Source organism: Protofrankia sp. Cr2 (assembly GCF_963555885.1).
In the GTDB taxonomy this organism is placed as follows: Bacteria; Actinomycetota; Actinomycetes; order Frankiales; family Frankiaceae; genus Protofrankia.
In genome coordinates, this window is record NZ_CAUVXG010000009.1 from 31888 (window position 1) to 72895 (window position 41008).

Below are 41008 nucleotides of genomic sequence, written 5' to 3' on the forward strand. Positions count from 1 at the left end.
GGGGCATCGGACAGTGAACCGGGGGATTGCCGGGTGGTCTACGCCGGCGGCATCCTCCCGCGCGTCTGGTATCGGGCGGTCGTACCGGGCGTCGGTGATGGAACGGGCGCGCCCGAACGCTGCGCGACGCTACCGGTACTCCTATTCGGGTGACCGGTCCGTGTCGTTGATTCGGGGAACCGCCTGGCGGGCACGGCTCTGGACGCCGGCCGGACGCAACTTCTGGGAGGCGGCGCGCGTCGGACGGGACGACAGGGGAGGGGCAATGGATCACAGCCAAGCAGCACTACTCTCTGTATTCGAGTGTTCTACGAATGGTTGTGGTCGTCCGATTGACACTGGCTATTTTAATGATCGACAGGTCGTTTGTCGGTATGGCTGGGTACGGTCCGGCTGTGAATGAGGGGACGTCACTCAAGAGGTGTCGGTCGATGATGTGGGCGCACCCGGTACCGCGCATATTCGGATCACGTGGACCGTTGCTGTCGAGCGTCATCGCGACGGTGCTTGTCGGGACCGCGGTCCTGTCGTGTTCTCCTCGGGCTGCGGACAAGCCGGTGACCGGCGCACCGGCACCGGCGACGCCGACCGCGGCGGCACCGCTGGTCGTCATCACTCCCGCGGACGGTGCCGAGGGCGTGCCGGTCACCGGCACCGTAGTTGTACACAGCAATGCTCCGCTACAGTCTGTGACCGCAATCCGGAACGCCAGCAAGTCCCAGGAAACCGCCGCGGGAGTTCTGCGGGGGCAGCTTTCCGCGGACGCCATGACCTGGACGTCCAGTGACGGGCTGTTCGCCGACACGCGGTACCAGGTGACCGCGCAGACCTCAGCGGCCCCGGGTATATCGGGCACAACGGTCGCCGGCGCGATTTTCACCACGGTGAATCCGGCGAATTCCCTCAAGGTCTCGTGGGGACCGGTCAACGGGCAGACCGTCGGGATAGGTACGCCGATCACGCTGACTTTCAGCGCGCCGGTCGCAGACCGTGCCGCCGTGCAGCGACGCCTCATGGTCACCGCGAATCCACCGGTCAACGGTGCCTGGAACTGGGCCTCGAACACGGTCGTGCGCTGGCGCCCGCAACAGTATTGGAAGGCGGGTACCCGCGTTCACGTCGAGGCGAACCTCGCGGGCTTCGACGCCGGTGGCAACCGTTTCGGGGTGAAGGACCGGGCCATGGATTTCATCATCGGGCCGGCTCAGGTCAGTTATGTCGATGCGGCGACCCACACCATGAAGGTGTACCGGGACGGCGTCCTGCAACGGAGCCTTCCGGTAAGTCTCGGCAGGCCGACGCTGCCGACCATGAACGGTCCACACAATGTCATCGGCACTGCGGCGACGGTCATTATGGACTCCGCGACCGTCGGAATTCCCAAGGGCGATCCGGACTACTACTACGAGACCGTGCAGTGGAACGTGCAGTTCACCAGCGGTGGCGAGTATGTGCACTCGGCGCCGTGGTCGGTAGCGTCCCAGGGGGAGGACAACGTCTCGCACGGCTGCATCAACGCCTCCCCGGCGGACGCTGAGTGGTTCTATCGGTTCAGCCGGTTGGGTGACATCGTCGACGTGCGGAACTCCGGCCGTCCACCGGACACTTCGCAGTTGGGCAATGAGTGGTCGATCTCCTGGGAGCGGTGGAGCGCGGGCAGTGCCCTGCCGCTCACCGATACGCAAAGTGCCGGGCAGACGCAGGCCGATCGTGCCGCCGGCGTCGGGGCCAGCCCGCCGGCGGTCCGCTCCTGATACCCATCGATGCCACCGGTGGCGGCGCCCCGCCGATGATGCACTGGTAACACCGTCGGTAACCGGGACGCGATGATCTCCTGGGATGGTTGAGGACGGTTGTCCAGACCACTCATCCCGGGAGGTTCGCGCGAACAGCACCCGATCCGATCCCGGCGGTACCACGCCGTCGGGGTCAGCCGGCGCCCCGGCGTCCCGCCAACGCTGGCTGCGCCGGTTGACCGGGCACGTCCTGCGGTACCGGCGCAACGTCGTCTTGGCGTTCGGCGCTGCGGTGTTCGGTACCGCCATCGCCGCGGTCACGCCGTTGATCGAACGCGCGGTGATCGACAATGTCGTGGTGGCGCGTCGGCAACCGCTCGCGCCCTACGTCATCGCGCTGCTCGCAGCCGGGGTGCTGCGGTTTGCCGCCGGGTTCGTCCGTCGCTATGTCGGCGGACGCCTGGCCCTCGACGTTCAGTACGATCTGCGGGACGCGGTGTTCGCCGCGCTCGCGCGTCTGGACGGAGTCCGCCAGGACAGGCTCCGGACCGGCCAGATCGTCAGCCGGGCCGGCTCTGATGTCACCGTCGTCCAGGGCCTGCTGGCATTTCTGCCGCTGATGAGCGGGAATCTCCTGCTTTTCGTGCTCGCCATCATGATCATGATGGTGCTCTCCCCGCTGCTGACACTGCTCGCGCTCGCGGTCGGGCCGCTAGTTATGATCATCGGGATGCGGGCCCGGCGGACCGTCTTTCCGGCGACCTGGGTGGCCCAGCAGCAGGCCGGCGAGGTCGCCGCAGTGGTGGAGGAAACCACCGCGGGTGTGCGGGTGGTCAAGGGTTTCGGGCAGGAGGAGCGGGAGCTGGCCAGGCTGGCCGCGGCTGCCCGCACCCTGTTCTCGCTGCGGATGCGCGCGGTCCGTTTCACCAGCCGGTACACCAGCGCGCTGGCGGCGATGCCGGCTCTCGGGCAGGTCGGGGTGCTGGCGCTGGGCGGCTGGCTGGCGTTGCGGGGCCGTATCAGCCTCGGCACCTTCCTGGCATTCAGTACCTATCTCGGCGAGCTGGTCGCACCGACCCGGATGCTGGCCGGCCTGCTGACCGTCGGCCAGCAGGCCCGAGCCAGCGCGATCCGTGTCTTCGAGGTCATCGACACTCACCCCGTCATCACCGAACGGTCGCAGGCACAGCGGCTCGCTCGGGCTCGGGGAAGTATCGAGCTCGACAACGTCACATTCGGCTACCGCCGGGATCGCCCGGTGCTCGACGGGGTGAGCCTGCGGCTCGAACCGGGCGAGACCCTTGCACTCGTCGGCGCGTCCGGTTCGGGCAAGTCGACGGTGGCCGCGTTGCTGTCCCGCAGCTACGACCCGGACACCGGCACAGTGCGCCTGGACGGCCACGACATCCGGGCGCTGACCCTGAGATCCTTGCGGGCGCAGATCGCGATGGTATTCGAAGACAGCTTTCTGTTCTCCGACTCGGTTCGTGCCAACATCAGCTACGGACGTCCGGACGCGGATGACGCCTCGATTGTGGCCGCGGCCCGGGCAGCCCGGGCGGACGGCTTTATCCGCGATCTCACCGACGGCTACGACACGGTCGTCGGTGAGCAGGGGCTCACGCTCTCCGGCGGGCAGCGCCAGCGGATCGCGCTGGCCCGCGCCCTGCTGATCGACGCGCCCATCCTGGTCCTGGACGACGCGACGTCCGCGGTCGACGTCCGGGTCGAGGCCGAGATCCATGCCGCGTTGCGAGAGATCATGCGTGGCAGGACCACGCTTCTGATCGCCCACCGTCGATCCACTCTGCAGTTGGCCGATCGCATTGCGGTGCTCGACGCCGGGCGCCTGGTCGACGTCGGCACCGACGAGGAACTCTCGGCTCGTTGCGCGCCCTACACCGTGCTGGTGGGCGGCCAGGTTCGCGGCCCGGCGGCGACTGCACCTGCGCCCCGGCAGGCACCCGTCGCCATGTCTCCGCCGGCGCCGGCTGGCGGGCGCGGTGGCGCCATGTGGTCCGCTCCGCTCGGGCGGTGGTCGCCCGCGATATCGACCGGCGGCCGGCGCCGCGGTGTCGGGGCCGCGGCCGGGGCCGGGGACGCACCCGCCACCCCTGAGCTGCTCGCGCGCGTCGAGGCGCTGCCGCCGGCGACCGAGCCGGTCGGTGTGCGCACAGCTGACGCCGCTGTCGGTGACTCTGCGTTCTCGTTGCGTCATCTTCTGGGTGGGGCGCACGCACTGCTCGCCCTGGGTCTACTGCTCGTGGTGGTGGACGCGGGGGCGGGTCTCGCCCTGCCAGCCCTGGTGCGGCACGGGGTGGACGCGGGCGTGTCGCGGACCGCGGGAGCAGTACTGATCATGACGTCCGCGGTGGCGCTCGCCGTCGTGCTCACGGCCTGGGTCGCGCAGGTCTTCCAGATTCAGGTGACCGGACGGTTGGGTGAGCGTCTGCTGTTCATCCTGCGGGTGAAGACATTCGCCCAGCTGCAACGCCTCGGCCTGGACTACTACGAACGTGAGCTCTCGGGTCGGATCATGACCCGGATGACCACGGACGTCGACGCACTGTCGACGTTTCTACAGACCGGACTGACGACCGCCGTGGTCAGCGTGCTGTCGTTCGTCGGTGTGGGGTTGGCGTTGGTGGTCCTCAACGCCCGGCTGGCCCTGGTCGTGCTGCCGATGGTGCCGGTCGGCGTCGTCATCACGATGCTTTTCCGGACACGGGCGTCGGCGGCTTACGTCGAGTCACGAGAGCGGGTCAGCGCGGTCAACGCCGCGTTGCAGGAGAACCTCGCCGGCATCCGGGTCGTACAGGCATTCCGCCGCGAGGAGCGCAACCTGGCTGACTTCCGTGGTCTCGCACAGCGTTACCGGGAGTCACGGCTACGGGCGCAGCGCCTCATCGCGATGTATTTCCCGTTCATGGAGTTCTGCTCGGAGCTGGCGGCCGCGCTCGTTCTCGGCGCCGGCGCCGGGCTCGTCGCGTCCGGGTCGCTGACCACCGGCGGGCTCATCGCCTACCTGCTCTACATCGGCCTGTTCTTCTCCCCGATCCAGCAGCTGTCGCAGGTGTTCGACGGCTACCAGCAGGCCAAGGTGGGTCTGCGTCGGTTGTCGGATCTGCTGCGCACACCCACCTCCACCCCGGCCTGGCCCGATCCGGTACCGGTCGGTCGGCTTGCGGGCGGGATCGAGTTGGACGGTGTGCGGTTCCAGTACGCCGGCGCCGAGCGTCCCGCGCTGGACGGGGTGAACCTTCGGGTGGCCGCCGGGGAGACCGTCGCACTGGTGGGCGAGACCGGAGCCGGCAAATCGACGGTCGTCAAGCTGGTCGCGCGTTACTACGACGCCACCGGGGGTGTGGTCCGCATCGACGGTACCGACGTGACGCGGCTCGACCTGGTCGGCTACCGCCATCGGCTGGGAGTCGTCCCGCAGGAGCCGTTCCTGTTCGCCGGGACGGTCCGCGACACGATCGCCTACGCCCGCCCGGCGGCCACCGACGCCGAGGTGGAGGCTGCGGCACGTGCCGTCGGGGCGCATGCAATGATCACTTGTTTGCCCGGTGGTTATCTGAATCCGGTCGGCGAGCGCGGCCGGGGCCTGTCCGCCGGGCAGCGCCAGCTGCTCGCGCTCGCCCGGGCCGAGCTCGCCGACCCTGACATCCTGCTTCTCGACGAGGCAACCGCCTCGCTGGACCTGGCCAGCGAGGCTGCGGTCACCGAGGCGACCGACCGGGTCGCGCGGCGACGGACCACCCTCGTGGTGGCCCATCGGCTGACCACTGCTGCTCGCGCGGACCGGGTGGTGGTGATGGACGCCGGCCGGATCGTCGAGCAGGGTCCGCATGCTCAGTTGATACGCGCCGACGGTAGGTACGCGCGGATGTGGGCGCAGTTCAGCGGCGAGAGTGCACCAGCAGGTCACCTGCTATGATTCGAACGTAGGTTCGATATGTTATCCAGGTGTCTCGATGATGGCCTTGATATTGATGGTCTTGATACTGGTGGTCTTGATACTGGTGGTTTTGACACCGGCGGGCATGACAACGAGAGGCATGACTATGTCGTCCACAACGTCGACTATGTAACTGTGGTCCACAGATTCACCCGAGATGAGGTGTCGGCCGAACAGCAGGGATGGTCCGATTTCGTTGACCAGCGGCCATGGAGCACCACAGCGGACATCGCCGCGCGCGATGGCTCGTTCGGCGATGGTCATCTGGACGGCCCGGCGCTGGTGAAGGAGGACTGTGCGCAGGGCTACGGCGAGATCGGGATGTCGGGTGAGCTCGCCGACAAGGGTCGCGGTCACCGCACCCTGGCGTCCGCGAAGTACGTTGGCGAATTCATGCAGCAGCAGGAGCTGGTCTTCGCGAAAACTTCCAGTGTCCGGGTCGGTGACGGAGCAGTGCTCGAGACGCCACACTGTGTCGATTACCAGGTCGAGCTTGCAGGACCACCGGCGGTAGAGCGTGGCCTTGCCCGCCCGTGCCCGTGCCGCTACAAGATCCATTGTCAACGTGCCGTAGCCGTATTCGGCGAGCAGTTCGACCACGGCGGTGTGGATCGCGTCCGCCAGGACCTCGCCGCGTCGCCGTGGGATGGCCGGTGTATGCGGCGACCGGCGGCGGCCACCGGCCGCAGGGGTGAAACCCGTTGCAGGAAGGGGGAGGGATGTTGATTCACAGTCGATGGATGTGGTCGCGGACGTCGGCTGAGCCGCGGAGGACATCACCGCGGACGCCGTGGCGGACAGCGTCACGGACATCCTGGCCGACGGCGTGGCGGCGAATGTCGACTCCTCGCCGCCAGCGGGTATGGGACGTGCCGCATCGGGCGGCACGCCGACTATCGGGTGCGTCATCGCTACCCCCGGGAACGATCCGTTGTCGGTACTGCAGCTGGTGACGCAAAGGTACTTGACTGAACACGTTGAGCGAAAGGTGGGGTGTCTGGGTAGGCAGGAGAAGGTCGAAAACAGGCACACCGGGGGGCTCAGGTCGAATCCGGGGAGGTCACGGGTGATCCGCTTGCGCCGCAGGTCGGACGGACTGCCGGTGTTGTGGATAGAAGCCGTTATGATCATCGGCTTCTACTACACCTACACGGCTACTCGCGCGGTGGCGGACGGATCCGAGCGGGATGCGCTCGCGGTCGGGTGGGATCTCCTACGCATCCAGGCGGACCTCCATCTCAACGTCGAGGGTGGGCTGAACCACTGGCTCCAGGGCATCCCCGTGCTCGCGGTGGCGAGCTGTTACTACTATGCGACCCTGCACTTCATCGTGACGCCCGCCATCCTCGTGTGGCTCTACCGCAAACGTCCCGGCCACTACCTGCGGGCTCGCTGGACGATTCTGTGCGCGACCGTGATCAGCCTTGTCGGGTTCATCCTCCTGCCGACAGCCCCCCCACGGCTGTTGCCCGGTGCTGGGTTCGTCGACACCATGGCGTCGTTCCACGACTGGGGTTGGTGGGGTGGCGGCACCAGCGCGGCGCCCCGGGGGCTGGCAGGTCTTGCCAACCAGTTCGCGGCCATGCCATCCCTGCACTGCGCGTGGGCGCTGTGGTCCGGCTGGTGCGTCGCCAGGTTCGCCCGCCGCCGTTGGGTCAGGACGCTCGCCGTCATCTACCCGGGCACAACGGCATTCGTGGTGATGGCCACCGCCAACCACTACGTGCTCGATGTCGTCGCCGGGTGGATGGTGCTCGGGCTCGGAGCCTTGCTGGCAGCGGTCGTGATCCGCGTGGCGCACCGGCGAGGGTGTCGTGACGGCCTCGTGGACCCGGTCGACCAGCGTGTCGAGCCCCAGCGTGTCGAGTCCGAGCGTGTCGAGCCCCAGGCCCGGCCGGCCGCGATCGTCGGTGCGGCCGCGGCGCACCCGCCCGCATCGACCGACGTCCACCGGATACGGCATGGACCGACCCGGTGTATGTGACAGGCGTCCCGATGTGCGACAGTTGACCCGCGGCGGGGTTGTTCGCCGTACTTTTCTGGTCCGTTGGGTCGCCCGAAGGCATCGTGGTGGCGCGTCCTGACGGTATGCCAGCAGATTCCGCGCGGAGACCATTTCGATGTCCTTGGCCCAACTGGCTGCGGTGCGGCGGCCTCGTCCCGTCGTGTTCGCGGTGTCTCTTGTCGTCGCCTGGCTGCTGCTCGCGCTGCTTGCGTTCGGCCTGCGGCGTGGGCCGATCGAAAACGAGCTGTCCAGGCGGGCGGCCTCGGCGGTCCGCTCCAGCGGCCAAGCCGGAGCGGATGTGACCTTCGACGGCCGGGATGCGACCGTGCATGGGACGTTCCCCAGCGTTGCAGCTGCCGAATCGGCCCGCCAGGCCGTCGCGCACATGTCCGGCGCGCGGTCAGCCACGCTGGCCGGTGATGTTCGGATCGTGCCGGTGCCGGTGCCGGGTGTCGTTGCGAAGCCGTTGGTGATTGTCGTCGACGGCGGATCGCTTACCGTCACCGCTACGGTACCTGACCGTGATGCACGGGAGCGGCTTCTCGGTGCGGCAGCCGCAGCGAGTTCCGGCACGTTGACAGGGCAGGTCGCGGTTGACCCCGAGGCGGCCGCACCACCGGTGCGGGCACTCGGGGACCTGGTCCGATCGCTGACCGCGGTGACGGGCGAACATCAGGCGACGATCATCGGCTCTACGGTGGTCGTCGAGGGAACGGTGGTCGATGCCGACGAGCGCGCGAGGCTGGGCTCCGCGGTGCTCGCCGCGGCGCGCACCGCACAGCCGGCGATCTCCCTGGACAACCGGCTGACCGTACGACCGGCAGCCCCAGCTCCCGCCCCGCCGGGCGACGCCGTGGTCGATCGCACCGCCCCGGCCGATCGTCTTCCCGGCGCCGTGGCCTCGGGCCGGGTCACCTTCGCGACCGACAGCGCGGAGCTCACCGACGTCGATCGTGCCCATCTCGACCAGATCGCGGCGGTGCTGCGTGACGGTACCCGCAGAGTTCTGGTGGCTGGTCACACCGACGCACAGGGTTCCCTGCCGATCAACGAGGCCCTGTCGCTGGCACGGGCATACTCCGCGGCCTCCTATCTGGCGAGTCACGGAGTGCCGGAGGGGCAGCTGCGGACTGCCGGGTTCGCCGCCGATTATCCGGTGGCGACCAATGACACCGACGCCGGCCGCGCCGCCAACCGCAGGGTGGAGATCTCCTCACTCGCTCCTTAGAGCGACCACTAAGCGTTGGGACTGGGTTCATCACCGGTTTGTGTGCCTGCCGTCCAGTTCAGCCATGGGCAGATTAACGTCGCATCCGCTCACAGGGGGACCGGCGACGAACGGACCGTCGTCGGGATCGAAGCGGAGGAAGCGTGCGCGACACCGATGACATCGGATCCAACCCAACGGACAATCCCGCTCTGTCGGACCTGATAGCTGCCCGTTTCAGCCGGCGGGCGGCACTTGGCGGCGGCCTTGCCGCGGCCACGGTGGGTTTCCTCGGCGGCGGCGTGCTTACTGCCGCCGCGGCCGAGGCGGGTTCGGCGGGTTCTGACCGGGACAAGGGCAAGCCACATCAGCTACTGGGCTTCGCCGAGGTGCCCACGAGCACGGCTGACACAGTTGTGGTGCCGGAGGGTTACACCTACGACGTCCTGATTCCGTGGGGCACGCCGTTGCTGAGCTCCGGACCGGCATGGAAGAAGGATGGCTCCAATACTGCTGCCGAGCAGGCCCAGCAGGTGGGAATGCATCACGACGGTATGCATTTCTTCCCGCAGGGCGGTGGTTGGGACGGCCCCCGCCGTGGGTTGCTCGTGGTGAACCACGAGTATATCGACCAGGTCCTGCTCAATCCGGACGGGGCGACGCCGATGACCGCTGAGAAGGTGGCCAAAGCTCTTGCTGCCCACGGCGTCACCGTCATCCAGATCCGGTTGGAGAACGGCAAGTGGAGCCCGGTCGACTCGCGCTACAACCGCCGGATCACCGGTGCCACTCCGGTGGCCTTCTCCGGGCCGGTCTCACTGAAGCATCCCGAGCTGACGTCGAACAACCCGCCACTGGGCACGTTGAACAACTGCGCCCACGGAGTCACGCCGTGGGGTACCTACCTCGCGTGTGAGGAGAACTGGAACGGTTACTTCGGTACCGATGACGCGTCATGGACGCCGACGGTACTGGAGAGCCGGTACGGGGTCACCCGCGCCGGCTTTGGTTACAACTGGCACAAGGCTGACGCCCGTTTCGACCTCGCGGTCAACCGCAAGGAGCTGAACCGGTTCGGCTGGGTCGTCGAGATCGACCCGTTCAACCCACGCTCGACACCGGTCAAGCGCACCGCGCTCGGCCGTATCAAGCACGAGGGCGCGACCGTCACCGAGCACAACGGACGGGTCGTTGTCTACACCGGTGACGACGAGAATCGGGAATATCTCTACAAGTTCGTCGGTACCTCGTCATGGAAGCGGTTGCTTTCCCAGGGCAAGAGCCCGCTCGACCACGGTACGCTCTACGTTGCCCAGTTCAACGGGGACGGCTCCGGTACGTGGCTGCCGGTGGTATGGGGCAGCGGCCCCCTCACCACCGCGGGCGGCTGGGCGGATCAGGCCGACGTCCTCATCCGGGCTCGCCAGGCAGCCGACGCCCTCGGTGCGACGAAGCTGGACCGTCCGGAGTGGGTCGCGGTGCACCCGCACACCAAGGATGTCTTCGTCACGCTGACGAACGGCAGCGCCGGCCCCACCCCGGTCAACCCCCGGGCCACCAACATCTACGGCCATATCCTTCGCTTCCGCGAGACGGGCCACGACAACACCGCGACGACGTTCTCCTGGGATATCTTCGCGTTCGCCGGTGACCCGGCCTACCAGCCCGAGGGGCAGTTCGTGCCCGAGACGCAGCCGCTGTTCGGTTCGCCTGACGGGCTCTGGGTCGACCCCGACGGTCGTCTGTGGATCGAGACGGACATCTCCAACAGCTCGCAGAACCTCGCGTCCCGCAAGTACGACCGGATCGGCAACAACGCACTGCTCGCCGCCGATCCGTCGACCGGTGAGATCCGCCGGTTCCTCACCGGCCCCCGCGGCTGTGAGATCACCGGCCTCATCACCACGCCCGACCAGGAGACGATGTTCGTCAACATCCAACACCCGGGTGAGGCGACGACCGCGTGGGGGTCGCCGACGGTTGACAATCCGCGTGCTGTGAGTAACTGGCCGGAGTTCGACCCGACCGGTCGCCCTCGGGCCGCGACCGTCGTCATCCGCAAGATCGACGGTGGCAAGATCGGCACGTGACCCGGTGGGCGCGATTGACGCCTGATCTCGCCCGCAGTCTCTGGTAGCCGGTTTCTGACAGTGGCCCCGACGTCGACGACGCCGGGGCCACTGTCAGCGTTGGAGCTTCCCCTGGGTGAACTCGCTGTTCGGAATGGGGTCGTTACGGTTGGTGGTATCGCAACGTGGTATGTACAGCGAGTGGCTGACACGAGCATGGGGCTGCACGAGCAGTCCGGGATGCTGCATCCGGCGCCGATCGGCTCCGGGCGCGGTGACGGGTCGTTGGGCATCGGCAGCTTGCGGGGCGTGACCGGGTGAATCATCTGCTGCGTGACCACGCTCCGCTCACCGAGGCGTCCTGGTCGATGATCGACCGGGAGGCGCGGGCGAGGCTCACCACGAACCTTGCCGCCCGCAAGCTGGTCGATTTCTCCGGCCCGCACGGCTGGGACACGTCGGCGACCACGCTGGGGCGGGTCACGACCCTTGCCACGACGCCGGTAGAAGGCGTCGTGGCCCGGCTACGGCGGGTACTGCCCCTGGTTGAACTGCGGACGTCCTTCACGCTGGAATGCGGGGAGCTGGCCGATGTCGACCGGGGCGCCGACGATGTGGACCTCGGTGCGCTCGACCTCGAGTCCGGCCAGGATCTTTCGGTCGGGTATGCCGGCCGTACCCTGGACACGATCCACCTCTACGTCGAGGAGAGCGTCAGCTTCCGGGTCACCGAGCCGGATGCGGCAGTGGTGTTGCGGGCACTGTGATCCGGGTGACGGCGAGGCGGTACGTCGACCTGCTTGTTTTTGATCTTTCTGTGTGAGACTCTCCTGTCTGGGCACTATTAGGGAAGCTTTAGCTAAGTAGCGAGGGCTGAGTAGCGAGCGTTCCCGTTGATCATTCCAGCTGTGTGGAACCTCCGCTGGGTGACGCGGTGAACAGCTCCTGAATGGGCGTGGTGAGGTGCGGTGCTGGTCTGTTCATGTTTTGCTGTAAACGATCGGACGTTGCGCGGCGTGATCGAGTCGGGCGCTCGCGACACGGGTGATGTGGGTGACCTCTGCGCCGCAGGTACCGGGTGTGGTGGCTGCCTCGACGAGATCGAGGAGTTGCTGACCGATCATCGCCGTGTCCGTCCGGTCGTCCCGTCGGGCTGACACAGCGGAGGTTTCAAGTGAGGGGCGACCCGGAAATCGTCGAACTGCTCAATCGCGTCCTCACCAATGAGTTGACAGCCGTCAATCAGTACTTCCTGCACTCGCGGATGCAGCTCAACTGGGGCTACCACCGGTTGGGCACGCACACCTATGACGAGTCGATCGATGAGATGCGCCACGCTGACACCTTGGTGCGCCGGGTGCTCTACCTCGGCGGGCTCCCGAATCTCCAGCGGCTGAACACGTTGCGCGTCGGTGAGACCGTCGTCGAGCAACTGAACTCCGACCGGACCCACGAGATCGAGGCATGCGGCCTGCTGCGCGAGGGGATCGTCCTGACCCGTTCCCGTGACGATGTCGGCTCGGCCGTCCTCCTGGAGGGAATCCTCGTCTCCGAGGAGGAGCACATCGACTGGCTGGACGCCCAGATCGAGCTACTCGCCCAGGTCGGGGAGGCGCACTACCTCTCGCAGCAGATCCACGACTGACCGGTGGTGGGCGCTGGGGCGCTACCTGTGCTCAGGACAGCATGCTGCGGACGGCTTCGGCTGTTGTGCGCCGTAGTCTCCGGGCCGCTTCGGCCCGGCCGACCAACGCCGGCACCCCCACCGTCTCGGCGGTGCCGGCGAGGGTGGCCATCGGGTGGACGGTGAAGACGGCGGTGAAGCCGGCATCCCGCCAGACACCCGGGTCGAGGTCTACCCGTCCGCAGACCGCGATGACCGCGACACCGGCCGCCTGGGCCCGGCTCGCGACGACCGCTGGAGCCTTGCCCCGCAGGGTCGACGCGTCCAACGCGCCCTCGCCGGTGATCATAAGGCGGGCGCCGTCCAAGGCTGCGTCGAAGTCGACGAGATCGAGGAGCAGCTCTGCGCCCGGCCGTACCTGCGCGCCGAAGAAGGCCATTGCGCCGAATCCGAGACCGCCGGCTGCGCCTGCGCCCGCGGTGAGCATCGCATCCCTTGCCGGGATGCCCGCGACATCCCCAGGCTGCGCGTCGAGTCGGTTGGCGAGTGTGCGCAGCCCCTCTTCGAGGACGGCGACGTCGGCTGGTCCCGCGCCCTTCTGCGGGCCGAAGACCGCCGCCGCACCGTGCGGCCCGAGCAGCGGACTGTCAACGTCAGCCGCGAGGGTGATCTCGGCGTGGGCGAGCCGTGGATCCAGACCGCTGACATCGATCGTATGAAGATCACATAGGGCGGCGCCACCGGGCGGCAGGGGCCGGCCTGCCCGGTCCAGGAATCTGACACCCAGCGCGGAGGCCATCCCGGCGCCCCCGTCGGTCGTCGCGCTTCCGCCCGCTCCGAGCAGTAGCCGTCGGGCTCCGGCGTCCAGTGCGGCGCGCACCAGCTCACCGGTACCGACAGTGGACGCCACCAGCGGCGCGAGCCGTCCCCGTGGCATGAGCCGCAGGCCGGATGCCTCCGCCATCTCCAGCACCGCGGCATCGTCTCGAATCGCGAACGCTGCGCGCACCGCGGTTCCCAGCGGCCCGGACACGGTGGCCTCATGACGGGTGAAGCCCGCGGCAAGAGCCGCGGCCACGGTTCCGTCGCCGCCGTCGGCCACCGGCCGCATGACGATGTCCGCGTGCTGGTAGGTGTCACCGACCCCGTCAGCCATGGCGTGTGCCGCCTCGTTCGCGGTCAGCGTGCCTTTGAAAGCGTTGGGCGCGACGACGATTCGAGTGGACGTGGGCATGCCCGCATAATCCCGTTACGACGTGCGGCCGGTGCATCCGGCACAGCTGAACCTATCGCTGAACCGACAGCGGGTCCCATCGGTGGGTCCCATCGGTGGGTCCCACAGGTGGACGGACCTCGACCGGAGTGGCTGTGAAACCCCACTGGACGGGCCATGGCGAGGCGGGTGCCATCACCGGATGCGGCTGTGAATATTCACCGGACACGCCCTAACGTTCTGTGCTCACCCGACTGCCGCTACACTCAGCCTTCGATCGGGAAGTAGCGTGATGAGCCGGGATGTGCACGGGGCTGACATGCGCGAGGAGGTCCGTTGGTCGCGAGCGTGGTCGGCTTGGTGGCTGACGTAGTGTCCGCCGGACTGCTGGTGGTGACGTCCGACAGTCGTGTGGTCTGGGCTAACCGGGCACTGTTCGCCCTTGTGACGGGCGGTGCGATGGTGCATGAGGAGAGTGCGACACCGGATCCGACCGGCCTCGGCGTGTTCGTGCGTACCAACACCGGTTTCGACGACATGGTTGCCGCCCGACTAGCCGTCGCTGAGGCCGGACTGCCGTTGGCGGGACTCGTCCCGGACGGGGAGCCGCGCGAAGCCAGGTGGCACGCGCCCGACGGCACCACCCGGTGGCTGGAGATCCGTTGCCGCGCGCTGGCCGACGGCGACGCGGGCCGGGACTGGACGGCCGGTACCGGGGGCTACGTTCTCTATGAGATCGTCGACAATACCGTGCGTCACAATGAAGAGGATCTCGCACAGCTGCGCCAACGGTGGCTCCGTCGTGTCGAGACGATCGCCCGGACGGGCATCTGGGAGTGGGACCTGGTCACCAACGAGGTGGAGTGGTCCGACGAGCTTCTTGCGATGTTCGGCTACCCCACGGATACCTATCTCGACTACGACACTTATCGGTCGCTGATGCACCCGGACGATGTACCGCGGATCGAAGCGGCTCTGGAGCAGGCGATCGCCGAGGTCAGTCCATTTGAATTCACTCACCGTATGTACCTGGCCGACCGAGTTACCGAGTGTGTGCTCGAATGCCACGGCGATGTCCTCACCGATCACGCAGGCACACCAATCCGGATCATGGGTACGGCCCATGACGTCACCGAACTGATCCGGCTACGCCGGGATCTCGTCCACCTCACGACGCACGACCCGCTCACCGGGCTGTGCAACCGCCAGGCGATGACGAAGCTCCTGTCCGAACGCATCGCAGGCGTCGAACGCATCGAGGGCATCCCTGGCATCGACACCGCGTCGAACGGGACGGCGCCGGCCGGGACGGCGTCGAACAGGACTGCGTCGAACGGGACGGCGTCGGCCGGGACGGCGTCGAACAGGACTGCGTCGAACGGGACGGCGTCGGCCGGGACGGCGTCGAACAGGACTGCGCCGGCCGGGACCCTGCTGCTCGTCGACGTGGACGATTTCAAGGACATCAACGACATGCGCGGCCATGCCGTCGGCGACGCGGTGATGGGGGCTCTCGCCCAGCTGCTGGCCAAGACCCTGCCCGGTGCGGTTCTCGGGCGGCTCGGCGGCGACGAGTTCGCCGTTGTCCTGGAGTCCGACAACGGCCCGGACGGACTCGGCGTCGCCAACGCCCTGTGCGAGAAGGTCGCCCGGCATACGATCATCGTCGATGGCGTGCCAAGTCGTATCACCGTCAGTATCGGCGTTGTTTCGCTGCCATCCGCGGCCGACAGCGACATGGCACTGGCTCGGGCGCACCTTGCGTTGGGCGAAGCCAAGGAAGCCGGACGCGGCTGTGCGCGGCTGTTCACCCCGGAGCGTTATGAACACGTTGCCCGGCGGGTCTCGGTGGTACAACGGGTGCGCGACGCGCTTGACGGGGGTCTGATGGCGTTGGACGCGCAGCCCGTCGTGGACCTGTCATCCCGCCAGGTACAGGGATACGAGCTGCTGGTGCGACTTCGTGACGGTCGGCAACCGGACCTGGCACCGGCCGAATTCATGGGCGCACTCGCCCACAGCGATCTCATGCTGAGCCTGGACCGCTGGGTGCTGGCGCAGGCGGTGGCGGCGCTCGCCTCCGCCACTGCTCGCCGGGAGCGGCTTCGCCTGCACATGAACATCTCCAGCCAGTCCGTCGCGGACCCCGAATTCGGGCAGTTCGTCCTCTCGGCGCTGCGTGCGGCCCGGGTCGATCCATCTCAGCTCGGCCTGGAGATCCCCGAGATCGTCGCGGTGACCAGCCTGGACGCGGCACGGCGTCTCGCTGAGACCCTCACCGACGCGGGATGCCGGTTCACCCTGGATGACTTCGGCGCGGGCGTGGGCTCGTTCGTCTACCTGCGCAACCTGCCATTCACCAATGTGAAGATCGACGGCGATTTCCTGCGCCACGTGGATACGTCACCGGCCGACACCGTCCTGGTGGACGCCGTGGTGCGGGTTGCGCGCTGCCTGGGTATGTACACCATTGCCGAGAACGTCGATCGTGAACCGCTGGCGCTGGCACTTCGTGATCTTGGAGTGGACTATGCGCAGGGGTTCCTCACCGGCCGCCCCCGTCCGCTGACGGACCTGCTTGCCGAAGGGTCGGACGTGGATCCCGAGACGCGCGAAGTCAGCCTCAACGGTTTTCTCGGTTAGAGCGACCGGCAATAGGGGTGTGGATGAAGGAGCGGGGCTGGGGCGCGTAGATCGCGAGGCGGAGGAGGGAGGCACCGGAGGTTGTGGGTGTCGACCGACGACAACGATGCGAGGTGCGTGCCCCAGCCCCGCGACGCCGCGTCCCCTATTGCCGGTCGCTCTTAGGGCGTGCCTGATGGATGTTGGTCGATGCGGACGATGATCCATCAGGCACGCCCTAGAGCGTCCGGTAACGATCGTCTGGAGCCGGTTTCAGATCAGTAGTGCAGCGGTGAACAGTCCTGCCACGGCCGCGAGCGCGGCGACGTCTGCGCGTCGGGGCCTCGCAGGCTGGTGCGAGACCGCGCCGAAGCCGCCCCGGGCGGTGATCGCGTCGGTCATCTCCGCGGCCCGTCGTAGGCACGTGACTATCGCGGTGCACAGCAGCTCGGTCGCGCATCGCGCGTGGCGGGCCAACGCCGCCGGCCGGCGCGGCCAGGCCGATCCTTCGACCGTACGTAGTCGGCGAACTGCGAGCAGTGTACGAATCTCGTCAACCAGTAGAGGCAGGCAGCGGATAGCCAGCGCCACCGTCGCCACCCATTCGTCGACTGGCAGCCGCAGCCTGCGTAGCGGCGTCATCAGCCGGTCCAAGGCGGGCGCGACATCCGACAGCGGCGTCGTCCACCCGAGCAGCGCGGCCGTGGCGAACATGGTCATGGAGACCGACGTCAGGCGCAGCCATTCCATGAGACCGCCGAGTGACAACTGCACTCCCGCGACCGCCATGAACGGTGCCTCGCGTGACTGCATGGTGAGCGCGGCGCCGATCAGGAGGCCGTACCAGAACCAACGGGGCAGCCTCGGTGCCGCGCCCGGCGGGATCCGGGCGACCACCAGGCACACCCCGACGAATCCCGCGACCAGACCGATTACCGGCCACGACGGTCGCAGTGCGATGAGTATTCCGAGCGCGGCCATCATGATCAATTTTGTGCCCGCCCAGAGCCGGTGCACCGGGCTGGTGCCGGGGATGTAGCGCAGGAGGTTGGGTTCGGTTCGGCGGGCACGCGCAGCCGAACGCCGCCGGGTCAACCGATGCGGGTGCCGGGACGTGGCGGGCACGGGGACGTCGGGCTCCGATGGCTCCGATGGGGATGGGGATGGGGATGGGGATGGCGATGGGGATGGCGGTTGCCCCTGGGATGCAGCCACGGTGACCGGAGCCGGCGCCGGCGCCGGAGCCGGAGCCGATAGCGGCAGCGGTGGGACGTGGGGACCTGCGGTGCCGATGATCCCCGAGCGCTGCGCACGAGCGGTGAGCGGTGCGCGGCGAGGCTGGGGGAGCGTGTGGGAACCGATGCGGGCGGTGGCCGCAGGGCCGGCTGTCGGTACGCACCGTGGCCGATCACCGTGGAAGGGGCCGTCGTGGACCACCCGTCCGGCGTCCAGGACGAGCATCCGGTCTATCACCTCGGCCAGACCTTCGAAGTCGTGGGATACCACGACCAGCGTCAGCCCGGTGCGGATGCGAAGGTCCGCGAGCACCCTGATGAGGGTGTGTCTCGACGGGGTGTCGAGCCCCGCCAGCGGTTCGTCGAGGATCATCAGGCGGGGTCGGCGGGCGATGAGTCCGGCGAGCGCGGCGCGGCGCATCTGCCCGCCGGAGAGGTTCTCCACCCGTCGGTCCCGAAACAGCGCAGGGTCCAGGCCGACCGCGGCCAGCGCATCGTCGGCGGCGGCGGCGCTCACCCCGGCTGCGGCGCGTACGTCAGCACCCACGGTAGGCGCCAGCAGCTGAAGCCGGGAGTGTTGAACGGCCAGTCCGATCTCGCCGGGGCATGCGGTCAGCGGGCGACCGGACATGCGGGCGTCGCCTTCCGACGGACTGAGCAGACCGGCGAGGACGGCCGCGAGCGTCGATTTTCCCGATCCGTTGCGACCACCGATTATGATCGATTCGCCGCTGTCGAGCTGGAAGGATACGTCGGTCAGCGCTCGGTGTGCCCATGGTGATCGGGATGAGTAAACCTGCCCGACACCGTCGAGACACACCAGCGGGGACGTCCCGGCGGTCACGATCGCACCCGGCGGGCCTGCCGGTCGGCGCGGGTTCGGGCACGGATCGGCCGGTGCACAGCGCAGCGGGCTGTGTCGCGAGCCGTCCGCCGGTGTCATTCGGCCGCTGTCGAGCATGATGCGACGATGTGCCCGCATCGCCTCGGCACGGCGGTGGGTCACGTGCACGACCGCGACCCCCTCCTCGTCGGGAAGGCGTGCCAGCAGTTCGGTGAGCTGCTGGCGGCCGTCAGCATCCACCATGGCGGTGGACTCGTCGGAGACGAGCAGACTCGGTGCCCGCGCGAGTGCGGCGGCGACCGCCAGCCGTTGCAGCTGTCCGCCCGACAACGTCGCGGTTTCGTGGTCCGCGAGCTGGGCGAGCCCGACCTTTGCCAGCAGCGCCTCGACATCGACCGCCTGGCCACCGTCGGCCAGGCCCCACACGATGTCGTCGCGGACACGCACACCCAGCACCTGTGACTCCGGCCGCTGGAAAATCATGGACGTGCCGCCGGGTCGGCCCAGCGCGCAGTCACCGGGCCGCAGTACCCGTCCGCTGGTAGGGCTCCAGCCACCGATGATGCGGGCGAGGGTGGACTTCCCGGATCCGTTGGCGCCCAGGATCGCCACGAACTCGGCCGGCCAGATGGTGAGTGACACGTCGTGGACGGCGTCCCGTGACGCGCCGGGATAACGGTAGGCCACCGATTCCAGCCGGAGGGGAAGGGGCCGGGTCTGCGGACAGGGCTGTGCATGAGGGTGTGCCTGCCAGCGGTCTGGCCGCTGTGAACGGGCGTGCGGATCCGGCTGCCCTGGCGCAGACCGCCGTCCGGCGGGGAACCACGCCGGGGGGTTGGGATGATCGGTCCGCGCCGATGGCGCGCCGGCGGCGAGGTGGCGCAGCACCGGACGGGTCAGCACAGCGGTGGCGAGCACGTTCACCGCCGTGTTCGCCAGCAGCGCGGTCGGTAGGAGCGCCCACCAGTGCGTCGCGCCCCAGTGGACGACCGAGTCGGCAGCCGCCAGGCCGGGGTTGTCCGGCGCCATCCCGAGCCGCGCGATGCTGGTCCGGGCACCGTCCCAGCTGTTGACGATCTCGGCGAGGACCAGTGTGCGCAGCTCGGTGAGAACGCCGAACATCGCGTCCATGACCAGTGCGACCGGCACCCACAGCACACCGACGCTCGCAGCCGCCGTGCGTAGGAGACCCCACCTTCGACGGTGGGCCGTGCCCAGCAGCGTTCCGGTCATCATGCAGGAGGTGATGGTGATGGCGAACCCGGTGCCGCCGATGAGGACGGCGACGGCGATGGCGGCGACGATCGCCGCGATCCCCGCCCGCAGCCGCCAGCGCGCAGCCAGCACCGCAGCCGGAACCGCCGCCGGAACCGTGAGCAACCAGCCGAGCGGAAGGAAACGTGCCACCAGACAGATCGCGATCACCAGGTCGACGAGAACCGCGGCCTCGACGATCTCCAATGCGCGCAGGCGACGACCGGCCACGACCGCGGCGGGTATCTCCGTCCGTTTCGCTACCGTCACTCGCCACTCCCAGTCGCCGCCACACCGGACATCCAACTGTCGCATGGCCGCGGCACGGTGTCTGAGCCACCCACACCGATCACATCCCGGCGCCCGAGGGCAGCGCCGGTGCAACGGTCCGGTCCGGTCAACTCAGCTCAGCGGGCGGAAGGACGCGGGCTGGATGGCGGGCGGCTCGCTGGTGTACGCGGCGAGTGTGCGGGCCAGGTCAGTCGGGTCGACACCGATGGCATGCATGTTGCGGGCGAGGTCGGCCATGACCGACAGCGCGTGGTACAGCAGCACTTCAGCGATTCCGGACGGCTGGCAGATCGCCAGCCGGAATGCGTGCGCGGCGTCGGCGTCCCCGGTCAGCGCGGCCAGCGCGCCGATGCGGACCCGTTGGCTGAGCGATTCCCAGACACCCTCGCAGTGCGGTGCCTCGGCGCTGCGCCAGACCCCGCGGTAGGTCAACGACCGGATGACCGTGTGTGGCTGTTCACCGGTTCGCAGATGCAGCGTCACCGCCCACATCGCCAACAGCCAGCTCAGTGACCGCAGGAGTCTCGCGGGGTCGGCTGTGAGCCGTCCCGCCAGTGCTTCCTCGGCCTCTCCTCGTGTGGATGTCTCCGCCCAGGCCTGGACTAGGCGTTCGGATTCCACGATGTCGGCGATATCCAACTCGGGCGTACACGGTCGCGCGACCGCGGCGGCCCGGTGGGACGCGGTGTCGACCAGTGCGAGTGCGCCGGCATCGTGCAGTGTCTGCCAGGCAAGTCCTGCTTGCGGCATGCCCGCTACGGTAATGGCCTGTTCGTCGTCTGAGTCCCGCTATTGCGCAGATCACTGACCTTCTCCGCCACATCGGCCCGTTCGCCGGTTGCGGCTCCGGAGGGTGTCTGCGGCGTGTGGACTGTGCGTCATGCGTTGAGTTGTGATTCCAGTGTGAATGTGTGCCTGGAAACGACCACGCTGTGCAAACAGCCACGTTGTGCAAACAACCACGTTGTGCAAACGACCATGCTGCGCATATGACCACGCTGTGCATACGTCAGCCGTCCCTCGCGGCGAGCACTGCTGATGGCGCACGATGGGTGCCGTGACTCGAGGAACCTTGCGTGTCTACCTCGGTGCCGCGCCAGGTGTCGGTAAGACCTACGCGGCTCTGGACGAGGCGCACCGGCGCCACGATCGGGGAACCGACGTGGTCGTCGGTTTCGTGGAGACCCACGGCCGGCCGAAGACGGCGGCGTTGCTGGCAGGGCTGGAGGTCGTCCCGCGAAAGGAGATCTCCTACCGGGACGCGGTGTTCACCGAGATGGATGTCGACGCTGTCCTTGCCCGCAGGCCCGCGGTCGCCCTCGTCGACGAGCTCGCCCACACCAACGTCCCCGGCGGTCGCAACGCCAAGCGCTGGCAGGACGTCCACGAGCTCCTTGACGCTGGTATAGACGTCATCTCGAACGTGAACATCCAGCACATGGATTCACTCAACGATGTGGTTGAGACGATCACCGGCGTGGCCCAGCGGGAGACCGTGCCCGATGACGTCGTCCGAGATGCAGACCAGGTGGAGCTGGTCGACATGGCCCCGGAGGCGCTGCGCCGTCGGATGGCGCACGGCAACATCTACGCTCCGGAGAAGATCGACGCCGCACTGTCGAACTATTTCCGGGTCGGCAATCTGACCGCGTTACGTGAGATAGCATTGCTGTGGGTAGCTGACAAGGTGGACGAGCAGCTCGACCGGTACCGGGCCGAACATGGCATAGCCGGGACCTGGGAAACCCGTGAACGTGTGGTCGTCGCTCTTACCGGCGGGCCCGAGGGGGACACCCTGATCCGCCGAGCCGCCCGGATCGCAGACCGCAGCAAGGGTTCTGATCTGCTCGCCATCCACGTCGCCCGATCGGACGGTCTGACCGGCGCGAACCCGCAGGCACTGGCCCGGCAGCGGGCGCTGGTGGAGAGCCTGGGAGGTACCTACCACCAGGTGATCGGCGAGGATGTCCCCACCGCGCTGCTCGACTTCGCCCGCGCGGAGAACGCGACCCAGTTGGTGCTCGGTGCCAGCCGACGCGGCCGACTCGCCCAGATGTTCAGCCCCGGTATCGGGGTCACCACGACCAAGTTGTCCGGGTCGATCGACGTCCACATGGTCACCCATGAGGAGATCGGGAGGGCATGGCGGTTGCCACGGCTCGCGCACGGCCTGACGCCGCGGCGCCGGCTGGTGGCGACCGCGTTGGCGGTGGGCATCCTGCCACTGCTCACCGTGGTCCTGGCGAACTCACGTGGGTCGCTCAACCTCACGACCGACGCTCTGGCCTACCTACTGGCGGCGGTGATCGTCGCGCTGGTCGGCGGGTTCTGGCCCGCTCTGCTCGCCGCCGTCGCGAGTTCTCTGTTGCTGAATTACTACTTCACGGCGCCCGTGCATCGCTGGACAATCGCCGAACGTAACAACACTTTCGCGCTGGTCGCGTTCGTGCTCGTCGGGATCATGGTTAGCCGGGTTGTGGACCTCGCCGCACGCCGGTACGCCCAAGCGGCGCGGGCCTCCGCCGAGGCTGCGACCCTGTCCGTACTCGCCGGCAGCGTCCTGCGCGGCGAGCATGCATTGCCGGCGCTCCTCGAACGGGTGCGGGAGACGTTCGGGATGACAGCCGCCACCCTCCTGGAACGCTCCGAGCAGCATTCCGGTGCCGGCCGTGACAGCGGGAGTGCCCGCGAGTGGCGGGTCGTCCACAGCATCGGGACTGACCCGTGCACCCGCCCCGATGACGGTGACGTCGACGTTCCCGTCGGAGACAATCTTGCTCTGGTGCTGCGTGGACGGCCACTGCCCGCCGCGGATCGCCGGATACTGGCCGCGTTCGCGGCCCAGGCCGCACTCGCGCTGGAACAGCGCCGCCTCACCGAAGCCGCGGCCGAGGCCGGCCCGCTGGCTGAAGCCGACCGGGTACGAACAGCCCTTCTCACCGCGGTTAGTCACGATCTGCGCACACCACTGGCCTCGGCCAAAGCCGCCATCTCCGGGCTGCGCGGGCGGGACATCAGCTGGACCGAGGACGAACAGGCGGAGCTGCTCGCTACCGCCGATGAGTCCATGGACAAGCTCACCCGGCTTGTCGACAATCTCCTTGACATGAGCCGGCTGCAGGCCGGCGCGCTCAGTGTCTTCCCTCGGTCGATCGGCCTCGACGACGTCATCCCACACGCCCTCGACGAACTCGGCCCGCCCGCTCGCAGCGTTGCGGTCCAGGTGCCCGACGACCTGCCCGACATCCATGCCGACGCCGCGCTCCTTGAGCGGGTGCTGGTCAACCTCGTCTCCAACGCGCTACGCCACTCCCCCGAGGGGACCCATCCGGTCATCACCGCGAGCGCTCTCGCCGATCGGGTCGAGATTCGCGTCATCGACCGCGGGCCGGGCATCCCAGCGGAGAACCGTGACCAGGTCTTCCAACCCTTCCAGCGTCTCGGTGACCGGGACAACACGACAGGCGTGGGCCTGGGCCTCGCGCTGTCTCGTGGCCTGACCGAGGCCATGGGTGGTTCGCTGGCCACGGACGACACCCCCGGCGGCGGGCTCACGATGGTCGTGTCGCTGCCCGCCGCATGGTCTGTCCAGCAGCCGGTTCCCGCTGTCACCTCCGGCGGCTGAGCGCCGAGCGGCCAGGCTCTGCACCGCGTGCGCGGGTGTGCGCGCGTGCGTCCCTGCGGAAGGGTAGGTGGAAAAAGTTGCTATAGTGGCCGTTTCTACCTACGCCCGGCCGTCGGCGGCACGAGGCTTAGGTAGTTTTGGTCGCTATGGCGGTATTTTCTACCTATGCCTCGGGTCAGGACGGTGAGCTCACCGGGAAGCCGAGATCAGTGGCGGCGGCGGCCAGTTCCCGGTCGTAGGTCACAAAGTCGGTCAACTCGCTGCGGAACGGGTCCGCACTGGCCAGGTGGATGGCGTCAAGCGAACCCAACCTCGCAACGCGGTAGGCAACAGCGCGGGCGAGTACGGCGCTGGTGACATCCACGAGATACACGCCTCGCAGCGCCTGGCCCATGAAATAGGGCACCCGCTGGTGGTCGGCACCCGCGCGTAACAAGGTACGGGTGATCTCCAGCTGGGTCAGTCCGCTGGTGACCAGTTCGGTCCCTTCTGCAAGCAACCCACGCCAGGTCCGCAGCGCCGCGGTCTCCCTCTCCTGCTTGATGAACTTCAGCAGGGCGCAGGCGTCGAAATAGATCAACGACTGCGCTCCCGGTCCCGGTCCGTGATGAGAATCTCGGCCAGGCTCTCGACGGCTGGCACCAGATCGGGGATCACATCCGGAATGCCCCGCTCGGCGGGGGCACTGGCGTCTCCGGTGGCGACCATCCGCTGGAGAGCGCCCGGCTGCTCCACCTCGGGCACCATCCGTAGGACCGGCTTGCCGCGGTCCGTGACAACAAGCGAGACTCCGGAGCGCACCCGGGCCACCGCCTTGGAAGGGTTCTGATTGAGTTCTCGTAGCCCGATGGTTTCCACGTGTCGAATGTACCTACTTTATGTAGATACATCAAGTGCCGCGAAGATCTTCATCGTGGCGTGGTCAGGGCTGGAAGCGGTAGCCCATACCGGGTTCGGTGATGAAATGGCGGGGGCGCGCGGGGATCGGCTCAAGTTTGCGGCGTAGCCGTCCCATGTACTCGCGCAGGTAGTGGCTTTGTTCTTTGGGGGAGGGTCCGCCAGTGCGGGGGAGCAGTTGCCGATAGGTGATCAGCTTCTCGGGGTTGCGGAGTAGGACGTCGAGCAGGTGCCATTCGGTGGGGGTGAGCCGGATGGTCACCGGACCTGCGTCTTCGGGCGTGTCGGCGTCCTCGGCATTGCCGGTGTTCGCGGCATTGCCGGTGTTCGCGGCATGGTCGGCGGCCTCGCGGACGCTGACCATGCCGGGCCGACGGGTGATCTGTCGGGCACCCAGGTCGATGATGTAGGCGCCGATCGTTGTCGTGGGTGCCTCCGTGGTCGTCGGAGTACGGCGGGCCACCGCGCGCAGCCGGGCGAGGAGTTCATCGATGCGGAAGGGCTTGGTGACGTAGTCGTCGGCGCCGGCGTCGAGTGCGTCGATCTTGTCCGCGCTGCCTGCGCGCCCGGACAACACGATGATCGGCGTGCTGCTCCATCCGCGCAGGGCGTGGATGACCTCGGTTCCGTCGATGTCGGGCAGGCCCAGGTCGAGCAGGACGATGTCGGGCCGGCCTGTCTGCGCGGTGGCGAGAGCCTGGCGTCCCGTGACGGCGGTGATGACGTCATATCCGCGGGCGTGCAGGGTGATGCGCAGTGCGCGCAGGATCTGAGTGTCATCGTCGACGATCAGGATGCGCGTCATACCTCATTGTCCGAACGTTCCGACAGCGTGGTGTGGGGCGGCGCGGCGGGCGGTGACAGGGCCCGGCCCAGCCTGACTGTCAGCGGGCGGGCAGCGTGTCCAGGGCGAGGTTGAGCTCGACGACGTTCACGGTCGGCTCGCCGAGGAAGCCCAGCGCCCGGTGGGTGACATGGTCGTCGACGAGCGTGCGGACGACCGCCGGGTCGAGCCCGCGGGCCTTGGCGACCCTGGCCACCTGCAGGTCGGCGTAGGCGGGGGAGATGCCCGGGTCCAGACCGCTACCGGAGGCTGTCACGGCGTCGGGCGGCACCGGGTTGCCCGCCGCCTTACCCGGGCCGGGCACGAGAACCCGTTTTCCCGCGGAGTAGTCGTCACCGTATGTCGCGCATTCGACCGCAACCCCTTCGTAGGTGGCGATGAACGGCGCGGCCGGACACTGCTCGTTCACACTGACGACTTTGGTGATCGGTCCCGCATGGCCGGGGTCACGGTAGAACACCGACAGGACCGCGCCGACACCTCCGGCCGTGCAGTAGGGACGCCGGCCGTCGACGCCTTCGAGGTCGCCGACGGCCTTGCTGCGACTGCATACCTGGGTGAGCAGGCTCTGCTTGCTCTCGTCGTCCGTGGTGGCCGGGTCGTTCAGGGTGTCGGTGACGCTTTCCGGACCGAGGTTGGACGCGGAGGTCGCGGTGGGGTCATAGCCATCGCCGGCCGCGGACGGACGGGACTGGAAGTACCTCGGGATCGGGTTGCCGTCGGAGTCGGTGAAGCGTTGGCCGATCAGCGACGAACCGACGACATGACCGTCCACAGCTTTGATCATCGAGCCGTCCGCCCGGTGCTTGAGGCCCGGCAGCTGGGCGATCGCGGTGATCGCCAATGGATAGGCGATGCCAGTGATCACTGTGAGTACCAGAAGTACGCGCACGGCTGCGAACAGGTGCCGGAGTGAGCCGGGCATGCGTGACGAGGCCATTGTGATCACCGAATTCCGGGGATGAACTGGATGACCAGGTCGATCAGTTTGATCCCGAGGAACGGGATGACCAGGCCGCCCAGTCCGTAGATGCAGAGGTTGCGACGCAGCATCGTCGCGGCGTTGCCCGGCGTGTAACGCACACCACGCAGGGCGAGCGGGATCAGCGCAATTATGATCAACGCGTTGAAGATGACCGCGGACAGGATCGCGGACTCCGGGCTGTGCAGCCGCATGATGTTCAGCGTGTCCAGCCCCGGGTACACCGCCGCGAACATCGCCGGGATGATCGCGAAGTACTTGGCCACGTCGTTGGCGATCGAGAAGGTGGTGAGTGCTCCGCGGGTGATGAGCAACTGCTTGCCGATCTCGACTATTTCGATGAGCTTCGTCGGGTTACTGTCGAGATCGACCATGTTCCCGGCTTCCTTGGCCGCGGACGTGCCCGTGTTCATGGCAACGCCGACGTCGGCCTGGGCGAGGGCGGGAGCGTCGTTGGTGCCGTCCCCGGTCATCGCGACGAGCTTGCCGCCCTCCTGTTCCCGTTTGATCAGTGCGAGCTTGTCCTCGGGTGTGGCTTCGGCCAGGAAGTCATCCACCCCTGCCTCGTCGGCGATCGCCTTCGCGGTCAGCGGATTGTCGCCAGTGATCATGATGGTGCGGATGCCCATGCTGCGCATCTCGTCGAAGCGTTCCCGCATGCCGGACTTGACGACATCCTTGAGCTGGATCACGCCGAGGACCCGAGCCGTCGGGCCGGAGCCGGCGTCCCCGGCCGAGCTGCCGGTCACCTCACCGACGACCAGCGGCGTCCCACCGGACGCGGCGATGCCGTCGACAACCTGGCCCGTGCCGTCGGGCACCGGCCCCCCATGGTCGCGGATCCACGTCAGCACCGCCGTTGCCGCGCCCTTGCGGATCTGGCGCCCACCGCCGGCATCCGGTCCGTCACCCGTGAGATCGACACCGGACATCCTGGTCTGCGCGGTGAAAGGAACGAACGTGGCGGTGGACAGCTCACCCGGGGTGCGTTCGCGCAGACCGTAGGTGCTCTTGGCGAAGACCACGATGGAGCGGCCCTCGGGGGTCTCGTCGGCGAGCGAGGACAGCTGCGCGGCATCGGCGAGCACCTGCTCATCCACCTCTCCGACCGGGATGAAGGCACGCGCCTCACGGTTGCCCAAAGTGATTGTTCCGGTTTTGTCCAGTAGCAGCGTGTTGACGTCGCCGGCCGCCTCGACGGCTCGGCCACTCATGGCGAGCACGTTGCGTTGCACAAGTCGGTCCATGCCCGCGATGCCGATCGCCGAGAGCAGAGCGCCGATCGTCGTCGGGATCAGACAGACCACCAGCGACACCAGCACGATGCCGGTGACGCCGTTCGCGTTCAGGGCGGCGCTGTCAGGGATTCCCGGCTGTTGGGCCTTTGAGAAGATCGCCAACGGTTGCAGGGTCGCGACCGCGAGCAGGAAGATGATGGTCAAAGATGCCAACAGGATGTTCAGCGCGATCTCGTTCGGCGTCTTCTGCCGGTGCGCCCCCTCGACAAGAGAGATCATCCGGTCGATGAAACTCTCGCCGGGCCGTTGTGTGATCTCTACGATGATCTGGTCGGACAGCACTCGGGTACCACCGGTCACCGCGGACCGGTCGCCGCCGGATTCACGGATCACCGGCGCGGACTCGCCGGTGATGGCGGACTCGTCGACGCTCGCGATGCCGTCGATGACGTCGCCGTCACCGGGGATGAACTCGCCCGCTTCCACCACCACCCGATCGCCCTTGACCAGGCTCGGCGCGGGGACCCGCTCGATGCGCGCCGAGCCCACGTCCATGCCGGTCTTCCAGCCGATCAGCCGGCGGGCAACCGTGTCGGTCTTGGCCTTGCGCAGCGCGTCAGCCTGCGCCTTTCCTCGGCCTTCGGCAACCGCTTCGGCCAGGTTCGCGAACAGCGCGGTCAGCCACAACCAGATGACGATCAGCCAGGCGAACGTGCTGGGGTCGCGGATCGCCAGCACCGTGGTGAACACGGCGCCGATCTCGACGATGAACATGACCGGGTTACGCCACAGGGTGGTCGGGTTCAGCTTCCTGATGGCGTCCGGAGCCGAGCGCCAGAGCATCCTGGGGTCGAGCAGGCCACCCTGGACCCGCCGGGCCGGTCGCGCAGAGTCCGGATCATGCGCCGGAGCCGCGGAGTTTCTACTCACAGTGGTCGTGGGCATTAGTGGAGACCTTCCGCGAACGGTCCGAGCGCAATAGCCGGGAAGTAGGTCAGCGCGACAACAATGATCGCCACGCCCGTCACCAGGCCGACGAACAACGGCCGGTGAGTGGGCAGCGTGCCGGCCGACGCGGGAACGGGTTTCTGTCGGGCCAGGCTGCCCGCGAGACCGAGCGCGAACACCATCGGCAGAAATCGGGCCGCGAGCATGGATATACCCAGCGCCGTGTTCCACCACGTCGTGTTCACCGAGATGCCCGCGAATGCGGACCCGTTGTTGTTGCCCGCGGACGTCGCCGCGTACAGCACCTCGGACAATCCGTGCGCGCCGGAGTTCAGCATAGCTGCCCGCTCGCCGGGCAGGGCCATTGCCAGTGCCGTGACGACCAGTACGAACGTCGGCGTCGTCAGAATGTAGAGAGAGGCGAACTTCATCTCCCGGCCGGAGATTTTCTTGCCGAGGTACTCGGGCGTTCGCCCGATCATCAGACCACCGACGAACACGGCGAGTACGGCGAGAATGAGCATGCCGTACAGGCCCGATCCGGTGCCGCCCGGGGCGATCTCCCCGAGCATCATGTTCAACAACAGGACCGCGCCGCCGAGGCTCGTGTAGGAGTCGTGAAAGGAATTCACCGCGCCGGTCGAGGTCAGCGTCGTCGCGGCTGCGAAGGTCGCCGAGCCGAGTATGCCGAAACGCGCCTCGGTGCCCTCTGTCGACGCGCCCACAGCGGTCGGCACAGTGCCGTGATGGGCCATCTGCAGACCGTTCACCAGGAATATGCCGATCAGCGCGAGCACGACCATGACGGAGACGATTGCGAGGCCCTGGCGGGTGTCACCGACCATCTTTCCGAAGGTCCGCGGCAGCGAGAAACCGATCGACAGCAGCAGGTAGATCTCCAGCCAGTTGGTCCAGTTCGTCGGGTTCTCGAACGGGTGGGCGGAGTTTGCGTTGTAGAAGCCGCCGCCGTTCGTCCCGAACTCCTTGATGATTTCCTGGCTCGCGACCGGGCCACCGGTCACCGACTGGTTGCCACCGGCGATGGTCGTCACCGTCTGGACGTGGTGGAAGTTCTGGACGACCCCACCCGCGATCAGTACGACTGCGCCGATCACACAGATCGGGAGCAGGATGCGGACAACGGTGCGAATGAGGTCCACCCAGAAGTTGCCGAGCTGGTCGGTGCGGCTGCGGGCGAAGCCGCGGACCAGCGCGATCGCCACCGCGATGCCGACGGCGGCGCTGGTGAAGTTCTGTACCGCGAGCCCGGACATCTGTACGAGATAACCGAGCGTCGACTCACCCGAGTACGACTGCCAGTTGGTGTTCGTGACGAAGCTGACTGCCGTGTTGAATGCCTGCCCCTGGTCCATCCCGGCGAATCCGAGACTGAGCAGCAGATGGCCCTGTAGTCGGAGAAATGCGTACAGGAACAACACGGAAACAAAGGAGAAGACGAGCACACTGCGCAGATAGGTGCTCCATCGCTGCTCCGCGTCGGGATCGACACCGACCGCCCGGTAGATCACTTTTTCGACCTGCAGATGATGCCCGGTCGTATAAACCCGGGCCATGTAGTCGCCAAACGGTCGGTAGGTCAGACCCAGCGCGATGGCGAGAGTGGCGACGAAGATAATCCCCGCCGTCGTGGTGTTCATTGCGCAACCCCTTGCGGCCTCTGGTTGCACCGGGAGATCCATGATGAACCTGCGGTGCGTCGCATTCGGTCAGGTTAGAACTTCTCTGGAAACAGAAGGGCGATGACAAGGAAGATCGTGAGTGCGACGGCCAGGATCAGACCGGTCAGGTTCTCGGCGGTCACAGTTTCTCCACCCCTCGTACGACCAGCCCCAGCACGGTGAATATCGCGACGGTGAGGACGACGAACATCAGGTCACGCACAGCAGATCCTTCCAGCGCGGCAGGGGCCCGGAGACCTCAAGGGAACCGAGTATCGGCCCGGCGGGAGTCGGGGACCAGCGGCTTTGACGCCCTGATGACGCCTGGTCCGGAAAGTTCTACGGCCGTCGGCGGGTCGTCGAACTTTCCGGACCAGGGAGTCGATGCCGGTCGGCGCGGTCAACGGCGGCGTGCAAGTCTGCCTGAGACGCCGAACGGCTCCGAGCGCGGGACGTCGCGAGCCGCGCGCGTCCTGTCGCCGGAGCCGTTGAAAAAGGGCGGAAAAGGGAAAGTCGGAGCAGTCGGAGCAGTCGGTCAGCGCCGGCGTCAGTGCGCCGGTCGCATCAGTCCCTCCTGCGCGACGGAGACGACGAGCCGGCCGTCGGTTGTGTAGATCTCACCGCGAGCGAATCCACGTTCTGCGGACGCAGACGGACTGTCCTGGATGTAGAGGAGCCATTCATCCGCGCGGAACGGGCGATGGAACCACATCGCATGGTCCAGGCTCGCCAATGAGATTCGCGGCCCTGCCGGCGTCCGGTGCGGGAGCACGGTCGTCGTGATCAGGTGGAGGTCGGACGCGTACGCGACCGCACAGGCGTGGTAGAGCGGGTCGTCGGGTAGCGCTCCCCGGGCGCGGAACCATCGCCGCTGGTGGGGAGCGTGGGGATCCCCGAGATAGGAGATGACGGGCGGCTCTGTGGAGCCGTCCTGGGCGCCCGTCGCGATAGGCAGGACATCCAGGTAGCGCAGGAAGAACGGCTCGACACCCCCACTGTCGGAGAAGATCTCGTCGGGTGGCGTAGCGGTGTCCTCGGGCGGTGCTGTCGGGGGCATCGGCGATTGGTGCTCGAAGCCCTCCGTCCTATGGTGGAACGACGCGGACATGTTGAAGATGGCCTTGCCGTGCTGGATGGCGACCACGCGCCGGGTCGTGAAGGAACGCCCGTCACGAATCGGGTCGACCTCATAGATGATCGGCGCCGTGGGATCACCCGGTAGCAGGAAGTAGGCGTGCAGCGAGTGCACCGGGCGATCGGCGGCGACGGTCCGACCAGCGGCGATCAGCGCCTGTGCCGCGACATGGCCGCCAAACACCCTGGTCGGCGCGGTGTGCCAGGACCAGCCGCGGAAGATGTTGGTTTCGATGCGGTCGAGGGTGAGGACCTCGGCCAGGGAGTCGGTCTCGGCGCGGGTCACCTGATCGACGTTACCTACCTGCCGTGGCAACTCCCCCCAACAGGTCGAGGACTGTGGCCTGGTCGTGTCCGACGAAGGGGTTTGTCGCCAGGAGGTGACGCCGCCACAGGTCCTCGGCCGCGGCTGATTCGCCGGCTTCGATCAGGGCCACCAGTTCTCGGTGCGGGCGGCGGTCTGCCGCACCGAGAGCACCAAGCGCACCAGGCATGGTAGGTGCGGCCGGTGTGCTCTCGGGGACCGATCCGCTACCGTGCGCGAGGCTGATGATATGGCGCAGCATGCCGGCAAGCACGATCAGGGTCTGGTTGCCGGCGAGCTCGACCAACAGGCCGCGGAAGTCCGTGTCGGCGGCCAGTAGCTGACCGTGGTCGTCGTTGGCGGCCTCGACCGAAGCGAGGGCCGCCCGGAGCTCGGTGAGATCGTCATCTGTGTGGCGCTCGGCGACCTGGCGGACACAGGGCGGCTCGATGAAGGCCCTGGCCTGGTGGATGTCGGCGAGGGTCGTGCCGCGGTGTTCCAGGACCAGCGCCGCGTAGCGGGCGGCCACGTCACCGTTGGGTGTGTGGACGCGGGCCCCGCCATGGGCGCCGCGGCGCACGCTGATCAGCGCTTCGGACTCCAGAACCCGGAACGCCTCGCGCAGCGTAGGGCGTGAGACACCGAACTGTTCCATCAACACGGCTTCCGGGGGAAGAGCATCGCCTTCGACCAGTTCGCCTCGCACTATCTGACGCCGCAGGTGCGCGGCGACCAGCTCGGCGGTCTTGGGGACGCGTACCTGCCGGCCGATGCGGCCCTCGCCGATCGTCGCTGCGCCCGTGCCGGCGGCCTGCGCCGGCTTTGCCCGCTCGGAGATGTCGACCGGTCCGGTCGTTGCGATGTCGGTTGCGTTCAGTAACGCCATGACGGTCGGCCCCCCAGAGACATCCAGCTGCAGGCGGACGGGGCAAGCTCCCGTGGTCGCACGTCAGCACCCTTCATTCGGAAGATCATCTTGCCGGCGCTGGCGATGTCACCAGAAGTGCCGGTGAGGTTGCATTGTGACATCACAAGGGGGTGATGTGTACGAGGGGTGGTGGGTTGACCGCGAAGTGGCGAGATTTTGTGGCTGATTGTCATAGATGTATACTGATAGTGACCATGAGGGCGCCTTGCCTTAGGCTGTTTCCGGCGGCACTGGCTAGGGCTTGTCCGGTCTCCCGCCGCAGTGCGGCGTTCCCGTTGACATTCGTGTCTGACCGCGCGGGTTCACTGGTCGGATCGGCCGTCCTGGTTGTGCGGGGAAACCGTTACAGGCAGCAGACCTGCGCAGCAACGTCCGAAAGCCTGTCCGGTATCAACGATCGGACAGACTTTGACGTGCTTCTGTAGCCAAATGGCCGTAGCGTCGTCGTCCATGAGCGACGACCGAATCGCGACTGTCGGCGTCGAGGAGGAGTTTCACATCCTCGATCTTGCGTCCCGCCAACTCGTACCGCGGGCCGACGCGATCCTTGACCGCCTTCCGGCCGACCGCTTCGCCGCAGAGCTGTTGAAGTCCGTGGTGGAAACCAACAGCCGTCCCTGCACCGATCTTCTCGACCTGCGAGCCGACCTGGTGGACCTGCGGCGTGAACTCGCGGCGGTCGCTGAACCGCTCGGGCTCGGTCCAGCGGCCGCGGGAACCGTTCCGCTGGTCGATCCGGATGTACTGGAGATCAGCCGCGACCCGCGTTATGAACAGATGCTCGCCGAGTACCAGCTGCTGGCCCGGGAACAGCTGATCTGCGGTGCCCAGGTGCACGTGGACGTCGCCGACCGCGACCTCGCCATGGCGGTGGTCGCGTGGGTCGCGCCGTGGCTGCCGATGTTGCTGGCGCTGTCTGCGAGTTCCCCCTACTGGAAGGGTGTCGACAGCGGGTACGCGAGCGTCCGCACCTTGGTCTGGCAGCGGTGGCCGACCGCCGGTGTCGCCGGTTCGTTCAGCACCGCGGCCGAATACGATCAACTGGTCGCGGATCTGATCAAATCCGGGGTGATCAGCGATCCGGGCATGGTCTACTTCGATGTCCGCCCATCGGCGCACCTACCCACGGTCGAACTGCGCATCTGCGACGCATGTCCGGACGTCGATAACGTCATCCTCATCGCCGGTCTGTTCCGCGCGCTCGTCCGCCGGGCCACTGTGGCGATCGGGATCGGTGTGCCGGCACCACCGCCACGGACCGAACTGTTGCGGGCGGCCACCTGGCGGGCGGCTCGGTCCGGGATCGAGGGTGACCTCGTCGATGTGGCCGGTGCGGGCCCGGTACCGGCGGACGACCTCCTGCGCCGACTGATGGACGAGGTCCGAGCCGAGCTTGAGCACGCCGGTGACTGGGAGTTGGTGACCGACCTCGCCCAGCAGGCGATCGGACGTGGCGGCGCTGCGGCCCGGCAGCGGCGGGCCTTCGCCCGGCGTGAGCGGTTGGCCGACGTCGCCGACCTCATTCTGGCCGAGACGCGTGACGCTCCGCTTGCCCTGCCGGCGTCTGCGTCGGCATCTCCTTCTGCGTCGGCCTCTGCCCCTGGGTCGGCGCCTCCTTCTGCGTCGGCCTCTGCCCCTGGGTCGGCGAGCACGCTCGTCGGTACACCACGGTCCACCCCCGCGGGCGAGCCGAGCCTGCTTCACGGGTACCGCCCCGACGGTTTCGACGAAGTGGTCGACTCCGGTGGCGCGGTCCGTGCCCCGTACCGGACCGTGATGCGGACCCTGGACCGTCTCGGGCCGGCGGTGCTGGCCGAACGCGCCGAGGCGCGGGGCGTCGAGCAGGTCCTGCGCGGGGTGGTGTTCCGGGTGACCGGCGAGGACGCTGCGCGACCGTTTCCCTTCGATCTGGTGCCACGTATCGTCGAGGCCGCGGACTGGTCGCAGCTGCGGACGGGTCTGGCGCAGCGTGTCAGGGCGCTCGAGGCATTCCTGCACGACGCCTATGGCGAGCAGGCGGTCGTCGGCGACGGTGTCGTCCCGGCCTGGGCGGTGCGTGACGCGCCCGGTATGCGGGCCGCCGGATTCGCCGTGCCCGCCGATGCCGTGCGGGCCAGCGTCACCGGCATCGACCTGGTGCGTGACGCCGACGGGAACTGGTTCGTCCTTGAGGACAACCTGCGGGTTCCCTCCGGAGTGGCCTATGCGATCGAAGGGCGGCGGCTGACCTGCTCGGTGTTGCCCGATCTGGTCCCGCCCGGTGGGATCGCCGGGCTCGATGGTGTGCCTGCCCTGCTGCACGAGGCCCTCGTCGCGGCCGCTCCCACCCGGGCGACGGGGGAGCCGACGATCGCGGTGCTCACCGACGGGGCGGACAACTCGGCCCACTTCGAGCACGCCCTGTTGGCAGAGGAGATGGGGGTGGCGCTCGTCGAACCGGGCGACCTCGTCGTCGAGGACGGCCCGTCGGGCAGCGTGGTCCACCGTCTCGACCGGGGTCGACCTCGCCGGGTCGACGTCCTGTACCGGCGTTTTGACGAGGACGAGCTGGCCACCGCCGTGGCCGCCGACGGTCTGCCGCTCGGGCCGACCCTGATCAGGGCGGTTCGAGCCGGAACGCTCAGCCTGGCGAATGCGCCCGGTAACGGTGTCGCCGACGACAAGGTGCTCTACGCCTATGTACCACTTCTGATCAAGTACTACCTGGGTGAACAGCCCGTACTCGACGATGTCAGGACTTACGTCTGCGGCGATCCCGAGCAGTGCGCGTACGTGCTTGATCATCTGGACGAGTTGGTGATCAAACCGGCGGACGGGTACGGCGGGGATGGCGTGCTGATCGGTCCGCGGGCGGACACCGCGGAGCTCGCGACCGCCCGTCGACGCATCCTGGCTGACCCGCGTCGCTGGATCGGCCAGGAGCTGGTGCGGCTGTCGACCCATCCGACCTGGCACGACGGTCGTCTCCAGCCGTGCTCGGTCGACCTGCGCGCTTTCGTCTACCTGGGTGCGGAGGCGATGGTCATACCGGCGGCGCTGACCCGGGTCGCACCGGTCGGCAGCCTGATCGTCAACTCCTCCCGCGGCGGTGGTTCCAAGGACACCTGGCTACCGCGGTAGGGCCTCGCAAGAGGACCCCGGGGTAGAGCTTCGGGAGCGCCTTCCTGCTCGCAACGGTGGCGTCATCTGCTGGAAACGCCGGGCACAGATGGTGGTAGCCACGCCGTCGAGGAAGCCGATGAAGCGACCGACAGGGAGCGAACATGTGCGGTCTGAGCGGGGAGCTGCGGTTTGACGGCGCCGCGGCCGATGTGGACGCGGTGGCCAGGATGGCCGACCGGATGCGCCCGCGCGGCCCGGACGGCAGCGGCGTGTGGGCGTCTGGACCGGTCGCGTTCGGTCACCGTCGCCTGAAGATCATTGATCTCTCGGAGCGCGGTGCGCAGCCGATGGTCGACAGCGACCTCGGCCTCACGACAGTCTTCAACGGCTGCATCTACAACTACCGCGAACTACGTGACGAGCTGATCGCCGCGGGCTACCGTTTCTTCTCGGCATCGGACACTGAGGTGATCGGTAAGGCATACCATCGGTGGGGCACCCGGTGCGTCGACCACTTCGCCGGGATGTTCGCCTTCGCCATCCATGAGCGTGACACCGGCCGCGTCGTCCTCGGCCGTGACCGTCTGGGCATCAAGCCGCTGTACGTCACGGCGAACGCGACGCGCGTCCGCTTCGCCTCGACGTTGCCCGCGCTGCTCGCCGGCGGCGGGATAAGCGGCGACATCGATCGGGTTGCGTTGCACCACTATCTGTCGTTCCATTCGGTCGTGCCGGCGCCGCGCACGATCCTCGCAGCCGTGCGCAAACTGCCGGCGGCCACGGTGAGGATCATCGACGCGGACGGTTCAACCACCGACGAGCGCTACTGGCAGCCGGGTTTCGCCCGTGACCCGGCGTATGAGGGTTGGTCGGCGCTGGACTGGCGGGACGCGATCGGTGAGCGGCTACGCACCGCGGTGCGCAGGCGCATGGTCGCCGACGTCGGCGTCGGTGTGCTCCTGTCCGGGGGGCTTGACTCCAGCCTCATCGTGGCCCTGCTGGCCGAGGCCGGGCAGCGCGATCTCGCGACGTTCAGTGTCGGCTTCGAGGCGGCCGGCGGCGAGTCCGGTGACGAGTTCGCGTACTCCGACGTCATTGCGAACCATTTCGGCACCGACCATCACCAGATTCGGGTCGCCGGTGACCGGCTGCTGCCCGCGATCGAGGCGACCATCGACTCGATGAGCGAGCCGATGGTCAGCCACGACTGCGTCGCCTTCCACCTGCTGTCGCAGGAGGTCGCCTGCCACCTGAAGGTCGTGCAGTCCGGGCAGGGTGCGGACGAGGTATTCGCCGGTTACTCCTGGTACCCGCCGCTGGCCCGGGTCGGACGCGACGATGCGGTCAAGGACTACCTGCGGGTGTTCGCGGACCGGTCGCACAGCGCGATCGAGACCATGGTCGAGCCGGACTACCTGCTTGACGCCGATGTCAGCGCGGCGTTCGTCGCCTCCCACTTCGCCGAGCCCGGTGCGTCCAGCGCGCTGGACGCGGCGCTGCGCATCGACTCGATGGTCATGCTGGTGGAAGATCCCGTCAAGCGGGTTGACAATATGACCATGGCTGCCGGTCTGGAGGCGCGTACCCCGTTCCTTGATCACGAGCTCGTCGAGCTCGCGGCGGCCTGTCCGCCCGAGCTGAAGCTCGCGTCGGGCGGCAAGGGAGTGCTCAAGGCTATCGGCCGTCCGATCATGCCGGCTGCGGTCATCGACCGGCCCAAGGGCTATTTCCCGGTCCCGGCGATCCGGCATCTGTCCGGCTCCTACCTGGACCGGGTGCGCGAGTCGCTCACCGATCCGGTCGCCAAGGCCCGGGGCCTGTTCCGAACAGAATGGGTCGAGGCCATGTTGGCCGCGCCGAACGACAACCGGACCACTCTCGGCGCGAACGCGTTGTGGCAGGCGGCTCTATTGGAGATGTGGCTGCAGACCCAGGGGGTGGCATGACGCTTGAATGGTTCCCGGCCGAGCCACGGCACGTCGGCGTGGTCAGCCCAGGTCCTGGCGCCGGCCCTGGTGACCTGGTGGATGACTGGGTGGCAGCGGCGAGCTGTTCGTCACCGAGTCTGGGACCCGCGGGTGCGGTCGCCTATGTCAGTGATCGTGACGGCAGCCCGCGGCTGTGGGTGCGTGACGCCACCGGTGCCGGGCGGCCGCTGGACACCGGCGCCGGTCAGGTCCGCTCGGTGGCCTGGTCACCCGACGGCGCGTGGATGGCATTCGTGGTGGCGCCCGGAGGCGGCGAGCACACCGAGGTGCGGGTCGTCCGCCCGGACGGCAGCGGCTTGCGGCGCCTCGCCGGCGGTTGGCATCCCGGTGCCCATCCCCACTCGTCCACCGGCTCGGATGCGGGCGCGGCGAGCGCAGCAGGGCTCGGCCGCTGGACCCCGGATGGTACCGCGCTTGCGATCTGCGAGTCCGTCCGGTCAGGTCTGACCCACGTCCTGCTCGTCGACCCCGCAACCGGGCGGCGCGAGCACCTGGCTGTGGGCCAGGCGCTGGCCGTCTGTGACATCGTCGGCGACGCCGTGGCCGGATACCAGCTGTTGCTTCGAGATGGTCCGCGGGGGGCTCGCCGGCTCATCCTCGTCGACTGCGGTACCGGACGCGTCCAGCCGCTGCTTGCCGGAGCCGGCACGGTCGGGCTCGGCCGCTTCGGCCCGCCGCCTGCGCCCGCGCCCGCGCCTGCGCCCGGGACGATCGTCTACCTGCTCTCGGACGCCGGCCGCGAGCGTGTTGCGCTGGTCGCGGTGACCCTGGGAGACGACGGGAGACTGCTGGCCACGGAGGTGGTGGCGGCCCGCGATGACGCTGACCTGGAACGGTTCGCACTGCTTGCGACCGGCATGCCGGCCGGGCTTGCGGGCCTCAGGCCGGCTGGCGGCGCACCCGGCCTCGGCTGGGGAGCGCCCGCCGCGGTGCTGGCATGGAACGTCGACGGACGGACGGTTCTCGACCTGGTTGACCTCGGTTCGGGCAACCGCCTGGCGCTCCCACCGCTGCCGCGCGACGTCGTGGGCAGCCTGCTCGTCCGCGATGGTGGCCGCGGGCTGCTCCTGGCCCTGGTCGGCTCGACCGTCCCAGGTGAGCTGTGGACCTACGACTTCGTGTCGCCCGACGTTGTGTCACCCCAGCCCGGTTATCAGTGTCTGGTCTCCGATGCACCGACAGCGTTCCCGGCGCCGGCGCTCGCTTCCGTCGCCGATCTGGACCTGACCGCGGACCTCGACGGCAAGCCGGGCACCGGGGCGGGCAGTGGGGCGGGCACCGAGGCGTTGCCGCCCGTTCCTCCCCGCCCACGGACCCGGCTGGTCCGTCCGGTGCTGCACCGGCTGCGCGCACATGACGGGCTGACGCTGTCCGGTTGGCTGTACCGGCCGCACGGTGAGCCCGGCCCATGCCCGACCCTGCTGTTCTTCCACGGTGGGCCCGAAGCGCAGGAACGTCCCACATTCGCGCCGCTGTTCCAGGCTCTGGTCACCCGCGGCATTGCCGTGTTCGCCCCGAACGTGCGAGGTTCGGCGGGCTACGGCCGGTCGTTCGCAGGCGCCGACGACCACGCCCGCCGTTTCGACGGGATCGCCGACGTCGCTTCATGCGTGCGGTATCTGGTTGACGCGGGTCTTGCCGACGGCGGGCGGGTCGGTGTCGCCGGGCGCTCCTACGGGGGTTACCTGACGCTGGCCGCACTGGTCACCTACCCGGAGCTGTTCGCCGTCGGGGTCGACATCTGCGGGATGGTGGACTTCGCCACGTTCTTCTCCCACACCGAACCGTGGATCGCAGGTCCCGCGGTGACCAAGTACGGTGACCCGGTGCGGGACGCCGCCCTGTTGCGGGACCTGTCTCCGCTGCACCGGATGGATCGCCTGGCCGCGCCCCTGCTGGTCGTCCACGGCGAAAACGACACCAACGTCCCGGTGTTCGAGGCCGAGCAGACCGTCGCCGCGGCGACGGTGCGGGGAGTGGACTGCCGGTACCTGCTCTTCGAGGGCGAGGGTCACGAGATCATGGGCCTTGCCAACCGTATGGTGTTCGTCCGGGAGACCGTCGAATGGGTGAGCGGCTACCTGCTGGCATCCGATCCGGCGCAGCCACGGGTCGACGGGTCGTCGGTTCCCCGGCAGTCGCATGCCTCGCCGGCATCCGGCCCGCAGCTGTCGGACCGGCAGCTGCGGGACCAGGGTCAGACAGTGACCCCGATGGGGATGGAGATACCCAGGCCACCACGGGTGTCCGCACCGTAGCGCGCCTTCTCCCGGGCGATGTCAAGCGGCTGGATGCTGGTTTTGGCCGCGAGTGCGGCGTCGTCGAGCAGGTGCGCGGGGATCAGCCAGACGACCTCGAACTCCAGACCGTCCGGGTCGTGTGCGTACAGGCTCTTGGTCGTGCCGTGGTCGGACGCGCCGACCAGCGCCCCGGCCTCGGCGAGCCGGCGCGCGGTCGTCTCAAGCTCGGTGAGGGTGCCGACCTCCCACGCGATGTGGTACATGCCGACGGTTGAGCGCCCCGCCTGTGAGGCGCCGGCGGCCGCGCCGATCTGGAACATGCCGATGTCGTGGTCGTTGGTGGAGTCCGGCGCGCGCAGGAACGCGGCCTGGCCGGGTACCGCCAGCACGGTCTGGAAGTCGAGGACGTCGGTGTAGAAGGCGGCCGTGCGTGCGACGTCGCGTACATAGAGGACGACGTGGTTGAGGCGGTGGATACCCATGGTCATCTCCTTGCGGCCGCTTTGACGCCAGCCATTTCAGCGCCTGCCTATTTCTGTTGAGCCTTCAACTATCTCCACGGTACCTCGAGTCGAAGGCGGCGATCCGGGTCCTGTGGTGACCCACCCTGCATGCCCGCAGGCGTAGGTAAAAAAGGGTGCTATCACGACGAAAACCACCTAACGCCTGGGTGTCCGCGGGCCGTCCAGTAGGTGGAAATCGTCACTATCACGACGGAAGCTACCTACCGTCACCGGGCGGCGGTCACTGGAAAACGCAGCGGGAGTACGGCAGTGTGGGCGGGGTGGGACGGGTGACGGTGCGCAGACGGGTCCTGCGGATTTCCGTCGACGGCGAGCGCGCGGCGCGGCCCGACAGCCTGGCCGGTGAGGAACCGCTGGAGCTGCGGGTCGGTGGTAAGCCGTTGGCCGTCACCATGCGAACACCCGGGCAAGATATCGATCTTGTTCTGGGTTTTCTGGTCGGCGAGGGGATCATTGGCGGTGGGTCGGACGTCGTAGCGATACGTTACTGCTCCAGGGCTGGTAGTGACGCCAT

The 41008-nt window shown here is 67.9% G+C and carries 28 protein-coding genes; 14 read left to right on the forward strand and 14 right to left on the reverse strand.

Annotation, left to right across the window (positions count from 1 at the left end):
• The first annotated feature begins 431 nt into the window (after window positions 1-431).
• Together U9978_RS06910 and U9978_RS06915 are read left to right on the forward strand one after the other, a co-directional pair.
• Entirely contained in the window at window positions 432-1754 is a 1323-nt protein-coding gene (locus tag U9978_RS06910; protein WP_416210874.1) for an Ig-like domain-containing protein, read from the forward strand.
• Between the two features lie 85 nt (window positions 1755-1839).
• Window positions 1840-5676 (forward strand): ABC transporter ATP-binding protein, encoded by a 3837-nt coding sequence (locus tag U9978_RS06915; protein ID WP_322760215.1) that lies wholly within the window; start codon window positions 1840-1842, stop codon window positions 5674-5676.
• Between the two features lie 21 nt (window positions 5677-5697).
• On the opposite strand, the gene U9978_RS06920 is transcribed toward U9978_RS06915, so the two are convergent.
• The gene (locus U9978_RS06920; RefSeq protein WP_322760216.1) at window positions 5698-6606 is read right to left on the reverse strand and encodes a TetR/AcrR family transcriptional regulator; all 909 of its coding nucleotides are present in this window, start codon (window positions 6604-6606) and stop codon (window positions 5698-5700) included.
• A gap of 157 nt (window positions 6607-6763) precedes the next feature.
• Here U9978_RS06920 and U9978_RS06925 point away from each other — a divergent pair, with 157 nt between their 5' ends.
• The 6 genes from U9978_RS06925 to bfr all read left to right on the forward strand — a co-directional run bounded on the left by U9978_RS06925 (window position 6764) and on the right by bfr (window position 12623).
• Window positions 6764-7681, forward strand: a complete 918-nt coding sequence (locus U9978_RS06925) for a phosphatase PAP2 family protein (protein ID WP_322760217.1) — start codon at window positions 6764-6766, stop codon at window positions 7679-7681.
• Window positions 7682-7817: 136 nt separating this feature from the next.
• Window positions 7818-8930, forward strand: a complete 1113-nt coding sequence (locus tag U9978_RS06930; protein ID WP_322760218.1) for an OmpA family protein — start codon at window positions 7818-7820, stop codon at window positions 8928-8930.
• 143 nt (window positions 8931-9073) lie between these two features.
• Window positions 9074-10999, forward strand: a complete 1926-nt coding sequence (locus tag U9978_RS06935) for a PhoX family phosphatase (RefSeq protein WP_322760219.1) — start codon at window positions 9074-9076, stop codon at window positions 10997-10999.
• A 296-nt stretch (window positions 11000-11295) separates the two neighbouring features.
• On the forward strand, window positions 11296-11745 hold the full coding sequence (locus tag U9978_RS06940) for a bacteriocin (RefSeq protein ID WP_322760220.1): 450 nt from the start codon (window positions 11296-11298) through the stop codon (window positions 11743-11745).
• A gap of 249 nt (window positions 11746-11994) precedes the next feature.
• On the forward strand, window positions 11995-12135 hold the full coding sequence (locus U9978_RS06945; RefSeq protein ID WP_322760279.1) for a (2Fe-2S)-binding protein: 141 nt from the start codon (window positions 11995-11997) through the stop codon (window positions 12133-12135).
• Window positions 12136-12152: 17 nt separating this feature from the next.
• On the forward strand, window positions 12153-12623 hold the full coding sequence (gene bfr / locus U9978_RS06950) for a bacterioferritin (RefSeq protein ID WP_322760221.1): 471 nt from the start codon (window positions 12153-12155) through the stop codon (window positions 12621-12623).
• A 31-nt stretch (window positions 12624-12654) separates the two neighbouring features.
• Here bfr and U9978_RS06955 read toward each other — a convergent pair whose 3' ends face one another.
• Window positions 12655-13836: a glycerate kinase gene (locus U9978_RS06955; protein ID WP_322760222.1), complete on the reverse strand. Its 1182-nt coding sequence runs from the start codon at window positions 13834-13836 to the stop codon at window positions 12655-12657.
• Window positions 13837-14175: 339 nt separating this feature from the next.
• Here U9978_RS06955 and U9978_RS06960 point away from each other — a divergent pair, with 339 nt between their 5' ends.
• Window positions 14176-16458 carry a putative bifunctional diguanylate cyclase/phosphodiesterase gene (locus tag U9978_RS06960; protein ID WP_322760223.1) on the forward strand — a complete coding sequence of 761 codons (2283 nt, stop codon included), beginning with the start codon at window positions 14176-14178 and terminating at the stop codon, window positions 16456-16458.
• Window positions 16459-16710: 252 nt separating this feature from the next.
• Here U9978_RS06960 and U9978_RS06965 read toward each other — a convergent pair whose 3' ends face one another.
• Both U9978_RS06965 and U9978_RS06970 read right to left on the reverse strand, forming a co-directional pair.
• Window positions 16711-20040 carry a DUF2232 domain-containing protein gene (locus U9978_RS06965; RefSeq protein ID WP_322760224.1) on the reverse strand — a complete coding sequence of 1110 codons (3330 nt, stop codon included), beginning with the start codon at window positions 20038-20040 and terminating at the stop codon, window positions 16711-16713.
• Window positions 20041-20172: 132 nt separating this feature from the next.
• Window positions 20173-20811 carry a hypothetical protein gene (locus U9978_RS06970; protein WP_322760225.1) on the reverse strand — a complete coding sequence of 213 codons (639 nt, stop codon included), beginning with the start codon at window positions 20809-20811 and terminating at the stop codon, window positions 20173-20175.
• Window positions 20812-21109: 298 nt separating this feature from the next.
• On the opposite strand from U9978_RS06970, the gene U9978_RS06975 reads away from it, so the two are divergent.
• Window positions 21110-23686 (forward strand): sensor histidine kinase KdpD, encoded by a 2577-nt coding sequence (locus U9978_RS06975; RefSeq protein WP_322760226.1) that lies wholly within the window; start codon window positions 21110-21112, stop codon window positions 23684-23686.
• 175 nt (window positions 23687-23861) lie between these two features.
• On the opposite strand, the gene U9978_RS06980 is transcribed toward U9978_RS06975, so the two are convergent.
• From U9978_RS06980 to U9978_RS07020, 9 genes are all read right to left on the reverse strand, one after another.
• Complete coding sequence (locus U9978_RS06980) at window positions 23862-24266, reverse strand: type II toxin-antitoxin system VapC family toxin (protein WP_322760227.1); 405 nt, start codon at window positions 24264-24266, stop codon at window positions 23862-23864.
• Window positions 24263-24544: a type II toxin-antitoxin system prevent-host-death family antitoxin gene (locus U9978_RS06985; RefSeq protein WP_322760228.1), complete on the reverse strand. Its 282-nt coding sequence runs from the start codon at window positions 24542-24544 to the stop codon at window positions 24263-24265. Before U9978_RS06985 ends, U9978_RS06980 begins: the two co-directional genes overlap by 4 nt.
• A gap of 64 nt (window positions 24545-24608) precedes the next feature.
• A complete protein-coding gene (locus U9978_RS06990; protein ID WP_322760229.1) occupies window positions 24609-25388 on the reverse strand; it encodes a response regulator in 780 nt (259 codons plus the stop codon).
• A gap of 79 nt (window positions 25389-25467) precedes the next feature.
• Entirely contained in the window at window positions 25468-26367 is a 900-nt protein-coding gene (locus tag U9978_RS06995; protein WP_322760230.1) for a potassium-transporting ATPase subunit C, read from the reverse strand.
• Window positions 26368-26372: 5 nt separating this feature from the next.
• Window positions 26373-28592 (reverse strand): potassium-transporting ATPase subunit KdpB, encoded by a 2220-nt coding sequence (gene kdpB, locus U9978_RS07000; protein ID WP_322760231.1) that lies wholly within the window; start codon window positions 28590-28592, stop codon window positions 26373-26375.
• Entirely contained in the window at window positions 28592-30253 is a 1662-nt protein-coding gene (kdpA, locus tag U9978_RS07005) for a potassium-transporting ATPase subunit KdpA (RefSeq protein ID WP_322760232.1), read from the reverse strand. Before kdpA ends, kdpB begins: the two co-directional genes overlap by 1 nt.
• 74 nt (window positions 30254-30327) lie before the next feature.
• The gene (gene kdpF / locus U9978_RS07010) at window positions 30328-30417 is read right to left on the reverse strand and encodes a K(+)-transporting ATPase subunit F (protein ID WP_322747372.1); all 90 of its coding nucleotides are present in this window, start codon (window positions 30415-30417) and stop codon (window positions 30328-30330) included.
• Window positions 30418-30821: 404 nt separating this feature from the next.
• Complete coding sequence (locus U9978_RS07015; protein WP_322760233.1) at window positions 30822-31694, reverse strand: acyl-CoA thioesterase II; 873 nt, start codon at window positions 31692-31694, stop codon at window positions 30822-30824.
• Window positions 31695-31704: 10 nt separating this feature from the next.
• Entirely contained in the window at window positions 31705-32598 is an 894-nt protein-coding gene (locus tag U9978_RS07020) for a FadR/GntR family transcriptional regulator (RefSeq protein WP_322760234.1), read from the reverse strand.
• A gap of 492 nt (window positions 32599-33090) precedes the next feature.
• On the opposite strand from U9978_RS07020, the gene U9978_RS07025 reads away from it, so the two are divergent.
• The 3 genes from U9978_RS07025 (at window position 33091) to U9978_RS07035 (ending at window position 39988) form a co-directional block, all read left to right on the forward strand.
• Window positions 33091-35760 carry a carboxylate--amine ligase/circularly permuted type 2 ATP-grasp protein gene (locus U9978_RS07025; RefSeq protein WP_322760235.1) on the forward strand — a complete coding sequence of 890 codons (2670 nt, stop codon included), beginning with the start codon at window positions 33091-33093 and terminating at the stop codon, window positions 35758-35760.
• Between the two features lie 143 nt (window positions 35761-35903).
• Window positions 35904-37688 (forward strand): N-acetylglutaminylglutamine amidotransferase, encoded by a 1785-nt coding sequence (locus U9978_RS07030; RefSeq protein ID WP_322760236.1) that lies wholly within the window; start codon window positions 35904-35906, stop codon window positions 37686-37688.
• Entirely contained in the window at window positions 37685-39988 is a 2304-nt protein-coding gene (locus tag U9978_RS07035; protein WP_322760237.1) for a S9 family peptidase, read from the forward strand. Before U9978_RS07030 ends, U9978_RS07035 begins: the two co-directional genes overlap by 4 nt.
• Here U9978_RS07035 and U9978_RS07040 read toward each other — a convergent pair.
• On the reverse strand, window positions 39928-40452 hold the full coding sequence (locus tag U9978_RS07040) for a VOC family protein (protein WP_322760238.1): 525 nt from the start codon (window positions 40450-40452) through the stop codon (window positions 39928-39930). The genes U9978_RS07035 and U9978_RS07040 overlap by 61 nt on opposite strands.
• A gap of 311 nt (window positions 40453-40763) precedes the next feature.
• Here U9978_RS07040 and U9978_RS07045 point away from each other — a divergent pair.
• A partial coding sequence (locus tag U9978_RS07045; RefSeq protein ID WP_416210875.1) for a formate dehydrogenase accessory sulfurtransferase FdhD occupies window positions 40764-41008 on the forward strand: 245 nt, incomplete at its 3' end.

Excerpts from the sequence above, each read along its gene's own strand:
- U9978_RS06990 (WP_322760229.1), bottom strand. The coding sequence starts at position 25,388 with ATGACGCGCATCCTGATCGTCGACGATGACACTCAGATCCTGCGCGCA.
- U9978_RS06995 (WP_322760230.1), bottom strand. The coding sequence starts at position 26,367 with ATGGCCTCGTCACGCATGCCCGGCTCACTCCGGCACCTGTTCGCAGCC.
- U9978_RS07025 (WP_322760235.1), top strand. The coding sequence starts at position 33,091 with ATGAGCGACGACCGAATCGCGACTGTCGGCGTCGAGGAGGAGTTTCAC.
- U9978_RS06915 (WP_322760215.1), top strand. The coding sequence starts at position 1,840 with ATGGTTGAGGACGGTTGTCCAGACCACTCATCCCGGGAGGTTCGCGCG.
- U9978_RS07040 (WP_322760238.1), bottom strand. The coding sequence starts at position 40,452 with ATGGGTATCCACCGCCTCAACCACGTCGTCCTCTATGTACGCGACGTC.
- U9978_RS07030 (WP_322760236.1), top strand. The coding sequence starts at position 35,904 with ATGTGCGGTCTGAGCGGGGAGCTGCGGTTTGACGGCGCCGCGGCCGAT.
- U9978_RS06930 (WP_322760218.1), top strand. The coding sequence starts at position 7,818 with ATGTCCTTGGCCCAACTGGCTGCGGTGCGGCGGCCTCGTCCCGTCGTG.
- U9978_RS06970 (WP_322760225.1), bottom strand. The coding sequence starts at position 20,811 with ATGCCGCAAGCAGGACTTGCCTGGCAGACACTGCACGATGCCGGCGCA.
- U9978_RS06955 (WP_322760222.1), bottom strand. The coding sequence starts at position 13,836 with ATGCCCACGTCCACTCGAATCGTCGTCGCGCCCAACGCTTTCAAAGGC.
- U9978_RS07020 (WP_322760234.1), bottom strand. The coding sequence starts at position 32,598 with ATGGCGTTACTGAACGCAACCGACATCGCAACGACCGGACCGGTCGAC.
- U9978_RS07035 (WP_322760237.1), top strand. The coding sequence starts at position 37,685 with ATGACGCTTGAATGGTTCCCGGCCGAGCCACGGCACGTCGGCGTGGTC.
- U9978_RS06920 (WP_322760216.1), bottom strand. The coding sequence starts at position 6,606 with ATGACGCACCCGATAGTCGGCGTGCCGCCCGATGCGGCACGTCCCATA.
- U9978_RS06975 (WP_322760226.1), top strand. The coding sequence starts at position 21,110 with ATGGGTGCCGTGACTCGAGGAACCTTGCGTGTCTACCTCGGTGCCGCG.
- U9978_RS06910 (WP_416210874.1), top strand. The coding sequence starts at position 432 with ATGATGTGGGCGCACCCGGTACCGCGCATATTCGGATCACGTGGACCG.
- kdpB (WP_322760231.1), bottom strand. The coding sequence starts at position 28,592 with ATGCCCACGACCACTGTGAGTAGAAACTCCGCGGCTCCGGCGCATGAT.
- kdpA (WP_322760232.1), bottom strand. The coding sequence starts at position 30,253 with ATGAACACCACGACGGCGGGGATTATCTTCGTCGCCACTCTCGCCATC.